Consider the following 57,671-nt stretch of genomic DNA (forward strand, 5'->3'; position numbering starts at 1 on the left):
CACGTCCGCACCGTCGGCCAGCCCATACGTGACCACCCTGGCCCGGGTACGCGACGCCATACCCACAACCAACGGGTCATCGGCGTTGAGCACCGCGACACCACCGTCATACCGGGCCGGCAACGCCTCAACCAGCTCACCCTTGGCGATCACGATGTTGTCCACCGAACCGAACTCGCCCAGATGCGCGGCCCCGACCCTCGTCACCACACCAACCTTCGGCGGCGCCACCCCGGTCAGGTAGGTCAGGTGCCCGATCCCCCGCGCGCCCATCTCCAACACCAGATAGCAGGTGTCCTCGGTGGCCCGGCTGACCGTGTACGGCAAGCCCAGCTCGTTGTTGTTCGACCCCCGGTTAGCCACGGTCGGCCCGAACGCGGCCAACACCTGACTGAGGACATCTTTGGTCGAGGTCTTGCCCACCGAACCCGTCACTCCGATGACGGTCGTGTCGGTCAGCCGGTCCACCACCGCCCGCGCCAACCGGCCGTAGGCGGCGGGCACATCCGCAACCACAATCGCGGGCACACCGACCGGCCGCGACGCCAGCACACCTACCGCGCCGGCCTCCACCGCCGCAGCCGCGTAGTCATGCCCGTCCACCCGCTCACCCGGCAGGGCCACGAACAACCCACCCGGCTCCACCTTGCGCGAATCAAAGACAACGGGGGCGGTAACAGTCACGGCGGACGGGTCGACAGCATCGTGAACGGTTCCGCCCACAACCGTGGCAATCTCCTGAATCGTCAAGGCAAGCACATCGGCAAGGTACCCTCCTGAGCCTGTGCCACGCGCCCCGACTGGACCAGACCCGGGACCGGGTCGCCTGACCGGGGCGGGTGGTGGCAGGCTGTGGTGGGTGCAGGGGCGTGAGCCGGACTGGCTGGATGAGGACGTCAGGCGTCGGCAGAAGGTGGCCGAACGACTGGCGCACGAGTTGGCGCACGCACCCGAGGGGCGGCACGGGGCCGGGAACGACTACGTGGCGAGCGTCGCGGTTCAGGTCCGGCTCTCCTCCGCCGCTGGGGCGTTCGAGGCGCAGCTTGCCTTAGATGAGGCACCCGTCTAGATCAGCACGGGCCAGCCGGTGGGACCGGTCCGTGGCCGGCGGGAGCGGTTATGTGTGTGCACGCTCCGGAGTTCTGGAGCGTGGTGTTCCCCGTCGATCCGCTCACCGGCCTGATTCTGGTCTGCGCGGATGATCTTCAGGATCACTGCATGGAGGTCTACGACGACGGTCACAAGACGGGTAAGGCGATCGACGGCTTCCGCTACCGCGTTCTGGAAGCGCTCAAGAACCGATCTGAGCGCATCGCCAAGGGCACCGTGCGGGCTGATCCGTGGACGCTGGAGCCGCCGGCATAGCTTGCCGTGGGGTCACGGCGGGGTGACGAGATCGGCTCGGTCGAGTAGGTGGGCGATGAAGCGTTTCGCCCGCTTGCGCTGCTTGGATGCCGGCTGGCTCAGGACGGCAGCCGCAGCCCGCCCGGTACGGTGTGGGCCCGTGCGCTGGCACGCTGCATCAGCGCGACGTAACCGTCCTCAAGCGACGGTGGCACCGGCACCGCGTCCGGGCTCGGTCGGGACGAGCTGACCACCCGGTAGTGGGTGCCGTCGGTCCGACTGATCGCCGAGACCACCACCCCGACCGTCGGCGCCGGACCGGAACTGGTCACCTCCCAGGTGGCACCCTCACCGACCCGCACCAGATCGGTCACCATCCCCGTGTAGACCACCCGACCACCCGCCATCACCGCCGCGTGCTGACAGGTCTGCGCCACGTCCTCCACGATGTGCGTACTCAACAGCACCGTACGATGACCGGCCAGCCCGGCCAGCAGGGTCCGGAACCGTACCCGCTCCTCCGGGTCCAGCCCGGCGGTCGGCTCGTCCACCACGATCAGTGCGGGGTCACCCAGCAACGCCTGCGCGATGCCGACCCGCCGCCGCATCCCACCGGAGAAGCCCTTCATCCGCCGGCCCGCGACCTCGGTCAGCGCCACCAACTCCAGCAGCTCGTCGACCTGCCGGTGCCGCGCCCGGGTGTCGTCGAGCCCCTTCAGCAACCCGACGTAGTCCAGGAACTCCCGGGGTGACAGGTCGGGATAGAGGCCGAGATCCTGCGGCAGGTAGCCGAGCCGGCGCTGCACCGCCAGCCGGCCGGCGCTGGTGGTCAGGTCGTGCCCGCCGACCCGCACCTGCCCGCCGCTGGGCGGCAGCACCCCGGCCAGGATCCGCATCAGCGTGGTCTTGCCGGCGCCGTTCGCGCCGAGCAGGCCGTACATGCCGCCGGGGATGGCCAGGTCGACCGAGTGCAGCGCGGTGACCTTGCCGAACCGGCGGGTCAGGCCGGTGGTCTGGATGTCCATGCGAGGTGAGCCTTTCTCCCAGGGTGAGACGCGTCAGGCGGCGTGCTGGCGGCGGCGCGACAGGACGGTGTGTGCGACCAGCAGGGGCAGCAGGCCGAGCAGGACGAGCAGGGCGACGCTGAGCAGCGCGCTGCCGGCGCCGGGCTCGGGGCGCAGAAAGGAGAGCCAGCCGGGTACGCCGGCGAAGAGCGCCAGCTCACCTGAGAGCCAACTCGCCGGATAGTCGCCGATCGGCGTGACCAGGGTGCCGGTCAGTGACGGCAGGAAGTCCGGGGTGAGCATGTTCCCCCAGAACCAATAGCCGACGAAGAGCACCCGGAACAGCGGGGCGGAGATCGCCAGCGGGCAGGTCAGGGCGAAGCCGGCGACGAAGGCCAGTCCGGGGAGCATGACGACGGCGAACCCGAGCACCGCCCAGCCGAGCATCAGCGGGTCGCCCCGGTGCACGGTCTCGTAGCCACCGGCGAGCAGCATCGCCAGCAACGCCGGCAGGGCGGTGGCGGCGAGCCCGCCGAGGTACTTCCCGGCCAGCAGCAGCCCCGGCCGGATCGGCAGGCTCTCCAGCAGCGGGGCGGTGCCGAGCCGGCGGTCCCGGACCAGCCGGTCGGCCAGCACCATGCCGAAGCCGAGCGGCACCACGATGCCGAACAGCAGCGCCCAGCCGGCCATCACCTCCGGCGCGGTGGCGTCCGCCGGCAGGTAGCGGGGCCCGCGCGGGCCCTGGAACAGGGCGATCACCGTCGCCAGGACCAGCGTCGCCAGCCACAGCGACCGCTTGCGGACCTGCATCCGGAACTCGTACCGGCCGACCGCGAGCAGTTCCGACATCCCGCTCACTCCTCCTCCTCGGACAACAGCAGATGCGGCCGGCGCAGCAGCAGCGCGACCACGGCGACGAGCAGCAACCCGGTGAGAGTCAGCACCAGCCGGTTCGTCAGCCAGCCCTCCCCGGTCCCCACCCGGCTGGTGGTGAAGAGGAAGAACGGGCGGGTCCAGTCGTGGCCGACCAGCATGGCGGCGAAGATCTGCTCGCAGAGCCAGAGCCCGGCGACCGCACTCGTGGCCACCACGACACTGCGACCGAGTACGGCCAGCAGCACCGCCAGGGCGGCGAGCCAGATCGTCGGCGGCGCCCAGACCAGTGGCGAGGCGAGCGGGTCCGGCCCGGTCCACCAGCCGGTGAGCCCGAGCCCGGCCGAGTAGACCAGCGCGGAGAGCGCGGCAGCCAGCGCCAGCACCCCGAGCCGGCGGCCGAGCGTGTGGGCGTACCGGGTGGGTAGGGCGAGTTGCAGCTCCCGGCAGCCGTCCCGGGCCACCAGGGTCACCGCGGTCATCGCCACCGCCAGCGGCAGCAGGGCTTCCAGGCCGGTGAGCAGCAGGTCGCCGATCTGCCGCCGTCCGGCCCCGCCGTTGCCGGCGAGCAGGGCCATCGCCGCCGCGACCAGCAGCGCCGCCGGTGCCGCGACGCCGGCCGCCCAGCCGGCGCGGCGTGCCTCGTACCGCCACAGTTGGGGGGCGGCTGGCGGTGGTATCCGCCAGGAATGTTGGGCCATCACGTCACTGGGTGGGGCGGCGGGCCGCCGGGGTTCACCGGTACGGTCGGTGACCCGGGCCACATCGGGAGGCGTCACCGGCCGTAGGCGCGGCGCCCGAGGCCGGCCGGCAGGTGGGGCAGCAGTACGACCGTGCCGGCCATCAGCAGCGCCGCCACCAGCAGCAGCGGTGCGCTGGTCCGCCACAGCGGCTCGACCAGCCCGTCCACCGTGCCGTCCAGGGCGTTGGCGCCGGCCAGCAGCCGGAGTACCCAGAGGACCATGGCGACCCCGATCCCGACCGCCGGTCGCCACAGCACCGACAGCGCGAAGCTGACCGCCGAGAGCAGCGCCATCGGGCCGAGCCAGGCGGCGAAGAGCACCAGCGGCGTACCGGCGTCGAACCAGACCAGGCCGAGGGAGGCGACCGAGGCGGCGCCGAAGATCGCGCCGAGCACCAGGGTGAGCCGGGCCAGCAGCACCGCGCGTACCCCGGTCAGGCTCGCCGCCACGAGTTCGCCGGCCTCGTCCGTGCCGCTGCCGCAGGCCCCGGCGACGCCCAGGGCCGCGACCAGGGGTACCACGATGGCCAGCACCTGTTCGGAGATTCCCGGCGGCGCCCAGCCGGCCACGGCGGTGCCGACCGCCAGCACCACGGCGGCGACCAGCCAGACCCGCCGGTCGACCAGGCGTCGCTGGGCGGCCAGGATCCGCACCGCCCGACGCGTGGCGGCGCCGCCGAGCGGTGCCGCATACCGGGGTACGCCCGGCGCGCCGGCCCGGTGCGGCGCCAGCCGGGACAGCACCCCGGCGAGCAGCCCGGGCGACGGTACGGCGACCGCCGCGACCCGGTCACCGACGGCACCGGCCACCTGATGCCAGCCGGTCAGTTCGGCGGCGCAGCCGGGACAGTCCGCGACGTGCCGGGCCACCCGGCCGGCCCGGTCGTCCGGCAGCGTGCCGGCGGCGAACTCCGCCAGCAGGTGACTCGGGTGGGTCATGGTCCCGCCTCCCGTCCGGAAACCCCGACCGCCGCGACGTCGTCGGGCAGTGCCCGGCCACACCCGGTGCCATCGGGCAGTGTCCGGCCGAGCGCAGCGCGTTCGGGCAGTGGCCGACCGAGCCCGGTGTTGTCGGGCAGTGCCCGGGCGAGCCCGGCCCGGGCGTGGAACAGTCGACTCTTCACGGTGCCGACCGGGATGCCGAGTACCTCGGCGATCTCGGCGTGTGCGAGCCCGGCGCCGAACGCCAGGTCCAGCACCTCCCGGTGCGCCGGAGCCAGCTCGGCCAGCGCGGCGGCCACCGCCCGGGCGTCGGCCCTGGCCAGCGCGACCGCCTCCGGGCCGGGCTCGCCGGCCGGCACCTCGGCGGCGGCCTCCATCGGCAGCGGCGCCGGCCGGTGTCCGGTCATCCGGCCCAGCGCCTGCCGGCGGCAGATGCCGAACAGCCAGGTACGCACCGTGGACCGCCCCTCGAACGAGCCGGCGCCCCGCCAGGTGGCCAGGAAGGTGTCCTGGAGCGCCTCCTCGGCCCGCCCCCGGTCGCCGAGCAGCCCCTCGGCGTACGCCAGCAGCGGCTGGCCGTGCCGGACGTACAGCTCCTCGAAAGCCCGCTGGTCACCGGCGGCCACCCGGTGCAGCAGCCCGCGGTCGACGTCATCCATCCCGTCCTGGGTAGCCCGTCGGCCGGCCCGGGTTCACCTTCCGGCGGCGAATGTGCCGCTCGTCACAGCCGGGCCGGCTGTTTGCCCGGCGTGGTGCGGGGCGGGCAGCCGAACGTCGGGCCGAAGACGACCAAACCGGCAGCTTCCACCCCGGAGAATAGATCGAATACCGGCGATGGATCGGGCGCGTTCCGAAAGGCGGCAACGGGAAATGATCTTGTAACGCCGAGGAAAACCGAAGCTCGGACGATGCCCGTTACCCCCATCCCCAACTGCCCGTTCACCCCAACCCCCAACTGGAGGTCTCGTTGTCCAGCCTTTCCCGTCGGCTCCGGCCGACACCTCGGCGGCTGACCGCCGTACTCGTTCCGGTCCTCAGCGCGGCACTCACCGCCACGGTCCTCTCCGTCGTCGACCGCTCCCCCGAACCGACGGCGGTGGCGCTGCCCCCGATCAGTGGCACGGTCTCCGGGGTCACCGGACCGACCGAGATCCGCAGCGTCGCGTACGCCCAGGCGGTGGCCTCGGCCAAGGCGAAGAAGCCGAAGGTCACGGTGATCGGCACCGGCGGCACGATCTCCGGCGTCGCCACCTCCCGAAGCAGCTTCACCGACTACCAGTCCGGCCGGATCGCCATCGGCGACATGGTCGCCCGGCTCCAGCCGGAGATCGGACAGGTCGCCGACGTCTCGACGGTGCAGTTCGGCAACAAGGGCTCCGGCAGCTACACCATCGCCGAGTTCCACGCCCTCACCCTGGCCGTGGAGGCGGCGCTGAAGACGTCCGACGCGGTGGTGGTGACCAGTGGCACCGACACCATGGAGGAGTTCGCGTACTGGCTGGACCTGACCGTGCAGAGTCGCAAGCCGGTGGTGATCACGGGTGCGATGCGGCCGTGGGCGGCGGTGACCCCGGACGGGCCGCAGGTGATCGGCGCCGACGGGCCCGCCAACCTCTACAACTCGATCGTGCTGGCGGCCAGCCAGTCCACCTACTGCTACGGCACGGTGCTGCTGCTCGGCGACGAGTTCCACGCCGCCCGGGACGTCACCAAGACCAGCTCCTACCGGATGGACACCTTCCAGACCCGGGAGTTCGGCGTACTGGGCTGGGTCGACGGGCCGAACATCAAGGTCGGCCGGGCACCGGCCCGGGTCGAGGAGTGCGACGCGAAGAAGCGCTGGCTGACCCCGTTCGACCTGTCGAAGGTCGCCCCGACCGCGGTACCCCGGGTCGAGGTGGTCTACGGCTACCAGCAGGCCGGCGGGGAGGCGATCACCGCCTTCGCGGACGCCGGGGTGAAGGGCATCGTCACCGCCGGCACCGGCTCCGGCGGCATCTCCTCGGCGCAGAGCAGCGCCCGGAGCGCCGCCGCCGCGAAGGGAGTCGTCTTCGTCAGTACCACCCGGACCGGCTCCGGCTCGGTCTACGGCGGCAGCAGCACCTCCCCCATCATCCCCGGGGACGACCTGCTGCCGCAGAAGGCGCGACTGCTGCTGATGCTCAGCCTCGCCTTCGCCCCGGCCGACGTGGCCACGGTACGGACCTGGGTCACCACGTTGGGCAACCCGGAGTGGAACACCGCCCCGAAGGGCAGCCCGAAGGACTGAACCTCTTCAACCTGAACCGCGCGGCGCTCGCGCCCCGCGTTCGACCTCGCGGTCCATCGGACCGCACGGGGAGGTGGAAAAGGTCCACTGATCGCGGCACCGGCGGTGCCGGGCGGAGTCCGGGACACCGGAATCCGCCCGGCACCGTCGCCAGCGCCCGCCGGGCCGGCCGGATGGATCCCTCGCCGGACGTGCCCCTTCGGACGGTCAGGACGCGGTCGAGGGCACCGGCTCCGGGCTGAGGGACGACGGCGCCGACTCCGGGTTGAGGGACGACGGGACCGGGTCCGGGCTGAGGGGCGACGGGACCGGGTCCGGGCTGAGCCGGGCGAGTTTGTCCCGCACCGACGCGGCGCCCGGATGGCCGAACTCGGCGAGGATCTCCAGCGCGCGTACCCAGCAGGACCGGGCCGCGTCGACCTCGCCGACCACCCGCTGGGTGTCGCCGAGCCGGACCAGGGTCTCGGCCTCGTTGACCCGGTCAGCACTCTCGGCGAAGAGCCGCAGCGCCCGCTGGTAGCAGGTGATCGCCTCGTCGTGGTTGCCGAGATGGTGGTGGGCGTAGCCGAGACTGTCCCAGGTGTTCGGTTCGCCGTCCGGGTCGCCGGCCTGCTGGTGCACCGCCAGCGCCCGCCGGCAGTGCACCAGCGTCTGCTGGTAGTCGCCGAGCAGGGCGTGTAGCCAGCCGACGTCGTTGTGCAGCCGGGCCCGAGCGGTCGGCGGACCGTCCGGCGGATACAGCTCCAGCGCACGCAGCGCGTAGTCGAGCGCTGGCCGGTATTGTCCCTGCCGCTCCAGCACCCGGCAGACGTTCCGGGTCGTCTCGGCCTGACCGATCCGGTCACCGGTCTCGACATAGCGGGACAGCGCGAGGCGCAGGTGGAGGTGCGAGTCGTCGTAGCGGCCCAGCCCGAAGTAGGCCCGGGACAGTCCCCGGTGCGCGTACGCCTGCCCGGTCGGGCTGGCGGACCGGGTCGCGGCGGCCAGCGCGGTGCGTTGCGCGGCGGCGACGTCGCCCCACCGCCCGCGCCGGTCGAGGAAGTCGTCCAGGGTACGGGCCAACTGCCAGGCGTGGGTGTCGAAGCCCGAGCCGGCGGCCAGCCCGATCGCGGCCAGCAGTACCGGATATTCGGTGCCGAGCCAGACGGTCGCCGCCGAACTGTCGGCGAACTCGTCGACCACCGTTCCCGGGCGGGGCGGGGCCAACCCGACCGGTTGCAGACCCGGGCGCAGCAGCAGGGCGGCGATGTCCGCGCTGTGCAGGTAGTGGTCGAGCATCCGGTACCGGGCCTCCTGCCGCTCCGGCTCCGGGTCGACCAGCCCGTTCAGCTCGGCCGCGTACGCCCGGAGCAGGTCGTGGAACGTGTACCGCCCGGGGACGTGCTCGGCGAGCAGGTGTGCCCGGGTCAGCTCGGCCAGCAGTGGGCGTACCCGGGGCACCGGCAGGCCGGCCAGGCTGGCCGCCGCCGAGACCCCGATCTCGGGCCCGGGGTGCGTTCCGAGCAGCCGGAACAGTCGGGCAGCCGCCGCGCCGAGCGTCCGGTACGACCAGGAGAAGACCGCCCGCACGTCGGTGACCGGGTCCCCGGCGTCGAACGTGTCCAGGCCGCCGAGGGTGTCCCGCAACTCGGCGGCGAGGGTCTCCAGGGGAAAGCCGGGATTGGTGGCGGCTCGGGCGGCCACGATGGAGAGTGCCAGCGGCAGCCCCGCGCAGCGGGCGACGATCTCGTCGATCGCCGCTGGTTCGGCTGCCGCCCGGTCCGGTCCCAACCGCCGGGCCAGCAGTTGCCGGGCCTCGGGCTCGCTGAGCATGCCGAGCAGCATCGGATGGCTGCCCGCCGCCGCGACCAGGCTGGTGAGCTGGTTCCGGCTGGTCACCACGACCAGGCTGCCGGGCGACCCGGGCAGCAGCGGACGGACCTGTTCGGCGTCCCGGGCGTTGTCCAGCACCACCAGGACCCGCCGGTCCGCGAGCAGGCTGCGATAGAGGCCGACCTGGGCGTCCACCGTGCTTGGTACCCGGTGTGGCGGGACGTCGAACGCGTCCAGGAAGCCGCGTACCGCCTCGGCCGGGCTGAGCGCCGATCCGCTGGGCTCGAAGCCGCGCAGGTTGACGTAGAGCTGGCCGTCGGGGAAACGGTCCCGGACATGGTGTGCCCAGTGCACGGCGAGGATCGTCTTGCCCACCCCGGCAGTGCCGGCGATCAGGATCACCGGTACCGCCGTCGGGTGTTCGCCCGCCCCGGCCAGTACCGCGTCCAGCCGGGCGCACTCGGCGGTGCGGCCGGTGAAGGCGGCCAGGTCGGCGGGGAGCTGCCGGGGCACGGCGACCGGGAGTGCGGCGATCGTCGGCGCGGCCGTCCCGGGGCGCCCGCCCCGGGTGTCGTCGGCGGTCGGCGCTGGGCCGCCGCCCTCGGCCTGGCCCGTTCCGGCCGGACCGGTCGCGACGCGTCCCGCACCGGCGCCCGCTCCTCGGGCCGACCCGATCAGCAGGGCCTGCTCGGCCGGGTTCAGCGCCAGCGCCTCCGCCAGCAACCGCAGCGAGGTGCTGCGGGGACGCCGCAACTCGTCGCCCTCCAGCCGGCGGATGGTACGGGCGTTCAGCCCGGCCCGCTCGGCCAGCTCTTCCTGGGTCAGCAGCGCCCGCTCGCGCCACGCCCGCATCAGTGCGCCGAGGCTGGCTGTCGTCGTGGTCGGGTCGGTGTCGTCGGGCATCCCCGTACGCATCTGCCGCAGCTCCTTTCGACCAGCCCGCCGAAATGACCGGTCAATGTCCGGCCGCTGGCCTGTTACACCGTCCAACCCCGTTGCCAGTCTAGGCGGGTGCGGGCAAATGCCGTTAACGAGCGGGAAACGCCTGCGATCGATGCCCCGTCGACGCATCCGCCAGCCGGTCCGACCAGGACCGACGGGCGGGCTCCGGCGCGGCCGACCGAACACCGATTCCGAAAGGTCCACCTGCGAAATGTTGAGGTCAGCGCGGATCACCCTGGCCGCCGCCGCCCTGGCGGTCACGATGACCGCCTGTGGCGGGTCCGAGAACACCGAAGCGTCGTCGTTCGGCGGGGAGCCGGCGGCCGGACCGGCCACCACCGCTCCGGCCCCGGCGCCGGAGGGCGAGACGGTCGCGATGCCGACCGAGCCGTACGCCACGCCGAGTCCCGCCGAGCCGTCGCCGAAGCGCGACGCCCCGTTCGAGAGCAAAGTCCACTATGAACTCCGGTCGATGGTGGCGAAACAGGCCGGAATCTCGATCAAGAGTGACGTGAGCTGCGCCGCGAAGATCAGCGGCAGTGCCGACCAGAAGACCACCTGCACGGTCAGCTACCAGGGGCTGGAGGTGCCGTTCGAGGTCGAGGTCACCGGCGGCCGGTACGTCGCCAGCTACCGGGCCCGGCCGCAGAAGGCGCTGCTGGTCCGGGCCGGCGTGCACGAGGCGTTCGCCCGGTCCGTCGAGCGCTTCGCCGACCCCGCGTCGCTGCGTTGCGCCCAGATGCCGGAGAAGGCCCTGGTCGAGATCGACAAGGAGACCGGCTTCACCTGCTCGTACGTGCGGAAGGACTCCTCCAGCGGCCGGCCGATCGAGCGGGATGTCGTGATCCAGGACGACGACATCGAGTTCGCCTGATCCACCTAGGCGGGCGTGGGCAGGACCGGGGTCGGCCCACCCCGGTCCTGCCCACGTTCTTTCGCCCTATCCGCGCAACGGGGCCCCGGCAGCCGGCGCACGACGCTGGCCGGGTCGGCCGGCGCAGGAAGCTGGCCGGGTCGGCCGGCCGATGGTGGCAACGGGGCCGTACCGACATCGGAGGCGTGGCCGGCTATCCCCGGGAGGAGATCTGCTGCACCGCCCAGCCGTTGCCGTCCGGGTCGCTGAAGAAGACGAATCCGACGTTGTCCAACGGCTCCGGAACCGGGCTCGGGCTCTTGCCGAGGACCTGGATCTCGCTCACCTCGACACCCCGCTCGACGAGCTGGGCGCGGGCCTTGGCCAGGTCGGCGACGACGAGTTGCAGGCCGCGCAGCGACCCGGGCGGCGGCAGGTCCCGTACGACTCCGGTGCCGATCACGACCGAGCAGCCCGAGCCCGGCGGGGTGAGCTGGACGATGCGTACCTCGTCGTTGATCCGGGTGTCGTGGTCGACGTGGAAGCCGAGCTGGTCGGCGTAGAAGGTCTTGGCCCGGTCCACGTCGGAGACGGGGACCACCACCACTTCCAGGGTCCAGTTCACGATGACTGCCTCTCTGTGTGTGTCGATATCGGTGTCCGGCCCGGTGGCCGTGGGGGTGCGTCAGCGGGCCTCGGCCAGCTCCGCGAGCAGGTCGTCGAGCCGGCGGTAGCCCTCGGTCACGCCGCGCCGCATCGGGTAGCGGAGCACCCGGTCCCGGCCCTCCGGGGTGGCGTAGCGGATCGTCGTGGTCAGGGTGGCCACGCCGGCCCGTTCGACGAGTCGGTGGCTGATCAGGGTGTCGCCCGGGTACGACTGGTCGTCGTACCGCTCGGTGTAGACCAGCCGGCGGGCCGGCTCGATCACCTGGTAGGTCCCGCCGTGCGCCATCTCCTGCCCGTCCGGGCCTCGGGAGACGAACCGCCACGCGCCGCCGACCCGCAGGTCGACCTGGCAGTCGACGAGGTGCCAGCCCTGCGCGCCGAACCAGCGGCGGAGCAGGTCGGGGCGGGTCAGCGCGTCGAAGACCAGCCCGGCCGGGGCGTCGAAGGCGCGGGTGAGCACGATCTCCCGGTCCGTCGGGGTGGTCACGGTCAGTTCCCGGCCGCCGCTCACCGCGTCCGCCCCTCGCCACCCTCGGACTGGAGTTCGGCGAGCAGGCCGTCGAGCCGCTGGTAGCTCTCGGCCCAGTAGTCGCGGTAGTCCTCCAGCCAGTCCAGCGCGGCCTTGAGCGGCCGGGCCTCCAACCGGCACGGCCGGCGTTGCGCGTCCCGGCCCCGGGAGACGAGCCCGGCCCGTTCCAGCACCTTGAGGTGCTTGGAGACGGCGGGCTGGCTCATCGCGAACGGCGCGGCCAGCTCGGTGACGCTGGCCTCGCCGGTGGCCAGCCGGGCGAGGATCGCCCGCCGGGTCGGGTCGGCCAGGGCCGCGAAGGTCGCGTCGAGCAGGTCCGGACTCATCTTTCGTAACCCCTCAGTTCTATAACCAGATGGTTTATATCGTCGTCCGGCCGGAGTCGTCAAGCCGACCCGCCCGGTCCGACCCGGGCTGGCGGCCGGATCACGACCGGCACCGGCAACGATCCGGATGGATACCATGGGCCATGGCCAGACCGTCGATCGATCCCGTCGTGTGGCATCCGGACCGGGCACCGGCCCGAGCCCGCCAGCACAGCGGCACCCACCCGATGCCACCGCTACGCCTGCACCCCGTACCCGGCCAGGGGCCGGAGGACGTCGCGGTCGACTCCGCCGGGCGGATCTACACCGGGCTCGTCGACGGCCGACTGGTGCGGCTGCCGACGGACCGTACCGGAGCACGGGTCGTCGCCGAGACCGGCGGTCGGCCGCTCGGCGTCGAGGTGGACGGCGACGACCGACTGGTGGTCTGCGACGCCTCGCGCGGGCTGCTCCGGGTCGACCCCGAGACGGCCCGGATCAGTACCCTGGTCGCCGCCGGCACGGTGGTCGGGTCGGCGCCGCTGCGGGTCTGCAACAACGCGGCGGTGGCCGGCGACGGGTCGATCTGGTTCAGCGACTCGTCCCAGCGCTTCGAGTTGGCGTACTGGAAGGCGGACCTGCTCGAACACTCCGGCACCGGGCGCCTGCTCCGGTGGCATCCGGACGGGCACACCGAGGAGGTGCTGACCGGGCTCCAGTTCGCCAACGGGGTGGCGCTGGCGGCCGACGAGTCGTACGTGGTGGTGGCCGAGACCGGGGCGTACCGGCTGACCCGGGTGTGGCTGGCCGGTCCGGGTACCGGAGAGGTGGACCGGCTGGCCGACAACCTGCCGGCCTTCCCCGACAACCTCGCCCGCGACGACGACGGGCTGCTCTGGATCGCGATGGGTTCACCCCGGAACGCGCTGCTGGACCGGGTCTCGCCGTGGCATCCCGTCGTCCGGCGGGCCGTCTGGGCGCTGCCGGACTTCCTGCAACCGAAGCCGGTGGACACGGTCTGGGTGCAGGCGCTGGACGCCGACGGCCAGGTCCGGTACGACCTCCAGGCCACCGTCGGTGGATTCTCGATGGTCACCGGAGTACGCCGGCACGGCGACACCGTCTGGCTGGGCAGCCTGCACGGCGGCGCCGTAGCGGCGTTCGACCTGCCGGCCGCAGCCGCCTAGATCGGACGGAACCGTCCCCCGGCGACGGTGGGACGGTTCGGTGTCCACAGTACGACCGCCCATCGGCGAGGTCGGCTTGGCGACCCGCGGCGCGCCTTGACCATGGGGGTCCGCCGCAGGGCGGACTTCCGCATACTCCCGGAGTTTGAAATCTTTGGGGCGTGTCGGCGGTTAACGGGCGAGAACGAGCTGAACGCGTACTGGTCCGCGGGTTCGGGGCGGTCCGCCTCGCGCAGTACGCCGCGGCCGGGGTGGCCGCCGTCTCCACCGACCGGTCGGCATACCTGCGACCGGGCGTCGTGTTCGGCCTCTACGCCGTCGCCGCCGCGTGGTCGGTCGTGCTCTACGGCGGCGCCCTGCGCGGGCGGCGCATCACCTGGGTCGCCGTCCTCGCCGACGTCCTGCTCATCGGGGTCGCGCTCGTCGTGATCGGCCGGCTGACCGCGCCCGGCCACGCGATCGGGTGGGCGAACTGGACCGTCGCGCCGGCCAACGCGGCCGGCGTGCTCGCCGCCGTGTTCGGCCCGCGCTGGCTGGCCGCACCGTCGATCCTGCTGCTCTCCGGCTGCTACCTCGCCGGGGTGTGGCCGGATCTCGCCGCCGACTCCTCGCTGCTCGCCTCCGTGACCGGAAACATCGGCTCGCTGGTCCTGTTCACCGTCGCCGCCGGGCTCGCCGCGACCTGGGTGCGCTCGTCGGCGCACGCCGCGGACGAGGCCCACGCGTCCGCCCTGGCGGCCCAGCGCCAGGCCGCCGACGCAGCCGCCCGAATGGCGTCGGTGGAGGCCCGGGACTGGGAACGGCGGCGGCAGTACCGGAACCTGCACGACACGGTGCTCTCCACGCTGACCGTGGGCGCCATGGGGCAGATCGACCTCAACACCGAGCAGTTCCGCAGCCAGTGCGAGCGCGACGCGCGATACCTTCGCTCCCTGATCACCGGGTCGGACGACGCGGTGTCGACGGACCTCAGCACCGGGCTCGGGCGCGTCGTGCGCGACCTGGCCGCTCTCGGGCTGCGGATCGACCACAACTCGGCGGAACTGCCGGCCGGCGTGCCCGGCCACGTCACCGAGGCGCTGCTGGGCGCGACCCGGGAGGCGCTCAACAACGCCCGCAAACACGCGGGCACCGGACAGGCATGGCTGACGACCCGTGGCGACGGCTCCGGCGGGGTCCGGGTCACTGTCGTCGACCGGGGCGCCGGCTTCGTGCCCTCGGCCACCCGCAGCGGGTACGGGCTGCTGGGCTCGATCCGGCACCGCGTGGTCGAGGCCGGCGGCCAGTGCGACATCACCAGTACGCCCGGCGAGGGCACCACCGTGGAGATCACATGGAAACCGTCATAACCATCGGCGCGATCGACGACGAGAAGATGCTGCTCCAGTCGTTCGCGAACTGGTTCGGCAGTACGCCCGACATCCGGCTGACGGCGATGGCCGTGTCGGTGGACGAGTACCTTGCCGGACCCGACGCGCCGGCGATCGTGCTGCTCGACCTCGACCTGGGCAACTTCACCGACCCGGCGCACAACGTCGCGCAACTGACCGCCACCGGCCGCCAGGTGATCGTCATCTCGGTGGTGAAGGACCGCCGCTGGGTGGTCTCCGCGACCGAGGCCGGCGCGGTGGCGTACATCCCCAAGGAACGCGATCTCCACGATCTGGCGGACGCGATCCGGGCCGTGCACCGTGGGGAGACGCCGACGTCGCCGGAGCACGCGTTTCTGCTGAGCGACGACGACCGGCGCGGTCCGGCGCTGTCGCCCCGGGAGCGGCAGATCCTGCTGGGGGTGGCGGAGGGCATGACGCACGCCGCCATCGCGCGACGGCTCGGCATCGAGAAGAGCACGGTGAAGACCCACCTGGAGCGGGTCCGGCAGAAGTACCGGGACCACGGGCGGCCCATCACCAGCCCGGGTGACTACCTGAAACGGGTGGGCGAGGACCCGATCCGCGGTGAGCTGCCCTAGGTCGTACATCTGGTTTCCAACTGTCTGCTGTGGTGTGCGGCGCGCGGCGTGACGATCCTGAGAGTCGAGTCGATCTGAGTCCTGAGTATGTCGTCCTGGGGAGCTCTAGTGAGTGAGGTGGCAGTCGCCAGCCTGCGGGAGCTGGCCGGGCCGGACCTGTACCGGCGCAACGCCTTCCGGGTCACCGGCCTGCCGGTGGACGTGGACCGGCGTACCGCGCGAGCGCGGCAGCAGCAGTTGACGGCGGCGTTGCGGGTCGGCGCGGACGTGGACTGGCAGGGTTCCTCGGCGACCGCCGAGGATGTGCGCGCCGCCTTCGACGGGGTGTTGGGCGATCCGCGCCGCCGGCTGGTGCACGAGGTGTTCGCCGTGTGGGGCACGCCGGACGGCTGCGAATGCCCGGCGGGGGTCCACCACGACCACGACGCCGCGGTACGGGCACACGCCGCGGCGCTCGACGCCGAGCCGGCCGACCTGCTGGCCGCGACCATCTCCGGCGCGCTGCCCGGCCAGTGGACGGCGGCGGCGACGGCCTGGACGAAGACGCTGCGCTCGGCATCGTTCTGGCGACACCTGCACCACCGGGTGCAGCGGCTCGACGACAAGCAGCTCGACGCGTCCACCGTCGACGCGCTGCGCGCGGAACTGCCGGTGGCGTTGGTACGCCCGCTGCTGCGGTTGGCGGCGTCGGCGGCCTATCCGGCTCCGCTGCGGAAGAACCTGGCCGAGTGGCCGGTGCCGGCCCGGGAACGCGACCGGTTGATCGAGGAAGCCGCCGAGCCGCTCTACACGGAGCTGGAGTCCACGGTCCGCGACCTGCACACCCGGCTGGACTCCGGCGACGCCGACGAGATCGTGGCCGAGATGCGCGCGCGGGTGCTGCCGACGCTGGCCCGGCTGGAGGGGTTGGCGCCGCGCGACCAGCACCGCCGCACGGACGCCGTCCGCGACAAGGTCGCGGTACTGCTCAACAACTGCGCACTGGCCCGGAACCGGGCGACCGGGCAGTACGAGGGCACGGTCAGGGGCTGGCTGGCGGAGGCGGAGAAGCTCGCCACCGACCCGGAGACCCAGCGCCGGGTCCGGGAAAACCTGCGGGGCTTCGACGAGGCGGAAAGGGCGCTCGACCAGTTCCGGTTCACGGTCGACGAGATCCGGCGAACCCGTGGGCGGTACGAGGCCGCGAGGTTCCTGCGCGGCATCCTCTCCCAGGTCACCGACGAGGCGCTGGTGGCGGCGATCCGCGAGATGCTCTCCGATCTGGGCGCGGGCGCACCGACCTCGTACGGCAAACCCAGCCGGCCGGTCCGGTTGCGCCCGCCAATCAGACGGGCGGATTGGGGGGATCAAGTCAGGCGGGGCCTCAGGACGCTGAGTGGCCTCGTCGCCTGCGCGGTCGTGGTCGTGGCGCTCGTGCTGATAGTCAAGGCGGTGACCGACGCGGACAAGAGCGGGGTCGATATCCACCCGGCCGACTACAGCGGCGTTCCACAGGGGATCATCTGCGTCCGGGACGCGGAAGACTGGCGCGACGGCGATTCGACAGTGGCGGCCGTGCCCTGCGTGCAGGGCCATACCGGTGAGGTGATCGCCTATGTGGGGCTGGGAGAAACGATCGCCTCCTGGCCCGACGCGGACTACGACTACCTGGCCGGACTCGCGCGCTTCAGCTGCGGTGAGCAGGCAATCCGCTTCGGACTGGCGCCGGACCTGTACACGACCGAGGTGATCCTCCCCGCCCCCGACGTCGTCCGCTCGGACTCGGCGGCCAACTACGCGACGTGCCTGGTGCTGCGGGCCGACGGCGAGCGCTGGTCGTTCCTGGCCGCCTCGCGACAGACCGGCGCCCTGCTCGCCGTGCTGCGGCCGGTGACGTCCCGCGAGGGCCGGGACCACAACGCGCCGGCCGGATACTGCGTGGAACTCAAGCAGGAGCACGACGGCGCGGACAACGTCTGGCCCATCGTGCGCTGCGACAACCCGCACTGGGCCGAGATCCTCGGCTACCAGATGCTGAGCTGGCCGCCGCCCGGGGCGCGGCTCACCGAGGAGGCGACCCGGTCACGGCTGCTGGCGGAAGCGCGCCGGGCGTGCGGAGAGTTGGCGACCCAGCTACGGGTGCCCAGCACGTTCGCGGTCTCGGCGATCCTGTCGGAGTGGTGGAGCGAGCAGAGCCAGGAGCGGATGTACGCGGCCTGCGTGGCACATCGCAAGGACCACCAGCCCTTCGACGGACGGGCACGGTAGGCCGGGACATGATGCCGCAGAAGGAGTCGACGGTGGGCGAGGCGACGCGCACGGGCGGGAGCGTGACGTTGCGCATCACCTCGCCGGAGGGAAGGGTCCGGGGCGTCGAGCTGACCGACGGGCCCATCACGATCGGGCGTACCGCGCCGGACCACGCGCCGGACGTGGCGCTGGAGCCGGATCCGCAGCGCTGGGTCGGCCGGCTGCACTGCACATTGGACCTCAGCGACGGCGGCTGGACGGTCACCGACAACGCGAGCGTCAACGGCACGCTGCTGCGCTCCCTGGACGGGCGCACCGATCGCCTGGTGGGCAGCCGACGACTGCGGCACGGTGACGCACTGCTGATCCTCGGCGACATGTCCCCGGACGGCGAGCCGCTGTACTGGGAGCTGACGCTGCTCGACCCGCACACCACCCAGGCCGCGCCGTTCGAGTCGCCCTCGGCGGCACCGAGGCGCGGACCGTGCCTGCGGTACGACTGGGTGGCCGCGCGGGCGTACCGCAGCGACGAGGACGGCGAATCCCCGGTCAGCGGGCTGCGACCGCAGGGGCACCAGCTACTGCGGTACATGGTGGGGCGAAGCAGCGCTGGCGCGGCCGTCGCGTGTGGACACGAGGAGCTCGTCACCGCGCTCTGGGGTCCACGGGAGGAGTGGCCACCCGGCCGCGCCTACAACCGTGCCGACCTGGCCGGCGTCGTACGCGCGGTGCGCCGCGCCATCGAGGCGGACCCGTCCGCTCCGGGCATCCTGGAGACCATCACCGGCATCGGCTACCGGCTCAACGTCACCGATCCGGGGGAAGGCTCGTGAGTCTGCTGGAGAGCGGCGACCGGGTCACCGAGACGCTGGTGGTGGACCGGTTGCTCGGGGAGGGCGCCTTCGCCGAGGTGCACCGGGTACGCCACGAGTACCTCGGCTGGCAGGCCATGAAGGTCTTCAAGCGGGTCGCCTCGCTCGACGAGACCCGCACCCTGCTGGAGGAGGCGCGGCTGCTGTCCACACTGGGCCACCCGAACATCGTCCGGGTCTTCGACGCCGGCACCGTACGCACGCCGCAGGGCGTCCGTGGATTCTTCACGATGGAATACGTGGCCGGGGGCAGCCTGGAACGGCTGATCCGGGCACACGCGCCCACGTTGCCGGTGGCGCTGGCGGTCGAGGCGGCCGAGCAGATCGCCGCCGGCCTGACCGCCGCGCACGAGCAGGACCCGCCGATCCTGCACCGCGACCTCACCCTGGCGAACATCCTCGTCGGATACGACGGCAGCGGTCTGCGGATCCGGATCAGCGACTTCGGGCTCGCCAAGCGCGCCGACCCGTTCACGATGCTGGCCAGCGCCCAGGGCACGTTCGCCTTCATGGCACCGGAGGTACTGCGCCGGGAGGGATACTCGCGGGCCAGCGACGTGTGGTCGGTGGGCACCATCGTCTACCTGCTGCTGACCAACCGACTCCCCTACGACGACGGTCGGCCGCTCTCGTCGTACTCGCCGGGTCGGTTCGCGCGGGCGCCGCTGCCGCCGAGCCGGTACCACCCGGAGGTGGACCCGGAGCTGGACCGGATCCTGCTGTCCACGTTGGAGGTCGACCCGGCCGACCGACTGGCCTCGGCCGGTGTGCTGGCCGCCGCACTGCGCGACCGGCGCCTCGGCGGTGCCCCCGCTCGCAGCCAGGGCGAGCCGGCCCAGGCTCGGGCCGTACGGCTTGCCACCGAGGCGCTGGCCCTGGCCCGGCACGCCGGCCAGCTCGACCGAGCGACGAGCCTGATGGCGGAGGCGCTGGACCTGTCGCCGGACCTGCGCGCCCGCTACCTGCCCAAGCTGACCCTGTGGCGACGAGGGGTGACGATGTGAGACGCATTGCCCGACTGCGCGAGGAGCTTCGCCAGCGCCGGCATCATCGCGAGTTCCGGATCCGGCCTCCGATGTGGACGGAGGCACAACGGGCCCGCCTGGAGGATCTGCTGACGGCGGTCCGGGACGCGGGACCCGCCGCGCAAGAGATGCCGCAGGAGACACCGCCCGAGACGCCGCAGGAGACGCCGCCCGAGACACCTCCCGAGGCGCCGGACGAAGCGGCACTCGCGACGGCCGTCACGAACCTGTGGCGGGCCCAGCGAAAGCTCGCCACGGCCGGCGACCGGCCCTCGCCCCGGGACCGCCAGGCCAGCCGGTATCTGCGCACGTCCACCGAGGCGCTGGCCGACGCCGGCCTGGTCGTCCAGGACCACGACGGCGACGACTTCAACGCGGGGCGGGAACTCGAAGTCCTGGTCTACCAGGAGAACCCCGCCCTGACCGCCGAGACAGTCATCGAGACCGTCCGGCCGTCGGTCTACCTGCACGGCCGACTCGTCCAGATGGGGCAGGTCATCGTCGGCACCCCAATCCAGCCCGTTGACGGAGGAAACGAGCATGCGTGACACCATCGACTTCGGCATCGACCTCGGCACCACCAACAGCGCGATCGCGGTGGTGGAGGAGGACGGCGGCGTCGCCGTCATCAAGAACAACGACGGCTGGGACATCACGCCGTCGGCGGTGTGGATCCCGAAGCCCGGTGTCGTCCACATCGGACGGCGGGCGCGCGAGCGGGTGCACAGCGACCCGAAGAACGCGGCCGCCGAGTTCAAGCTGGAGATGGGACTGGCGGACGCCAGCAAGCGGTTCGCCAAGGCCGGCACCACGCTGACGCCGCCGCAGCTCTCCGCCGAGGTGCTCAAGTCGCTGCGGGCGGACGCCGCGCACCACACCGGCAGCCCACCGGAGGCGGCGGTCATCACCGTGCCGGCCGCGTTCGCGCTCAACCAGAACAAGGCCACCCTGGAGGCGGCCACCCTGGCCGGGCTCAGCGCCGCGTGCCCGCTCGTGCAGGAGCCCACGGCGGCGGCCTTCGCGTACGGGTTCCACGACGCCGACGACCGGGCGTACTGGATGGTGTTCGACTTCGGCGGCGGCACGTTCGACGCGGCCGTGGTGAGCAAGCGCGACGGCGATCTCCGGGTGCTGAACCACGCCGGCGACCCGAACCTGGGCGGCAAACTCATCGACTGGGCGGTGGTGGAGCGGATCCTGGCCCCCGCCGCCGCGTCCGCGCTCGGCCTCGCCGACTTCCACCGCGACAACCCGGTCTGGGAGGGAAACCTCGCCAAACTAAAGGGCGCCGCCGAAGAGGGCAAGATCCAACTCTCTCGCCGGGACGCGATCGAACTGACGGTGGAACTGACCGTCGGCGGCGGTGACACGGAGACGTTCGAGTACACGCTCCGGCGGGACGAGCTCGACCGGGTCGCCGAGCCGTTCTACGTGCGGGCGATGAACCTGTGCCGCAACGCGCTCACCGAAGGCGGTCTGCGCCCGGACGACATCGACCGGCTACTGCTCGTCGGCGGCACCACCCTCGCACCCGGGCTGCGGGAGCGCCTCGCCGACAGCCGCGACGGCCTCGGCATCGTCCTCGACACCACCCTCGATCCGACCACTGTGGTCGCCCGTGGTGCCGCCATCTTCGCCAGCACCGTCCGGCGCCCGGACCCGACGTCGTTCCAACCGGCGGCCGGCGAGTTCGCACTCCAACTCGCGTACGAGCCGAGCGTCACGACCACCACCCCCGTGGTGGCGGGCAAGGTGCACGCCGCCGCACCGGTGGACTGGACCGGGTACGGCGTGACGCTCAGCAACCCGGACGGGCAGCCGCCGTTCCGCACCGGCCGGGTCGCGCTGAACGCCGAGGGCGCCTTCCTGACCGAGGTCGCGATCGATCCACGCCGGACGTCGCGGTTCGCGGTGGAACTCACGGACGGGTCCGGTGCGCCACAGAAGATCTCGCCCGACTCGCTCTCCATCACGCACCGGGAGGTCGAGTTCGGTGGTCCCCAGTTGACCCACTCGCTCGGCATCCAGCTCGCCGACCGCGCGTTCGCGCCGCTGCTGCGCAAGGGCGCGACCCTGCCGACCGAGGCCCGCAAGGTGTTCCGCACCGCGGCGGCGCTGCGCCGCTCGGATGCCGAGGCCGTGGTCCGGATCCCGGTGGTGCAGGGCGAACGGGACCGCGCTGACCGCAACCGCCCGGTCGGCATGCTGGAGATCCGCCCGCTCGACGTGCGGATCGACCTGCCCGCCGGAACCGAGGTCGAGGTGACGTTCGAGGTGGACGTCTCCAGCCTCGTCACCGTGGTCGCCGACGTGCCGCTGATCCAGGCCCAGTTCGAGGCGGAGATCAACCTCGACGAGGTCCGCACGCCGCGGGCGGAGGACCTGGCGACCGCGCTCGCCGAGGCCGAGCAGCGGGTGGCCGCGCTGCGCGAGTCGCACGAGTCGGACGTACCGGAGGTACGCGACCGGTTGCGGCGGCTCGACGACGAAGGCACCCTGACCACCGCACGTGCGCAGGTCCGGGCCGCCGGCGTGGACGCGGGCGAGGCCGTCGCGGCCGAAGCCCGGCTGCGCGAGGTAGGTGCGGAGCTCGACGACATCGAGGAGGCGGCCGACCAACCGGCGCTGGTACGGGAACTGCGTGACCTGCTCGCTGACGCCGGCCGCCTGGTATCCGAGGTGGGGCACCCCGTCGACCGGACGGCGCTCGCCGAACTCGAGCAGCGCGCGAACGAGGCGATCGAAAGCGGCAGCTCGGCGCGGATCAAGGCGGAGACCGAGCGGGTCACCGAGTTCGTCGTCGAACTCGAACGGCGCCAGCCGGGCTGGTCGGTACGCCTGTTCTACGCGCTCTGCGAGCAACAGGGCCGGATGCAGCCGGCCGACGAGGCCCGGAGGCTCATCCGGGAGGGCAAGGAGGCGCTGGCCGCCGGCGACGAACGCGCGCTCGACTCGGTCAACTCCCGGCTCGTCCGGCTGCTGCCGCGCGAGGAACAGTCGAAGATCATCGGGCTGGTCGGCCGGTGACCGCGCCAGCCCTGAGCACCGACCTGGCGGTGAGCCGGGCCACGGCCGCCGCCCGGCGCGGCGACCTGGACGGCGCCGCCCAGGCACTGGTCGGGGTGGAGAGCGAGGAGCCGGCCACCCTCGACCTGCTCGCCCGGATCCGGGCCCAGCAAGGGCGCTGGCGGGAGGCGGACGAGTGCTGGGCGGCGGTCCAGGTGATCGACCCGGGCCACGAGGGCGCCGCTGCGGGCCGGCGGGCGGTCGCCGCCGTCCTCGCCGGTGATCGCCGGCCGCGCCCGGTCGCGCCACCGGTACGCCTCGCGGCGGCCGGAGCCGTGGTGGCGGTCGCGGTCGCCGGCGGTACCGTGATCGTGCTCTCGTCGTTGCCACCCTCGACGACCGCGAGGCCCACCGCGTCGGTGGCCAGCTCGACGCCGGACACCGCGGCCCTCGACGCGGAGCGGCGCCGGGCCGCGGAGCTGGCGGGTCGGCTCGAACAGATGGAGGCGGCCGAGGTGGCGGCAGCCCAGGCGCTGGCCGCCCGGCTCGACGCCATCGCCCGCGGCGTCACCCTGCCCGGCGTCGTGGTGAAGCGCCGGCCGGACGCGGTGGAGATCTACTTCCGGAAGGGCCTGTTCAGCAGCGACGCCTGGCTGACCGCGAACGGCGCCGACATGCTCGCCGCCGTCGGCCGCCGGCTGCCCGACCTCGAGGTGGCGGTCACCGTGGTCGGGCACAGCGTGCCGGTGCCGGGCGGACGCACCAGCGGCGGCTCGGGTACGGCGTTGACCCGGGCCCGGGTCGCGGCACGGGAGCTGGCGAACGCCGGGGACCTGCCGCTGACCGCGTTCACCCTGCGCTCCGCCGACCAGTCCGAGGGCCCGTTCCGCGAACCCGCCCGCAACCGCACCGCGAGCCTCGTCCTCACCCCCGCATGACCAGCCGAGCTTTCTCCTCTTCAGGTAGCGTGGTGGAACGTCCGGACCAGGTCCTCGACCCGGGCCCGCAGCGCCAGGAACTCCGGTGTCCGCTTGAGGTCGAGATCCCGTTCCTCCGGCAGTTCCAGCGTGATGTCGGCGGCGACCCGGCCCGGGTCGCTGGCCAGCACCACCACCCGCTGCCCGAGGAAGACCGCCTCCTCCACGTCGTGCGTGACCATCAGCACGGTGGTGCCGGTGTCCCGCCAGACCCGCCGGATGAAGAGCTGCATGTCCTCCTTGGTCTGCACGTCCAGCGCGCCGAACGGCTCGTCGAGCAGCAGCACGTCCGGCTCGCAGGCCAGCGCCCGGGCGATGGCCACCCGCTGCCGCTGCCCGCCGGAGAGCTGCTTCGGCAGCGCCGAGCGGAGTGCGGTCAGCCCGGTCTCCGCCAGATACCAGCCGACCCGGCGGGCCCGCTCCGCCCGGTCGATCCGGAGCAGTTCCAGGCCGAACGCGACGTTGCGCTCGACCGTCCGCCACGGATAGACCGCGCCGCCCTGCGACACCAGTCCCCGGTCCGGGCCGGGTCCGCGCACCGGGTTGCCGTCCAGCAGGATCTCCCCGGTGGACGGCCGGTCGAGGCCGGCGACCAGGGAGAGCAGGGTGGACTTGCCGGAGCCGCTGGCGCCGACGACGCAGACGAAGGACGTACGGGCGATCCGCAGGTCGACGTCGGCCAGCGCGGGGACGTCCCGGCCGTCGCGCCGGAACATCCGGCTGACGCCGACGAGTTCGAGCAGCCCGGTGGTCACGGCACCCACCGCCCGAGCCGGTCCCGGGTGATCCGGAGTACGATGTCGGCGGTCACCCCGATCAGCCCGATCACCACCAGGATCGCGAATATCTTGTCGGTCTGGGTGAACCGCTGGGCGAGCAGGATCCGCTTACCCAGCCCCTCCTGGCTGTTCACCAGCTCGGCGACCACCACCAGTCCCCAGGCGGCGGCGAAGTTCACCCGTACCGCGTCGACGATTCCGGGCAGCGCGTACGGCAGGATCACCTTGCGCAGCACCTCACCGCCCCGGGCACCGAGCGTGTACGAGACGTTGACCAGGTCGATCGGCACCTGCCGGACCGCGTCGGCGACCATCAGCATGTTGAAGAAGACGGTACCGACGAAGATCAGTGCGATCTTCGGTGCCTCGCCGATGCCGAGCCAGATCAGCAGCAGTGGGGTGAACGCGGCTGCCGGTAGGTAGCGCAGCAGCCCGCTGACCGGCTCCAGCGCGGACCGGGCCGCCGCGAAGCTGCCCATCGCCACTCCGAGCGGTACCGCCACGGCGACGCCGAGGCCGTACCCGTAGAGGATCCGCCGGACGGTGGCCCAGGCGTCGGTGAACAGCTCCCCGCTGCCGGCCATCTCGACCCCGGCCGCCCAGACCGCTCCGGGCGGCGGCAGGAACCGGGGGTCGACCGCCCCGGTCGCGCCGAGCAGCAGCCAGGTCAGCAGCGGCAGCGCGACCGAGCTGAGCACCAGGACGGTACGGGTCCGGCCGCGCAGCGGCGTACGCAACGCCAGCACCGTACCCGGCGGCCGGGCCGGACGGCGCCGGGGCAGCGCGCCGAAGAGTTGCCGGGCGGTCGGCGGGCGCTGTGCCGTCGTCCGCTCCGGGGCGTCGGAGCCGACCCCGGGCACATCGGAGCCGACCTCGGGTGCGTCGGTGCTGACCGCTGGGGCGTCGGAGCTGACCAGGCGCTCCATCAGGTCACCGCGTGCACGAACTTCGGTTCGAGCAACCCGTCCAGCGACGGCTTGCCCGGAGCCAGCTCGGTACGGACCAGGAACTCGGCGATCTGGTCCGCCTGGAAGTCCAGGTGGGTCGGGTCCCCGCCCGGGGTGAACGCGGCGATGTTCTGTTCCCGGGTGAAGATCGTGGTGCCGGCGTCGTACGTCCGGTAGTCGGCCTCGCTCACCCCGCCCCGACGAGCCATGATCGCCACCGCCTCGGCCCCGTTCGCCGCGATCCACTCCAGGGTGTCGAACCAGGTCTGCACCACCTTCTGCACCTGCTCCGGATGCTCCCGGAGGTAGCCGCTGTCGAAGGCGAGGTGGTCCGGGATCGCCCCGGGGAAGTCCTTCGAGGTGGCGACGGCCCGGCTGCCCGCCCGGCCCAGCGCGGTGGTGGTGAACGGCGCGAACGCCCCGACCGCGTCGACCTGGCCGGCCACGAACGCCGCCGCCGCGGCGTCGGTCAGCAGCGGGGTCAGGGTGATGTCCTTTTCGGACAGCCCGGCCTTCTCCAGCGCGAGGAGCAGCAGGTAGTGGTCGACGGTGCCCTGCTCCACCGCGACCTTCTTGCCGCGCAGCGCGGCGACGTCGGCGATGCCGGGCGCCGCGATGATCTGGTCGTTGCCGGTCGAGTTGTCGTTGACCAGTACGACGGTCTGCTTCGCGCCACCGCTGACCGAGGTTAGGGTGTCGTTCAGGGTCTGGCTGTTGGCGTCGAGGTTGCCGGTGCTCAGCGCCTGGAGGCTGTCGGTGTAGCTGTCGAACCAGGTCAGCTCGACCTCGACGCCGTTCGCCGCGAACAGCCCCTTTTCCTGGGCGACCTGCCAGGGGAACCAGCCCGGCCAGGCGCTGAAGCCGAGCCGTACCGTCGTCGAGCCGGCGGCTTCGGAGTCGCCGCCGTCGCCGCAGCCGGCCACGGCGCCGAGCAGGGCTGCGCAGGCCGCCACCGCCAACAGTCGGGTCAGCGGGCGTCTTCTCATGGCTCTCCCCCAGCGGCTTCTCATGACTTCCTCCCAGGGAGGTGACCGGCGCGCACGAGGCAGCCGAGGGTGTCGCAGATGACCCGGGTGGCGATGAGCGAGGTGATCTCCGCGTTGTCGTACGGCGGGGAGCACTCGACCACCTCGATGCCGGCGAGTGGCCGCTCGGCGACGAGTTGGATGAACTTGAGTACCTCGCGCGGCAGGAAGCCGCCCGGCTCGGGCCAGCCGGTACCGGGGACGAACGCGGCGTCGAGGCAGTCGACGTCGAAGGAGAGCCAGACCGCCTCGGCGCCGTCCCAGGCGACGTCGAGGGCCTTCTCGGCGGCGGCCTCGATGCCCATCTCGACGCAGTCGGTAACGGTCATGATGGTGGTGCCGCGCTCCCGGCCGACCTTCACGCCGGGCCGGGGCGCCTGCCAGCCGCCGATGCCGATCTGCACCAGGTTCTTCGGCGGCACGTTAGGAATGTCCGTGGCGTGGAACCACGGGGTGGTGTGCATCCGCTCGTCGAGATCGGTCTCCTGGGTGTCGACGTGCCGGTCGAAGTGGATGATGCCCAGGTTGCCGTCCAGGTGCTCGGCGACGCCGCGTACGGTGGGGTAGCCGATCGAGTGGTCGCCGCCGAGCACCACCGGAAAGGCGCCCGAGGCGTAGACGTGGCCGACCGCCTTGGAGATCTGGTCGAAGGTCTTCTCGATGTTGCCCGGGATGGTGAAGACGTCACCGAGGTCGGCGATCGTGATCGACTCCCGCAGGTCGACGCCGAGTTCGAAGCTGTACGGCCCGTACAGCGCGGAGATCTTCCGGATGCCCTGCGGCCCGAACCGGGTCCCCGACCGGTACGTCGTACCGCCGTCGAACGGGGCGCCGAGCACGGCCACGTCGTACTCGCCGCAGGTGGTGACGTCCTCGACGTACGGCGCCTTCAGGAAGGTGTTGATGCCGGCGAAGTGCGGCAGTTCGCCACGGGAGAAGGTCGGGATCCGGCGGTCCACGATGGAGTCGGCACCGGGCAGCCCGAGCCGCAGGCCGCGCTCGATCTCGGCCTCCCAGCGGGTGGTCGGCAGTTCCGCCTCCCGCCGCACCGCGTAGCGGGCCTCCGGACCGTAGTTGTCGTGCGACAGCGGGTCGGGCTCGCCGGGTTGGTCGTCCGCGCGGCCGTGCGGGTGGTGGTCGTGTGCGAAACCCATGGGCACCTCCGGGAAAGGTCGCCCGGCCGGGAACAGCCGGGTGGTGGCTGTCTCCCGGGCTTTTGTCCCGCCGTGGAACGACGCCGACCGCGCCGCCGGCCCCGCCTGCGCCTCTCGGACCAGTCCCGCCCCGTGGCAGGGGCGACGGAACCCTAGGCGCGCCTCAGTGGATGAGTCGCATCGAAACGTAAGGGCCGCGGGTTTCGTGCGTTTTGCCCGCCCGTTGCCGGCAGGTATCGGCCGCGATCGACATCCGCCATCGGCTGCATCGACTTACGCCGCCCATCCAGCAACGTGGTGATCCCGGCCGACACTCCACCGTCCATGGGGCAACGTGCGGGCGCGAAGATCACCGAGGTGGCCGGCTCGCACCTCTCCATGGTGTCGCATCCTCAGGCGACGATCGACGCGATCCTGGCCGCTGCCGCACGTCGGCGGCTGACTTCCGCGTCCAGCGCGCGATCAGACGTCCGGCGATTCCTGGTCGATTTCGGCCAGGAACCGCTCGGAGCGGCGCGCGAAGAGGTAGGCCCCGCGTTCGTCCGATCGGGCGCGGGCTGCTTCGGCGGCGGCTCGCACGACGTCGACGGGTTCGCCGCGGGCGTGCAGCAGGCGCGCGCGCAGCAACAGCAGGAGCCCTTCGGCGTAACGTTGGCCGTAGGTCGTGAGGGCCTGGTCCGCTCGGTCGAGGGCGGTTGCGGCCGCGTCGGGCATGTCGGCGGCCAGCCACATCTCGGCGATCAGTCCGTAGTGGTATGCGATGCCCCATCGCGGCGGGTCGAGGAGGGTCGCGGCCAGGAGTTGTTCGGCCTCTGCCGCCTTGCCGGCCGGGTCGTCGCCGGTGACCGCACAGGCCCAGTGCCAGTCCAGCAAGATGTAGTGCTCCTGCGCGACGCCGGAGCGGTCGGCGCCGGCCGCGATCCACCGCTCGGCCGCCCACATCACCCATCGCGCGTCACCGGCCATCGAGGCCGCCATGGTGTGGTAATAGGCCCAGGCCGACATCGCAAACAGGTCTTCGTCGGCTAGGTACGCCTTGTCGATCGCGGACCGTGCCGTCTCGACATCGCCGTGCAACGCGGTGATCACGGCCAGCCAACCGATCCGTTCATTCGGCACCTTCCACGGTCCGAGGTCGCCGGCACCATGGTGCGGGCTGGTGTGGCCTTGCGCGCTGAAGAAGAAGCGGTACGCCTCGCCGATGTTGCCGATGTCCCACTGGTACAGGCCCCAGGCATGCCGACCGTACGCTTGGATGATCGGGTCGGCGGACGCCTGTCCTCGCTCGTACACTCGGCGAGCCCACCTCCCACGGTCCTTCTCAATCGAGGTGTAGGCCCCGACCAGCCGAACGAACAGAAAGCGGACGGCCTCCGTCTCGCGGCCGAGCATGCGGGCCAGGTACTCGGCCCGCTCCAGCAGGTCGAACGTCGAACCGCCGTATCCCGCGTGCCTGCTGGCAACAAGGGTGAGCAGTGACAGCACCGACAGCTCCAGGTCCCGCAGGCCGGCCGTGCGCGCGATCTGGGCAGCCGATTCCAGGTGCCGACCGGCGGCCGCGAACGCGAGCTTGGCCGCCGCACGGCGCCCAGCCCGGGCCAGTGCCGTCGCGGTGCGAGCCGGGTCGGCGAGCGGGCCGGCGGCCCACAGGTGGTACGCGAGGCGTTCGGCGACAGACTCGTCGTCCACATGGGTGCGTTCGAGGGCGTCGGCAACGCGCAGATGCAGCCGGACGGCCTGCTGCCGCGTCGTGGTCTCGGTGACCGACTCGCGGACCAGGTCGTGCGCGAACCGTAGCGAGTGCGGGCTTTCCGGCTTGGTTTCCAGCAGACCGAGCGCCTGCAGCGGTTCGAGGCGTTCGAGGCAGTCCGCGACGTCGACGCCGCCTGCGGCGGCGAGCAGGGCGAGGTCCACGTCGCGGCCGATGAGCGCGGCGACACGCAGCAGCTCGCGAGCACTGTCGTCGAGACCGGCCATCCGGTCGCGGACAACGTCTCGTACGGTGGCCGGTACCCCGGCCGGCACTGCTGCCTCGCCATCCCGCAGCGAGCCGCCGTCGCTCAGGAGCCGGGACAGCTCCCGGACGAAGAACGGATTGCCGGCCGTACGGGTATGGATGCCGCGGGCGACATCAGCGCCCGGGTCCTGGCCGATTTCGCGGCGGATGAGCTCGGTCACCTCAGTCAAACCGAGCGGGTCGAGCCGGATCCTGCGGTGATCCGGCAGCCGACTGGCCGCGGCCAGGACCCGCGACAAGTCAGAGCCGGGTACGGGTGCGCGATCACGGAGCGCGCCGATGATCACCGTGCCGGCGGGTAGCCGGGCCGCGAGGTGGCCGAACAGCTGGAGCGAGGCAGTGTCAGCCCATTGGAGATCATCGAGGATCAGCAGCGTGGGCCGTTGCGCCGAGGCCTGCCCGACTACGGTGACGACCTGTTCGAGCAGGCGGAACTGGGCGCCGCTGTCAGGAACCGTTGGCGCGGCCGCGCTGTCGTTTCGCGGTTCGAGGAGGCCGCCGAGATCACTGGCGAGCCATTTCTCCCGCAACGGCGCCGGCAGGCTGTCGAGGATCGGACGGAGCGCCTGCTCCCACAGCCACATCGACGGTGTTCCATCACCATCCAAGCAGGAACCCCAGACCACGAACGGGCCGAGCTGGCTCGCCTCGGCGGCGGTCTCCTGCAGCAGGCGGGTCTTTCCCACGCCCGGTTCGCCTTCGACGATGGCGAGCGCCGAGCGGCCGGTGAGTGCCATCTCGACGGCTTGCCGCAGGACGGCGAGCTCCTCGGCCCGGCCGACCAGCCCGGCCGCTCGCGCCGACGCGCCGTCACCCCCGACGTCCGCACCCGTCACGACCGGCGATGTCGGAGGCTGCGTCAGTACCCGCAGATATGCGGCCTGCAGCGCCGGGCCGGGCTCGACACCGAGCTCGTCGGCAAGGCAGGCGCTGACCGTGCGGAACGCCGACAGTGCCTCCGCACGGCGTCCCGCGGCCCCGAGGATGGCAATGAGGGTGGCCTGCACCGGTTCATCGAACGGCGCCATCGATGCGGCCAGCCGCACCGCCGGCAGCACAGGCACCGGCCGGCGCAGCGACATCGCCAGTTCGGCCGCTGCGGCGCACGCGGCGTGGAACTCGTCGTCGAGGGCCGCGAAGATCGGCAACGCGGTCGGCCCATGCGTGAATCCGTCGCCCGCACGGCCCTGCCACAGGCCGAGCGCTTCGACGTAGCGATCAAGCGCCGTTTCGTGACGATGCTCTGCGAGGGCCTCTTTCGCGGTCTCGACGAGCTCCCGGAAGGCGACCAGGTCCAACATGCCGGAAGGCGCCGTGAACAGGTAGGTGTTGCCGCGGCGGTGCAGGTATGAGCCGGTTCCACGGGAGGGGATCGCGGGTTCGAGCAGCCGCCGCAACGCGCCGACGTACTTGTGGATGATGTTGAGCGCGCTGCTGGGAGCGCCGTCGCCCCAGATCAGATCGATCAACTCGCTCGCGCTGATCGGCCTGCCCACCCGAGCCAGCAGCAAGGCCAGCAGATACGCCTGCTGCCGGGGACCGGTGTCCAACTCGACACCGTCCCGCCACACCCGTAACGGGCCGAGGACGTGCAGGCGCAAACCAACGCCACCGACCGGCCGCCCCTCGTCGTCAGGCTGGACCGGATGAACTGGCAAGGCCACGCCAACCCCCGGGAAAATGACAGATCGTCCGCTGACCAGCCGTCGAACGCGGAGTTGCAGCGCGCACGAAGCCTACCGGTCCAAACCCTGCCCAGAAACCCACCAAACGTCGGTCCGACCAGGCACGCACCCCATCCGACCAGGCACGCACCCCATCCGGCCACCACCGTCGCCGGGTCGCCCAGGCCGGTGGCCTGGGCGACTCGGGGGTGGGGCGTGGCGGAGCAGGGTGAGCGAGCCAAGGCCGCACGCGGCCCACCTCGCCGCCGACTTCGATACAGGCCCTGGTCCGACTCGCCCGGTCCGGCAGGCCCTGGTCCGACAGCAGCACAGGGGGGTGCGGCACCCGTCGCAGCAGGTGACGTCGGCAACGAACTTCCCTATCACTCCCTATTCGGAGTAGGTTAGGGGCTGATGAGTAACGCAATGTACTCCGTCGAGCAGGTGGCTGACCGGCTCGGCCTGCACGTCCGGACCGTGCGCGGCTACATCCGCTCGGGCCGGCTCCGGGCGGTACGCATCGGCAAGCAGTACCGGATCGCCCGGGCCGACCTCGACGCGCTGACCGGCGGGGCGGGCCCGGCCCGGCCCGGCAGCCCCGCCTCGGTGGAGGTATCGAGCATCGTGCAGGTCGACGGCATCGACCGGTCCGGGGCCGACCGGCTCGGCACCCTCCTGCTGGCCGGGGCGAACACCAACCACGACCCCGGGCGACCGCTGCGGGTGCAGACCGTGCACGACGAGGAACGAGGCCGCATGAAGATCGTGATACTCGGTGACGCCGCCGCCACCGCCGAACTGCTGCACCTGCTCGACGCCGTGCTACACGGCGACAACGGCCTGCTCGGCGGGGAGGTGGCGGATGCCTGACGAGATCCAGGACCGGGCCGGGGTGCCGGTGCTGGTCTGCGACCCGGCCGGCCCGCCGATCGCCACCGAACAGGACGCGCTGGACCTGATCGGCGCATCGTTCCTCGGCGCCACCGTGGTGGCGGTGCCGGCGAGCCGGCTGGACGCGAGCTTCTTCACCCTCGGCACCCGCTTCGCCGGCGAGGTCATGCAGAAGTTCGTCAACTACCGGCTGCGGCTGGCGGTGGTCGGCGACATCTCCGCGCACCTCGCGACCAGTTCGGCGCTGCGGGCGCTGGTCGAGGAGTCGAACCGGGCCGACCACGTCTGGTTCGTACCGGATCTCGATGCCCTCGACGACCGGCTCCGCGCCCTGACCGATCGGCCGGGTCGCCGTCCGGCCTGACCGGGCCCGCCGCGCCCCGCCGGACGTAACCCCGACGGGCCGGCGGATCTCGTGGCGGTCCGCCGGCACCGCCACCGCACCGCCGGCCACCGCACCGCCGTCGAACCGGCGACCACCGCACAAGGTATAGCTGTCGGCGCCCCTGACCGACCTCGGCAACCCGAAGATCGTGCTGTGCTGCCTGGCCGCCCGCAACCGCGGCTACCGTCCGGGGCGGGACGTGCCCGTCGTACCGGCCCGGTAGCCTGCCCGGCGTGGACAGCCCAGCGGGGGCCGGCCCCGGGCTGACCGACGAACGGGCGGCCCGGCGTGCCGTGCTCGACCACATACTCGCGCTGGTCGCGGCGGCATCCTGCGGCGACGTCCTGGTGCTGCGCGGCAGCATGACCATGCGGTCCTGGGTCGGTGACCGGGCGCGCGAGCCCGGCGACCTCGACTGGGTGGTCCGGCCGGGCGTGGCTGTCCCCCTCGACGACCTGCACCCGCACCCCTACGTCGACCGCCTCGGCCCGGTCCGGCTCTGGCCCGAGGCGGTGCACGGGGTGCCCCGGGACGAGCCGTGGATGTTCGAGAACTTCGACACCGGCGGGTTGCCGGCACGGCTGCCCCCGGAAGGGCTGCACTGGGTCGAGGCCGCCGAGACCGCGCTACTGCCGAGCCCGCACCAGGACGTCGTCGAACTGCTGCGCCGGCATCCCACGGCCGCCGGTGACCTCCACGTCGACCCGGACGCGATCACCGAGGACAACACCTGGGGCTACTCATACGACTCGGGATACCGCGAGGTCGCCGAGGAGGGTGGCGGCGGATGCCGGCTCGTCGTCCCCTGGCGGGTCGGCGACGCGCTCGCCGGCACGGTCCAGCTCGATTTCGCGTACGACGAATGGCTGCCCGAGCCGCCCCGACTGCTCGCGGTGCCCCGGCAGGACGAGACCGACCCGCCGACGGTGGTCTGGGCGGCGACGCCGGAACTCTCACTGGCCTGGAAACTCCAGTGGCTCTGCACCGACCAGGCGACCGACGGGCTGTCGGCCGGAAAGGACCTCTACGACGCGGTGCTGCTCGCCGAACTGCCCGACGTACGCCTGTCGGCCCGGCTGCTCCGTACGCTGCTGCGCCGGATCCCCGACCCGGATCTGCTGCGACCGGCGGCGGTCCGGGGCTGGACAGTCGACTGGTCGGCCCTGCCCAGCGGGCATCCACCGGCCGGTGCCGATCCGGCGCCCTGGCGCGACCGGCTGGCCGTCGCGCTGGCCCCGGACCTGCCGCCGTAGTCAGTGGCGACTGGTCGCGTACGTGCCCCGGCGCGGCTCGGCTGGGCAGCGCGGGTCATCCCCGGGTGCTCCGATCCCCTTCCTGGTAGACGTCCGGCACCCCGTCGGCATCGCTGTCGCGCTCCTCGACGGTGCAGAGACCCTGGTAGTGCCGGTTACGGGCGCGCAGTACGACCGCCGCCAGCAGTGCCGAGAGCAGCGAGCCGAGCAGTACGCCGATCTTGGTATGGTCGTCGCGTTCGCTGCCGGCGCCGAACGCCAGCTCACCGATCAGCAGTGACACGGTGAAGCCGATCCCGGCGAGCAGCGCCAGCCCGAACACGTCCCACCAGCCGAGCCCTTCGGCGAGTCGGGCCCGGGTGAACCGCTGCACCAGCCAGGTCGCGCCGAAGACCCCGACGGCCTTGCCCACGACCAGCCCGACCACCACGCCGATGGCGGCCGAGTCGGCGAGCGACGCGCCCAGGCCGCCCGCGCCGACCACCGAGACCCCGGCGGCGAAGAACGCGAAGATCGGCACCGCGACCCCGGCGGACAGCGGCCGGAACCGGTGCTCGAAGTGCTCGGCGAGCCCTGGACCGGGCCCGGGCTTGCGCCGCGACACCGGCACGGTGAACGCGAGCGCCACCCCGGCGACCGTGGCGTGCACCCCGGAGGCGTGCACCAGTGCCCAGGTCACCGCGGCCAGCGGCAGCAGCAGCCACCAGGATCGCACCCGCCGCTGGACCAGCACGCCGAAGAGCGCCAGTGGCACCAGCGCCAGCAGCAGCCAGCCGAAGTGCAGCGCGCTGGTGTAGAACACCGCGATGATCACGATTGCCAGCAGGTCGTCGACGACCGCGAGGGTCAGCAGGAACGTCCGCATCGCCGCCGGCAGGTGCGTGTTGATCACCCCGAGTACGGCGAGGGCGAACGCGATGTCGGTGGCGGTCGGGATCGCCCAACCGGCCAGCGCCCCGTCCCCGGTCCGGAGGTTGACCGCCGTGTAGATCAGGGCCGGCACCGTCATGCCGCCGAGGGCGGCGGCGACCGGCAGCATCGCCCGGCGCGGTTCCCGCAGGTCCCCGGCGACGAACTCGCGTTTCAGCTCCAGCCCGGCGACGAAGAAGAAGATCGCCAGCAGGCCGTCGGCCGCCCAGGTCGCCAGGGACAGGTCCAGATGCAGGGCCGCCGGGCCGATCTCGACGTCGCCGAGCGACCGGTACGCCTCGGACCACGGCGAGTTCGCCCAGGCCAGCGCGAGTATGGCAGCGACCAGCAGCAACACCCCACCGACGGTCTCGGCACGCAGGATGTCGCCGACCCGGCGGACCTCGGGCCAGCTACCTCGGGCGAACAGGCTCGGCATGCGGCTGCCGGGGGTGGCCATCACGGTGCCTCCGGTGGGGTCGACGAATGAACCGCCGACCAGACTTCCCGGCACACCGGCTCCCACCCTACCGAACCCGCGATCACCTCCCCAGACGACAACCCCGGGGCCGTTCCGTCGGGACCGGGGTGCCGCCATCGTGCCGGCGGCGCCGGGCGTGCGACCCGGGCAGGAAACGACCGAGCGACCGTTACCCGAACATCTCTCGCGGTTGCCGTAGACCCGACGTCATTGGCTAAAGTCGGACCCATGCTGTCTGGGATGCGCTCGCTCGCGGCGGGCACGGTCCTGTTGACCGCCCTGGTTGCCGGCTGCGACGACGGCGGCGCCGCACCGGGCACCGACTCGCCCGCTCCGGCGCCCGCCACGGGCAATCCGGGCCTCGACCCGACCTCGACGGCACCGGAGCGGCAGCCACACAGCCTGGTCCTGACGGCGACCGGTGACGCCCGGATCGATTCGTTCAGCTACGTACTCGACGGCCGGGCGACCCATGGTGAGTCGGTACGGCTGCCGTGGCGCCAGGCCGTGGAGGTGCCGGCCGACGGCGAGCGTCACGAATGGAGCCTGACCGTGAAATACCAGGACGGTGAGGTGGAACTCGTCGCGGTCCTCAATGGTCAGCGGCTGACCACCGGTCGCGGCAGCGGTTCGGGCACCGTCAGCGTCAACGGCTCCGTCGAGGGCTGATCCCGGCCGCGTCCGGGCCAGTCCGGTCCGCCGGGCGGGGGTGTCGCGGGTTCGGGGCGGCGCCGTGCCGCCACAAGCCGGTCGCCGACGGCCGGTGTGCCGCCCCGGCGAGGCGGCCGGCGGCACGTCGGGTCGGACGGGCCGACCGGCGACGACACGCGGTGGTGGTGATCGGCGCCGGCCACGCTGACGGCGCCGACCACCACCTCACTCAGCGCCGTCCGGTGTACGCGGCGGCCCCGGCGGCGTCCGCCGCCCCGCTCACCGCTCCCTCCGCAGCTCACGCATGCGCCGGTAGCTGCGTTCGGCCGCGCCGAGCGAGCCGGGCGGATTCGGCTGTACGTTCGGCGCGGTGTCCTGCTCCCAGAGGTACCCGTGCCGCCCGTGCCCGCGTAGCGCCCCGAAGAACTCGGCGAACGGGATCTCGCCGAGCCCGAACTCCACGTCCGCGTACGAGTTGCCCTGCTGCGGGTCCGGCAGCGGCACCCCGTCCTTTACGTGGAAGAGCGGATAGCGGTGCGGGTGGGCGTTCACGTAGTCGACCGGCCGGAACCCGGGATACTTCCGCGCCCCGCCGTACGCCCACAGGATGTCCATCTCCAGCGCCACCACCCGCGGGTCGGTGTGCTCGAGGAAGACGTCGTAGAGGCGTACCGCCGGTTGGTCGGTGGCGAAGCTGAACTCGATGGTGTGGTTGTGCTGGTACATGGTGATGCCGCAGCGGGCCGCTCGCTCGCCCCAGCCGTTGAACTCCTCGGCCGCCGCCTTGTAGCCGTCGACGGTGCGGTCCTCGGTCGGCGCCTGTGCGGTGCCGAGGTAGCGCATGCCGAGGGTACGGGCGATGTCCAGCTCCTGGTCGAGGTTGTTCCGGAAGTCGCCCAGCCCCCGGTGGCTGCCGGAGGCGCGCAACCCGTTGCGGTCGAGTAGCCGCCGGATCTGCCCGGGGGTGATGGCGCCGACGCTGCCCTGGGTGTAGCCGGCGAACTCGACCTCGCGGTAGCCGATCCGGGACAGTTCCTCGAAGACCCGGGCGAAGCCGTACTCGGCGATCTTGTCGCGCACGCTGTAGAGCTGGATGCCGGTCCGTTCCTTCGGGATGAGTCGACCGCCGCCACCCCTTCCGTCGGCGGCGGCGAGCGCCGGCGCCTCGGTCAGTGTCGCGGCACCGACCGCGACCGTGGTGCCGGCAATCCCGCGCAGGAACGCGCGGCGGTCGATGCTGTGCTTACCCATGATTCCGATCCCTCCTCAACAGCGAGGCCCTCCCCAGCAGCAGGCCATCCTCAACAGCGGGCCCACCTTCGGCAGCAGGCCGGTCTCGACAGCGGGCGCGGGACGCGGCGTCGTTGCGACTCGCCCGAAGTGGTCTCTTGGCAACTTTTGGCCGCCGAACCGAAAGTTAGGGCCAAGCTATCGAAACTTTTCAAAGCTGTAAACCTCGTTCCAATCCAGGTCACTGAATGTTCTGTTTCACGGCCGCGAATGTCCGGCCACCTCGCCCGGCCGTCCGGAAGATCCGATCCGACGATCCGGCCGAGGGTGTCACCGGCGGCGGGTAGGCTGCCGGATCGTGGACGCCTCGGACTGGTACCGGTGCTGCGGCGGTTGACCGGGCCGGAGGCGCTGGCGCTGCGCGACCGGCTGGTCGAGACGTACGCGGCGGTGTTCTGCGCGCCACCGTGGAACGACTCGCCCGAGCGGGCCGCCCGGTTCGGCGAGCTGCTGATCGACTGGGCCGGGCAGCCGGGCTTCGTCGCCGTCCTGGCCGACGACGGCGGGAACACCGGATCCGGTGCCGACGACGGGACCGTTCCCGGGTTCGCGGTCGGGCTGACCAGTCCGACCCCGTTCCCCGCCGACCGCGCCTACGCGCAGGTACGCCGCCTCCTCGGACCGGCCGTCGAGACGCTCTCCGGGTGGCTGGAGGTCGCCGAGCTGGCCGTACATCCGGCGGCCCGGCGGGTTGGGCTCGGCCGGCGGCTGCTGGCCGAACTGACCGCCGACCGGCCGGCGTGGCTGCTGACCGTCCCGCAGGTCGCCGGCACCACCGCCTTCTACGACGCGGTGGGCTGGGTCCGGCACGGCACCGGCTACGGGATCACGGTCTACACCAACCGGCCGCTACCCCGCTGACCTGCCCCGCGGCAGCGGTGCGGCCGAGCCGGACCGTTCCGCGCGCAGCCGCCAGAACGCCCCGCCGAGCAGCGCCAGCGTGAGCAGGCTGACCGTCAGGTCGGCGACCAGCGCCTGGGTCGGTGAGGCGGCGGAGTAGCTCGGTGCCAGGTAGGCCCCGGCCGCCGCCACCACCAGCCCGGCCCCCCAGGCAGCCAGCACATGCCGCTGTCCCCAGCCGGTACGCCGGGACCACCGTACGACCACCACGGCGGCGAACGCGCTGGCCAGTACCCCGATCGCGACGCCGGCCCAGTTCGGCACCAGGTCGACGGCGAGCCGGGCACCGCACACCACCAGTCCGGCCCAGAGCGGATGCGGCGCTCGGCTGGCCGCCGCCTCGACGGCCGCACCGGTACGGGTGTCGTCGCTTCCACCGACGGGGTCGACCGGTCGCCGTCCGCGCCGCCAGCGGGGCAGCAGCGCGGCGGTCACCAGGGCGAGCGCCGTCAACGCCGCGAACGACAACTGGAGCGGGCTGGCCAGGAACTCCTTCCGGCCGCCGTCGTCGGAGAAGATCAGCAGACTGCCGAGCAGGTAGAGGGCGCCGGCCAGCACCAGACCGACCCGGCCCAGCCACGGCTGGCGGCGTCGGGCCGGCCCGACGAACGACTCGACGAGCACGATCGGCACACAGACGCTCAGTACGACGTGTCCACCGACGTACCCGAGCGCGTTCTGGGCGCTGAATCCGAGCCACGGGACCATCGTCGCCCGCGCTGCGGCGGCCGTCTCGGCGAACTCGGTGTCGTCCAGGAACGCGTCGTTGAACAGCGACTGGTCGACCAGCCCGGCCTGGATCGTCCCGAACGCCGCGCCGAGCAGTACGATCGCCGGCCAACCGCCACCGGCGCGCCGGGCGGTCTCCCGGATGAGCAGCGCGGCCGAGCCGTAGAGCGGACCGAGGAAGAGCACGACCAACGGGTAGTCCTCGACGGTGAAGCCGCCCCACGCGCACTCGGCGGCCCACGGGGCGAGCAGCCACAGCGCGACGACCGGCCCGATCCGGCGCCAGCGGGACAGCCTCGCGGGCTCGACCGGAGCGGTCTCGGGCGTCGGGTCCGGTGCGGCCGGTGCCGCCGGGGCGTCGACCGGTACGCCGTGGTCGTCGGGCATCTGCGGCTCCTCGCTGCTCACTTCGCGGGCCTCGTCCCTCGGGTTCCACACCCGTCAGGCCGCCGCCGCGTCCGGCCGGCCGGGGACCCGCGTCCCGGTTCGGGGCGCGGCGGCATGCTCTCGTGCCACCACGGTCCCGGCTGGGGGCCGATGCCCGGAACGGCCCTTGGGCGAATTCGGGTAGACCAAAGTAGACGGCTCAGATCGACCAGCGACGGCCTCGGACGAGGTCGGCGAGGTCGAGGGCCGGGTGTTCGTGCCCGGCGCGTGTCGGCCGGCGGTCGTGGTGCCGGGTGAAATTCGCTTGCCGGGGCCTGGCCAAGGTCACGAGGCTGGGGCGGGACGACTGGGACGGAGAGGCCGGATGGCAGGGTCAGACGCGGCCGACCAACCCGTCGAGATCGCCTGCGACGAATCCGGCTCGGAGGGCGAACGGCTGGTCGGCGGGGTGACCGACGTCTTCGCGCACGCCAGTTCGGAACTGGACAGCGCGGCGGCGACGGCCTGTGTGCTGGAGCTGCGGGACCGGATCCGATCGCCGGCCACCGAATACAAGGCCAATCACCTGCTGCGGGAGAAGCACCGCCGGGTGCTCGTCTGGTTGCTCGGAGCCGAGGGGCCGCTGTCCGGGTACGCACGGGTGCACCTGACCGAGAAGACGTTCTTCGTCGTCGGCAAGCTCGTCAACCTGCTGGTCGAGGACCTCGGCTACGACGCGAGCCTCGGGCTGTACCAGGGTCACCAGGCGACCGCCCTGGCGCGTGCCCTCTACCGGGAGGGTCCGGCCGCGCTCGGGGCGCAGCGCTGGACCGCGCTGTTGGGTTCGTTCAACTATCTGCTGCGACCCCGGAACCGGCGCGGCGTACGGGTCTCGGTCGACTCGTTCTTCGAGCTGGTCGAGGTGCTCGGCGCGAGTGCTCCGGCGGGGTTCTCGTCCGGTGGTGGCGGCCCGGCCGGGTCCGGTACCTCGACCTCGGTCGGCGAGATCGTCGGACTGCTCCGGGCGGCCCGACCCCGGTTGGAGTCCCTGGTGGCACGGCTGCACGACGATCCGAGGGCGGTACCGGAGCTGAACCCGATCCTGCCGGCACTGGTCCGGGCGGTCACGTACTGGAGCGGACCCGACCGTCCGGTGTCGATCGTGCACGACATCCAGACCGGGCTGACCGCCGAGTCCGTCGCACAGTTGCGGGAGCTGTTCGGCAAGCCGGACCCGGCGCTCGTCCGGTGCGCGACCGGCGCGGCGCGGCCGTACGCCCCGAGCGGGCGGTTGACCGGGCTGACGTTCGCCGAGTCGCATCTCGATTCCCGGGTGCAGGTCGCCGACTTCCTCGCCGGGACGGCGCGACGGATCGCCTCGGACGACCTCAACGGTCGAGGGGACCCGGAACTGACGGCGCTGCTGCGGCCGTACGTCGACGGGTACTCGATCTGGGGTGACGCCGCCAGCCGGCTCCGGCTGCTGCCCGCCGCGCGCTGACGCGCCCCCGGACCGGGGGACCTGTGCGACCGACCGCCGCCATGTCTAGAAAACTTGACATGGTGTCTGTGGTTCTTTACTCTTCGAGGTGTCAAGAATTCTTTACCTCTCAAAGGTGGCGACAATGTCGTACGAGGAGAAGGGCACCTGGGTCGCCCTGGTGGTCGGCGTGACCGTCTACCTCGGCTATCTCGTGATCGTGCTGGGCCGACTGGCCGGCACCCCCGTGTCCACGGTGCCGTACGTGTCGACGCTGCTGCTGGCCATCGGCATCTCGATCGTCACGTCGATCGTGGCCCGCATCGCGGTCGAGATCGCCCGTCCCAGCGAGAGCCAGTCCGGCGACGTCCGGGACAGGGAGATCCACTGGCTCGGTGACCGCATCGGGCAGCGACTGCTGATGACCGCCGCGCTCGCGGCGCTCGGCCTGGCGCTGTTCGAGGCCGCGCACTTCTGGATCGCCAACGTCCTCTACCTCGGTTTCGTCGCCTCCGCGGTGGTCGGGTCGGTGGTCAAGCTCCGCGCCTACCACAGGGGTATCTAGCCGTGGTCAAGCCGACCAGGGTCACCAACTCGATCCGCGCCCTGCGGTTCGCCGCCGGCGAGATGACGCAGGCCCAACTCGCCGAGCGGATCGGGGTGACCCGCCAGACGATCATCGCAATCGAGCAGAGCCGATATTCGCCGTCACTGGAGATGGCGTTCCAGATCGCCCACGTCTTCGCGGTGCCGCTCGACGACGTGTTCCAGTACCCCGCCCCCGGAGGTGAGCAGCCATGAGAGCAGCCGTACACCGTGCGTACGGTCCACCCGATGTCGTCCGGGTCGAGGAGGTTCCGACACCCGTTCCCGGCGCCGAGGACGTACTCGTCCGGGTCCACGCCGCGACGGTCAGCGTGACCGACGGCACCGCCCGATCCGGCTCGCCGACCTTCTCCCGACTCTTCTTCGGGCTCCGCCGACCGAAGTGGACAGTGTTGGGCTCCGAGTTCGCCGGTGTGGTCGAGGCGGTCGGGTCGGGCGTGACCCGGCTGCGCGTCGGCGACGAGGTCGTCGGCATCACCGGGCCGGACTTCGGCGCGCATGCCGAGTACGTCCGGGTCCACCAGGACAGCGCCCTCGCGCCCAAGCCGGCCAATCTCGACTTCGCCGAGGCGGTCGCCCTGGTCGACGGGACCGCGCTGGCGTTCCTGCGCGACCGGGCCCGGCTGCGCCCCGGCCAGACGATCCTGGTCAACGGCGCCTCCGGGAGTGTCGGAAGCGCGGCCGTGCAACTCGGCAGGCACTTCGGCGCCCGGGTCACCGGGGTGTGCAGCACGCCGCACCTCGACCTCGTACGCGACCTCGGCGCCGACACGGTCCTCGACTACACCCGGGAGGACTTCACCCGTGCCGGCCAGACCTACGACGTCGTCTTCGACGTGGCCGGTACCAGTTCGTTCGGGCGCTGCCGCCGGGTACTCAACCCGACCGGCCGCTATCTCAGCCCGGTACCGTCGCCGAGCCTGCTGCTCCAGATGCCGTGCACCGCGGCGTTCGGCCGGAGGAAGGCGATCATCGCGTTCACCGGGCTGCGGAAGGCGGCGGAGAAGTCGCGCGACCTGCTGCTCGTCCGGGAACTGGCCGAGGCCGGCACGTTCCGGCCGGTCATCGCGGACCGCTACCCGCTGGAGCGGATCACGGAGGCGCACCGCCACCTGGAGCGCGGCAAGTACGGCAACATCGTCGTCACCATGACCGGAGCCGGCTGAGCCGACCGACGGCGCCGCCGCACCACTGTGGATCACGACGACTGAACCTTTTTCAACCTCCCCTTGCGGTCCGCCGTGGCCGCAGGTGGAAGTCGGGGCGCATGCGCCGCGCGGTTCAGGTTGAAGAAGGTTCACTCCGCGGGATGGCGGTAGGCTCGGCCCTGCGGGAGAACTTCGTCTGCTTGATCATCCCTGGAGATGGAAGAGGACACGATGACCGATTCTCCGGTACTTCCCCTGAATCGCACCTGCCCGTATTCGCCACCCGCCGAACACGTGCGGCTGCAACGGGACGAGCCGGTGGCCCGGGTGACCCTTCCGGACGGCTCGACGGCATGGGCGCTGAGCCGGCTCGACGACATCCGCTCCATGCTCACCGACCCCCGGTTCAGCGCCAACCGCCAGCGCGAGGGATTTCCGTTGCAACCCCGGGGGGTGCGACCCGACGCCGACGAGCGACCGCTGTTGATCGGGCTCGACCCGCCGGAGCACGGCGAGGCCCGCCGTGCCGTCGTCGGCGAGTTCACCATCAAGCGGATGAACGCGCTGCGCCCGCGCATCCAGCAGATCGTCGACGACTGTCTCGACGCCGTCCTCGCCGGGCCGCGCCCGGCCGACCTCGTTCCGGCGCTGGCCCTGCCGGTACCGTCGCTGGTCATCTGCGAACTGCTCGGCGTGCCGTACGCCGATCACGACTTCTTCCAGAGCCGCTCGGCCAACCTGCTGCTTCGGTCGATCCCGCCCCAGGAGCGCTTCGTCGCGGCCAAGGAGATCCGCGAATACATGGCCGCGCTGATCGTGGAGAAGGCGAAGAACCCGGGTGACGACCTGCTGAGCCGGCAACTGGCCAAGGGGGCAGATCAGGAGGAGCTGGCGGGTCTCGGGTTCCTGCTGCTACTCGCCGGGCACGAGACCACCGGGAACATGATCTCCCTCGGCACGATGACGCTGCTGGAACGGCCGGAGGCGCTGGCGGCGCTGAAGGAGGACCCGGCCGTCACGCCGCAGATCGTCGAGGAACTCCTCCGATACTTCACCATCGCCGAATACGTCACCTCCCGGATCGCCGTGCAGGATGTCGAGATCGGCGGAGTGCTGATCCGCGCCGGCGAGGGCGTCGTCACGCTCGCCAACGCGGCGAACCGCGACCCGGCCGCGTTCACCGACGGCGACGCCTTCGACCTCGGACGCGCCGCCCGGCACCACATCGCGTTCGGCTTCGGTGCCCACCAGTGCCTGGGGCAGAACCTCGCCCGGCTCGAACTCCAGATCGTCTTCGACACCCTCTTCGCCCGCATTCCCGGCCTCAGTCTGGCCGGGCCGGTCGACGAACTGTCCTTCAAGGAAGACTCCACCGTCTACGGCCTGCACTCCCTCCCGGTCACCTGGTAGGGGACGCGATGCGGATAACGGCCGATCTGGACCGCTGCGTCGGCGCAGGCCAGTGCGTACTCACCGATCCCGTCGTGTTCGACCAGCGCGACGACGACGGTACGGTGATCATCCTCAGCACCACCCCGGAGGACGCGGAGACGATCGGCCGGGTACGCGAGGCGATCCGGATCTGCCCCAGCCAGGCCCTGGCACTCGCCGAACCCGGCACCACGTCATAGCCCCTGGTCGGAGCCACGACAGGAGTGCACCTCCGGCCGGCGGGGCGCTATTCGTGCCGGCTGACCCCTTCGGAGTGCATGCCGGTCTCCTCCTCCAGCGGATTGTTGCGGAGGTCGTCGAGCGTGGTGTCGTCGGGAAACAGCGGGCGACCCGGCCCGAAATCGGACGGGGCACCGCCGGGTCCCGCTTCCGGCGTGCGGGTCGGCTCGACCGGGCCGAACCCGTGTTTGCCCGCGCCCTGCGCCCATGGTTGGGGCGGCTCCGCGTCGGCCCGCCGTTCGCCGCGTCGCGCGGGTGGCAGGCCGGTCTCCTCGCTTCCCTCGTCCAACGGCGAGTCCCGGGATTCGCCCCACGGCGCGTCCCGGTCCTCGGTGCCGCCGGTGGTGCCCCACGGCTGGACCGACTGCGGGCCACGGTCGGGCCCGTCCAGGGCTGCCTGAATGCCGTCCGCGTCGTCCGGCTGGAGTTGCCCGCCCGGCTCCTCGTCCACCGGTCGCCTCTTCGCGCTCATCCCCACCACCCTCGCTGCCGAGTCGTCCCGCCGGCCGGCCCGGGTGACCCGGTGCCGGCGCGTGTGCCGTTCCCGGCCGGCCGCCAGACATGCGGCCGGCCGGAAGATATCTTTGGGCTGGGTATGGCCGCCGTCAGGCGCGCATGACGGTCGCGATCGGGATGCGGGCGGCCCGGATGGCCGGGATGAGGCCGCCGAGCAACCCGGCCACCAGGCCCGCGATGACACCCGCGACTCCCGCGCGCCACGGGAACACCATGTCTTCCAGGAACGGCGCCTGGTCGGCGAGGAGGGCGCCGGCCGCACTCAGGGCGAGCGCGGACGCCCCGATGGCGGCGGTTGCGGTGAGCAGGCCGGTGAGCAGGGTCTCGGCGAGTACGATGCCGGCCAGCAGCAGTCGAGAGGTGCCGACCGCCCGGCGCAGCGCGAACTCCTCGACCCGCTCCCCCACGGTCGCCAGCCCGACGTTGAGGATCCCGGCGACCCCGATCAGCAGGACCAGGCTCGCCATGCCGAGGAAGATCCAGCGGATCAACGCCAGGTCCCGGGCGATGTTCTCCCGGGCCTGGATGGTCTCGAAGTGGATCTGGTCCGCCGGCGTGCCGGTCGCGGTGAGCCGCAGTATCAGCAACCGCTCCAGTTCACCGGCCGTCGGGGCCAGCATCACCTGGAGCCCCGGACCGAACTCGCTGGCCGCAGTGTTCGGAGAAATCCAGTTCGCCAGTTCGTCGGTCCGGGAGTAGGCGACCGGCTGCGGGCTGCCGTCGTCGACCACGCCGATGATCCGGGGCGTCGGGTTGGCGGTCGTCCCGTCGATGCGCATCTCGGCCGGTACCTGGTGCCGGTTGAAGCCCTTCGCCGCCTCGAGGTTGAGTACCAGCCGGGGTGCCAGGGACGGCGCCGAGGTGAACTCGAGCCACTCTCCGGAGACCTGCCGGAACGGCTTGAACTGGCGGATGTCGCCGGTCAGCGTGTTCAGGGTCAGTTCGATCGCCTGACCGGGTACGGGCGTCCCCGCGTCACCGCCGCCAGGCGAGATCGGCCGGCAGCCGTACTGGTCGCAGTACATCGGACCGCCCGGGCCGCCGTAGCCGCCGGGCTGGTCGAACGGGGTTCCGCCGGGGTTGACCGGGACGACTCCCGGCTCACCGACGATCGCCTGCCGGGTGGCGATGACGACCCCGTCCGGCCGGTTCGCCAGGGTCTCGTTGCTGACCCGGACACTCTCCGGACTTCCCGGCAGGTACGCCTGTCGGGTGCCGTCCTTGCCGACCTGCACCGCGAGGTTGGCCAACTGGGCCTGTTCGACGGTCTCCGCCCCGGCCTGCACCACCACCACGGCCAGTACGCCGAGGAAGAGGCTCACCATCGACAGGAAGGTACGCATCTTGCGGGCCCGGATGCCCTGGATGCCGATGATCAGCGCGGACCGGAACCGCCCGGAGAGCCGGATCACCGGGGCACCCCTTCCCGAGTCGGGTCGGCGCCGTCCGGGGCGGACACGCCAGCGGCGGACTCCGGCGTCGGGCCGGCCCCGGACGGGGCGGCCTGCATCCCGGCGGAATGCGGCGTCCACGCCTCGTCCGGGGTGGTGGTCGCCGGGTTGAGCACCCCGTCGTCGAGCCGCAGCACCCGGCGCATCTTGTTGGCGTGATCCCGGTCGTGGGTGACCAGGATCAGTCCGCAGCCCCGTTCGGTGGCCGAGCGCATCACCTCGATCACCAGGTTGCCGGTCTCGGTGTCCAGCGCGCCGGTCGGCTCGTCGGCCAGCAGCAGGCGTGGTTCCCGGACCAGGGCCCGGGCCACCGCCACCCGCTGCTGTTCGCCGCCGGAGAGCCGGGCCGGCCGGTGCTTCGCCAGATGGGCGATGCCGACCTGGTCGAGTGCGGCCATGGTGCGGGCCCGGCGCTTGCGGCGCGGTAGCCAGCCCTGCCCGTTGACCAGGGCCATCGCCACGTTCTGCGCGGCGGTGAGGTGTTTGAGCAGGAAGAACCGCTGGAAGACGAAGCCGAACTCGGCGCTGCGCAGGGCCGCCGCCCGGCGTTCGGAGAGCCGGGTGATGTCCTGGCCGCCGAGCAGGTAGCGACCGCCGTCCGGACGGTCGAAGAGGCCGATCAGGCTGAGTAGCGTGCTCTTGCCGGAGCCGGACCGGCCGAGGATCGCCACGCTCTCTCCACTCTCGACGGTCAGGTCGACACCGTCGAGGATCGTCCGGGGTGTGCGCTGTCCCTTCAACGTCTTGGTGATGCCGTGCAGTTCCAGCAGCGCCGTCATTTCCCGCCCATCGGGTCGGCGGGGCCACCGGGCTGCCCCGGCGCCGGTTTGGCCGGCGGCAGGTCGGGGCCGGGTACGGCAACCGTCTCGTCACCGGTCAGCCCGGACTTGACCTGCACGACCTTCCCGTCGCTGAGCCCGAGTACCACGTCCCGGGTCTGCCGGGTGCCGTCCGGGCCGACCACGTCCACCTTGCCGCTGCCCTGACCCCCGGCGACCGCCTCGACCGGGAGCACGAGCGCGTTCTTGGCCCGGGCGGTCACCACCTCCAGGGTGGCGGTGGCACCGTTGATCAGTTTCACCTTGGCCGGTGCCGTGCAGACCAGCCGCATGCCGGTCGACTCGGACGGCTCGACCGGCTGCCTCCGGTCCGGTGGCGGGAGGACCGGCGGGACTGGGAGCGCCCCGGGGCCGGCGGACGGGTCCGTCGTCGGTTCCGGGGCCGGCGGGTCCGGGATCGTCCCGGCCGGCAGCGCGGCGATGGTGCCGAGGACCTTGCAGGCGAACGGCCCGGGGCCGTTCTTGATCTGGGCCTGCACGGTCGCCAGCGAGTCCGAGATCTGGTACGCCTGCGCGCCGTCGATCTCCGCGACCAGCGCGTAACCGATCCGCTTCGCCGACACCACCGGCATCCCGACCGTGACGTTCGACCGGTCGTCCACCAGCCGACCGGCGAAGGCGGCCCCGGCCGGTACGTCGAGCCGGTGGGACTTGCCCTTGGCCCAGATGCTGGCCACCCGGGTCGGCTTGGTCGGTGTGCCCTCCGGCGGATCGACGTCGCGGTAGCGGATCTGCCCGGCGACCGGGGCCACCACGCCGAAGACGGGGTTCATGGTGACCCGGCCGGTCAGGCTGACCCGGTTGTCGAGATCCTGCCGGGCCGGCTTCGCCGTGGTCATGGTGGTGCCCCGGGCCGCCAGACCGGGGGTCTGGGCCTCCGGATCCGACTCGCTGCACGCGGCGCCCGCACCGACGAGCAACACGAGCACGCACGAGCGCAGCAGTGCACCTTTTCCAACCTGGACAGCGCGGAGCACCCGCCCCGGCTTCCACCCGCGGTCACGACGCACCGCAAGAGGGGGTTGGAAAAGGTCCAGTAGTCGCCTTCGCACCGGCACCCCTCACTGACCTAATCCCGGACCGACATCAAAGAAGACGCAGCCTGCCGGTCATCGGTTGCCCTCGGGACGGGACGATTTCGTGACGAACGACCGACAGGTGGCGGTGCGGCGCGTTCCGCACCGCTACCGCCGTATCAAACCAGAACGACCACCGAGGCACTGTCCCGTGCCTCGCCCGCGCCCGGACGCCGCCGGCTCGACGCGCCTACTCAGTCGAAGTGCCGGACCCGGGGCCACAGCTCGGCCCAGGTCAGCCGGCGGTCGTGGCAGACCACGATGGGTACGCCCTGCTCCTCGTTGTCGACCCCGACTCCGTTGTCGAGCCGTCCGGCGAGCCGGCACGCGCCGAAGTACTGGCGAAGTTCGGCCGGCTCTCCCACGCCGACCCCGACCAGCACGGTCGCCGACTCCGGTGGCGGGCCGTAGTAGCCGAGTTCGTTGTGTCCACTGTAGATCGCCGGAAGCCGGTCGGCGCCGAGTCGGGTGAGCGCGCCGGCCTCGCCGTAGTTGGCGGTCAGCACGACCGCCGCGGCCCGGTCGGCGGGCGGAAGCTCGTCGTACGCCTGGACCACCTGGTCGACGTAGCGGGGCCAGCCGACCGAGTCGGCGGCGGTGACGTTGATCCCGGGCACCGGCGTGTCGCCGAGCACCCCGACCGGGAGCAGCGGCAGCGCGATCACCGCACTCGCCACCACGTTGGCCAGGTACGCCGTGCCGACCACCGTCGCGCGGATCCGCCGTCGCCCCCGCCCCAGCCATTCGGCCACCACCACGGACCCGGCGGCGAGAAGCGCACCGAGCAACCCGTACGGGTAGTAGGGCTGACCGCCCGACACCAGCACCAGTACGCAGACCACCAGGTACGCCACGGCGAGCGCGCGTACCGGTCGCCACTGTCGGCGACGCAGCAGCCCGACCAGGCCGGCGAGCCAGACCGCCGCCAGCGGCGGCCCGATCAGCAGGAACTGGAAGGGAACGAAGCCGCTCCGCGACTCGGCGCCCTTGTTCTCGGCGATCGCTCCGGCCATGTCGGCCTGCGGCAGGTCGTGGGTCAACTGGTAGACCAGGTTGGGCGCGGCGACCACCAGGGCGAGCGCGACGCCCGCCCAGAGCCAGCGACCGGCCAGGACCCGGCGCGGCCCCACGGCCAGCAGCCCGGCGCCGAGCCCGACCAGTAGCAGCACCACCAGCAGCTTGTTGTAGAGCCCGATCCCGAGCACCGCCCCGGCCGCCAGCCACCAGCGCGGCTGGTCGCGCAGCAGTGCCCGGGCCGCACAGAGGATGATGCCGAGCCAGACCACCACGTCGAAGCCGGCGGTCAGCAGCACGTGTCCGAAGATCAGCGTGGCCGAGCCGCTGCCCAGGCCGAACGCGGCCAGGGTCTGGGCGAGCGCGCCGCCGCCGAGTTCCCGGGCGAGCAGGGCGGCCAGCAGCAGCGCCGCCAGCACGGAGAGGGTGGCCGGCACCCGCAGCCCCCAGAGCGAGCCGCCGAAGAGCGCATCGGCCAGCCGGGCGATCGCCGGGGTGAGCGGCGGCTGGTCCCGGTAGCCCCAGTCGGGGCGGAGCATCAGGAAGTAGAGCTCGTCGCGGTGGTAGCCGTAGCCGCCGTTAGTGGCCAGCAGCAGCGCGGCGAACAGGCCGGCGACCGCGCCGAGTGGTCGCCAGGCGATCGGGGCCAACGCGACCCGCCCACCGTCGGCGGTCGCGGTCTTTCCGGGTACGTCCGGCGCCTTTCCGGGTACGTCCGGCGCCTTTCCGGGTACGTCCGGCGGCGCCCCGCTCGCGGCGGTCCGGACGGCGTGCTCGGTCATGGGTCGCCCCTCCCCTGGCGGCGGTGCCGGCGACGTGGCGCGGGCCCGTACCGGCCGATACCTAACGGTTGAAGTTTAACCGTTAGGTATCGGCTGTCAATGTGCTCTGACCAGGACTCCGAGCCGGACGACCGGCCGCAGCGCTCTCCACCGTGGTCGGTCCGCGTCCCGGCTACCCCAGCGGCTGACCGCCGCGCGGGACGGCGTCGACCAGCGACACCTGGCGGGCCGGGTTGCCCCGCCAGACCGTTCCGGCCGGCAGGGTGCTGCCCTTCATCACGAACGAGTCGGGTGCCACCACCACCCCGTCGGCCACCTCGACGCCGTAGTGCACCAGCGCGCCGGTGCCGACCGAACAGCCGCGACCGAGCCGGATCCGGTCCGTCTTGAACGTCCCGTCCTCCAGGGAGTGGGAATGCAGCGTCGACCCCTCGCTCAGCGTGCAGTGGTCCCCGATCCGCACCAGGGTCCGTTCCGGTATCCCGCAGCCGTCGTCGAAGACCCGCCGGCCGACCCGTACGCCGTGCAGGCGCAGCAGCAGCGGCTTGAGCGGGGTGCCGTTGAACAGGCCGAGGTGTCCGAGCCCGGCGAGCTTCCAGTACCGCTCGTGTCGCCAGTACCGGGGGTCGTAGATCGAGCAGCGCATCGGGCGTAGCCGGCGGAAACCGAGGCAGAGCCAGTCCACCAGGGCGGAGTGGCCGACGATCAGCAGCAGGGCGAGCAGGATCCCGGCGCTGAACGTGACCAGGTTGGGCCGGGCGCCGTCGTGGATGCCCTCGACGCGTACCACGATCTGGATGGAGAGGTAGAAGAGCAGCCAGTTGCTCAGCAGGTACCAGCCCATGGTGCGCAGGTTCGAGCGGTTCTTCCGGTACAACCGGCGGCGGAACTCGTCCCCGGTCCGCAGGTCGTCGAAGCCGGCGTCCCGGCGTACCGAGCGGGGGATCTCGAACGGGGGCGAGCCCAGCAGCCCGACGCCGGACCGGACCGGGCCGTCGACCGGCACCATCACCTTCGTCGCCAGCAGGCAGTTGTCGCCGACCCGCGCCCCGGCCGGGAAGACGATCCGGTTGCCGAGGAAGTTCTCCGCGCCGATGGTGACCCGGGACAGCGCGAACGAGGTGTGCGAGTACCGGGCGTTGCCCATGGAGAGGCCGTCGGAGACCAGTACCCCGCCGCGCACCTCGCAGAGGAACGGCGTGTCGTGCTTCTGCCCGCAGCCGAAGTTCGAGCCGGTCTGCCGTACCTGCCGGAACCGCCAGCCGATCGCCCGGAGGTAGCCGACGACGTACGAGCTGTCTCCGAAGAGGAGATTGAAGAACGGGACGTTGCTGAACCGGGAGACGGTCTGGAAGCAGATCCACCGCCAGCCGTAGAGCGGATAGGCCCGATCGGCGGTCAGGAAGAGGTTCGCCAGCCGGGGCACGGCGAGCACCAGCAGCCCGCCGAGCAGCACGCTGCCGACGAACATCAGCAGCGAGCCGGAGACCGTGCTGACGTCCAGCGCGAAGGCCAGCGCGGCGAGTACGACCAGCACCTGGGTGTCGACCACCACCCGGCCGAGGAGCTGGCCGGCACCGTACCCGCCCCGGCGCACCGTCGAGCAGTGCCGGGGTTCCGCCGCCGGGTTGCCGCTCCCGCCGGGCACCGCCGGGGAGCCGTGGAAACGCGCCCCGGCCGGTACCACCTGCCCGGCACGGGGCGACGAGGCGTGCCCGAGGTGCGCGCCGTCGCCGAGTACCGTGTCGAGGTCGAGCACGCTGCCCTCGCCGACCTGGACGTCCCGGCCGAGCCGGACCGGACCGGTGGTGATCCAGCCGGCCTCCGCCCGATAGCCGAGGAAGCTCGCGCCCCGACCCACGACCGTGCCGGCGCCGATCTCGATCAGGTCGGTGCAGACCGGCACCGACCGGGACAGCAGCAGGGCGCCCGGGCCGATCTTCGCGCCCAGCGCGCGCAGGTAGAGGTTGTAGACCGGCGATCCGACGAAGAGCACCAGCGGGCTGGCCCGGATCATCCGCTTGACGACCCAGAACCGGAGATAACGGTGCCCCCAGATCGGAAAGGTGCCGGCCCGCCACCGCCCGACCAGCAGCCACTTCAGCGCTACCGGCAGCACCGCCAGCACGACGAACCAGGCCACCCCGAAGCTCGTCGACCGCAGCCCGACGTCGACCGCGCCGACTCCGTCGGTGATCCAGATGTACCCGACGAGCGCCACCCCGGCGAGCAGGACCAGATACCCCAGGCCGAAGAGGGTCTGGAACACCGCGCAGCCGTACCATTCCAGGTTGCTCGGGACGCGGTGCGCCGGGCGCGACGGTTCGGGTGGCGCCTCCGGGGTGTCCGCCCTGATGACGGTGGCCAGGGCACGCACGGTCGGATTCAGGTACACGTCCTTGATCGAGACGTCGGCCTGGAGCCGCTCCCGCAGCCGGGTGCAGTACCGGGACATCACCAGCGAGTCGGCGCCCAGGTCGGTGAAGAAGTCGTCCCGGACCGAGACCCGGTCCACCCGCAGCAGGTCGGCGAGGAGGTCCGCGAGCACGGACTCGGTCGACCCGACCGGGGCGACCAGCGGCGTCGTCGGCAGCGCACGCGGGCCGGACGGTGCCGGCAGGCTCTTGCGGTCCACCTTGTCGCTGGGCAGCGTCGGCAGCTCCGGCAACTCCTCCAGGTAGGCCGGGACCATGTAGCCGGGCAGCCGGGTCCGCAGCGCGGCCAGCGCCGCCGCCAGGTTCAGCGCCGCCGCACCGGCCCGCCGGGTGTAGAAGGCGGCGAGTTCGACGACGCCGGGCTCCGGCTGGTACGTCGTCACCGCCGCCTGGGCCACCTCCGGCAGCCGCAGCAGCACCGACTCGATCTCGGTCAGCTCGATCCGGTACCCGCGCACCTTGACCTGGCTGTCGATCCGGCCCAGATACTCGATCTGCCCGTCGGAGGTGATCCGGCCGAGGTCCCCGGTCCGGTAGATCCGTCCCGAGGGGTTGTCCGGGATCCCTGACGTGTCCAGGATGAACGCCCGGGCGGTCAGGTCGGGCCGGTTGACGTACCCCGGGGAGAGGCCGACCCCGGCGACGCCGATCTCACCGGTCCGACCGGCCGGCAGCACCCGATGGTCGGAGGCCAGGATCACCACCGAGTACGTCGGCAGCGGCACCCCGATCGTCACCGGCCGGTCCGGTTCCAGTCGGGTCCAGGTGGCGGTGACCGACGTCTCGGTCGGGCCGTAGACGTTGAGCAGGGTGCGGCCCGGCCGGTGCCACCGGTCCACCAGGTGCGCCGGGCACGCCTCACCGGAGACCAGCACGAACCGCAGCTCCGGCAACTCCTCCTCGATCGTGGCCAGCAGCGTCGGTACGCAGCAGAGCGCGGTCACCCGATGCCGGGCGAGGAAGCCGGCCAGGTCGCTGCCGACCAGCGCCCCGGGCGCGGTGCTGGGCACCAGTGTCGCGCCGGAGACCAGCGGCACCCAGATCTCCTCGACCGAGAAGTCGAAGGCGATCGTCATGCCCTGGTAGACCCGGTCGTCCGGACGCAGTCCGTAGCACTCCACCGCCACCCGGACGAAGTTGCAGATGTTCGCCTGGTCGATGGCGACGCCCTTGGGCCGACCGGTGCTGCCCGAGGTGTAGATGATGTACGCCAGTTCGTCCGAGCCCGCCCCGAGCCCGCCCGCCCCGAACCCGGCCGGCCCGAGCCCGTCCGGCGGGGATCCAGGCGACGCGGACTCGGGCGACGCTGATCCGGGCGACGCTGATTCGCCCGGCGCGATCCGGTGGCTCGGGTATCGGTCAAGGTCCGGGTCGGTGTCGATCCGGATCACCGTGCCGGCGATGCCGTCGAGCCGGTCGGCCAGGGTCGAGAGGGTGACGATCGTCCCGACCCGCGCGTCGGCGACCACGAAGCCGATCCGGTCGGCCGGGAAGTTGGCGTCCACCGGGACGTACACCGCATGGATCTTGGACACCGCGAGCATGGCCAGGTAGGCGAAGGCGGAGCGGTCCAGGAGCAGCCCGACCCGGTCACCCGGCAGCACGCCCCGGGCCAGTAGCAGCCGGGCGAACTGGTTGGCCCGGGCGTCCAGCTCGGCGAAGGTCAGCCGGCGCTCGCCGTCGTCCACGGCCGGGTGCCCGGGATCGCCCTCGGCGGCGAACCGGTCGCAGCGCTCCTCGAAGAGGTGGTGCAGGCGTTCACCCGGTCGGCAGCGGACCCGGTTGTCCACGCCCGACGCGGTCAGCACCAGACCGGTGTCCGGCCGAGTGGTCGGGGTCGGGGTGCGGGGCGCGACGGTGGGAGCGGCACCCGGCGCCACCGGGGCCGGCCCGGTCACGCGGGCACCAGGCCGGAGGAGCCCCGCACGTCCCGTTCCGATCCGACGGCCTGCTTCGCTTGTCCGGCCTGTTCCGATCCGACGGGCTGCTGCGCTGCGACAGCCTGTTCCGATCCGACAACCTGTTCTGATCCGACGGGCTGCTGCGCTGCGACGGTCCGGGTCGCTGCCAGCAGGATGTCGAGGCCGTGGTTCAGCAGTTCGTCCGGAGTGGTGAGCGGCGCCAGCACCTTGACCACCTGGTCGTGCGGGCCGGCGGTCTCCAACATCAGGCCGTCGGCGAAGCAGCGCCGGCTGATGGCCGAGGCCAACTCGCCCGAGCCGACGTCGACCCCACGCATCATCCCGCGCCCCTTCACCACCGCACCGGGCACGGCGTCGGCGACCTCGGCCAGCCGGATCGCGAGCAGGTCGGCGCGGCGCGCCACGTCGGTGGTGAAGTCGGTACCGGCCCAGAACTTCGTCAGCGCCACCTGGGCGGTGACGAAGGCGTGCCCGTTGCCACGGAACGTCCCGTTGTGCTCGCCGGGCTGCCAGACGTCGTACTCGGGCCGGATCAGCAGCAGCGCCATCGGCAGGCCGTACCCGGAGATCGACTTCGACAGTACGACCAGGTCCGGGGCGATGCCGTACGGCTCGAAACTGAAGAACGTGCCGGTACGCCCGCAGCCCGCCTGCACGTCGTCGACCACCAGCAGCGCACCGCTGCTCCGGGCCAGTTCGGCGATCCGCCGCAACCAGCCGGCCGAGGCGACGTTCAGGCCGCCCTCGCCCTGCACCGTCTCCAACAGGATCGCCGCCGGGGCGTCCAGTCCGCTGGACGGGTCCCCCAGCATCCGCGCCAACAGGTCGGCGGTGTCGATGCCGGCGCCCTGGTACCCGTCGTACGGCATCCGGGTCACCCCGGGCAGCGGAAGCTGCGGACCGACCCGGTGGTGTCGGTTCCCGGTCGCCGCCAGCGCGCCGAGCGAGACTCCGTGGAAGGCGTTGGTGAAGGCGACGACGTTGGTCCGGCCGGTCACCTTGCGGGCCAGCTTGAGTGCCGCCTCGACGGCGTTCGCCCCGGTCGGCCCGGTGAACTGCACCCGGTAGTCCAGTTCCCTGGGCAGCAGCACGAGCGACTCGAACGCGGTGAGGAACGCGCTCTTGGTCGAGCTGGACAGGTCGAGGCTGTGTGACATCCCATGGTGTTCCAGGTGGGCGATCAGGGCATCCCGCATGTCGGGGTCGTTGTGCCCGTAGTTCAGCGAACCCGCACCGGCGACGAAGTCGAGATACTCGCGGCCGGCGACGTCCCGGACCACGCTTCCCTCCGCCGTGTCGAATACGCTGTCGAATTGGCGGCAGTAGCTCCGTACCGCCGATTCTCGACGCTCGAAAATGAGGTTTTCGTCCGCGCCCGCCGCTCCGCGCACCGTCATCGCTCCTTTTGGGCCGTGCCCGATGGCCTGGTCAGCCGCAGCCGCCGACCAGGATCGGGAGTGTGGGATTGTCTATAGGTCCAACCGGAGAACGGCGTCCGGGACACGCCGGAACCTGGCGGCGGAGTCAATTGGTTGGATTGCCGACTGAATGCTTGCAGTCCGGACGACCCCGCGCCCAGATATGTGATTGCGTTTCGAGTTGCGGGAGCGCTCGCGGACGACATCCGGCCCGGGGCCGGCGATCCGGCGCCCGGCTGTGGTCGGGGTCCTTGCAGGGGGTGGAGGAGAAGTCAAACGGACGGTGGAGCCGTCGTGGGTAGGTCAGCGGTAGTCGCAGACCCCGGTCGGGAAGATCTGTTCGAGGCGCCGCCGCTCGGCGTCGGTCGGGCGCCACGACCCGTAGAGTCCCCGGGCGACCGCCACCCGGACCGGCTGCCGGTCGCAGGCGTAGACGCCGCCCTCGATCGGACCACCGGCGACGGTCCGGGACGTTCCGTAGAGCGGGAACTGCCGGGTGCAGGCGCCGACCGGCCGGTTGTCGAGGATGCCGTCCCAGACGTGGTCGCCCCGGGCGATCTCCGTACCGGCGGTACTGAAACAACGGTCCACGGCAAGGGCCGGCTTGTTGCCCTGCACGCCCCGCCACGGCCGGCCACGCAGGTTCGCCATCCAGTCGTCGATCACCGCCAGCGCCTCCGGAGTCTGGTCGAACGCCTCGACCGGCCGGGCGTCGGTGAACCAGATGACCTGGTTGCCGGCGTCCCGGTCGTGGTCCCGCATCCGCTGCCGGGACGCGAAGGACTGGTGCGAGTTGTGCATGTCCAGTTGCTCTTCGAGGTAGTGCCGCCAGTCGATGACCGGGATGTCGATGTCGCCGGTGAAGACGATCCCCGACTCGTACGCGGCCCGGATCGCCTGCCGGTCCCCCGTGGTACGCGGTGCCGGTGTCCGGCCGCCGTCCGGTGACAGTCGCATGTTCCGGGACGACCAGGGGTCGAACTGGGCCGGGTCGGCACAGGCTGCCGGAATGAACGGGCAGCCCTCCTGCACCATCTCCGGCTGCGGTTTCCAGGAGCCGACCCGGGCGTTCAGGTCGAGGAACTCGGCCGGGGTGATCCGGCCCGAGGTCAGCGCCGACAGCCCGTACTGGACGCCGACGTTGTCCCAGGTGGACCGGGCGTACCCGTCCGGGCCGGTGCCGTAGATGGTGACCAGGTCGCCCCAGTGCGACCACTGCACCGTCTCGGCGACCCCGGGCGGGTCCATCTGGGCCCAAAGCGGGTCACCGGGCGACCAGTGCGGGTTGAGTGCCAGCGGGGTCAGCCCACGCCAGCCCTCGACGCACTCGGTGGACCCGGGCGCACCGCCGAGGTACGGGTTCGACACCGTCGCGCTGGCGTTCATGCCGATCAGCCAGGTCCGGTTCTCCCAGTCCCGCCACTTCGGGTTCGCCCGATCGGTGACGTCCATGTAGTACTCGAGCAGCTCACAGTCGCCGACGTGGATCGTCTGGGTGGCCATGTCCGGATACGAGTACTGCGGTATCGCCGCGTCGATGAGCCGGTTGGCGTAGTTCTGGCCGTAGACGTACTGCTGGAGGCCGCCGCCGGAGCCGCCGACCCCGACCGTGTAGAGCGGGACGCCGTACTCCTCGACGAAGTGTTCCTTCAGCATCAGCGCGGTCTCGCCGCCGAGTACCAGGTTGTAGTGGGTGGCGGTGCGGGTGCCGGTGGAGTAGAGAACGGCGTAGCCGAGCGAGAGTCCCTCGTGGTAGAGATGCCCACCCGGAAGCCGGCCCTGGTCGTGGCCGATCGCCACTCCGCCGTCGAAGCGGTAGATGACCCGCCGGTTCCAGCCCGCCTCCAGGACCGCGATGGAGTAGACGAACCGGTTGATGGTGCCGCGCTCCCGGCGTACGACGTAGTCGACGGTCCGGCCGTCCAGGTTGCGGGTGGTGGTCAGGTCGGCCGGGCGGGTGCCGTCCGCCGGCATCGACTTGAACGTGCCGTCGGTTGCCCGGTAGAGCCGGTCCGTGACGGTCGGGGCGGCACAGTCCCGGCTCCAGCCGACGACTTCGCCCTCCGGGCCGCGTACCCGCATGCCCTGCCCGTCCTGGTTGTCCACCAGTGGCTGGCCGAGCCCGTTCTGCTCGGTGCGGCAGAGGAAGGGGTACTGCCGCGGCCCGGAGAAGATCGGCCCGGCGGCGGGATGGTTGCGTACGGCCAGCGTCGCGGTCCGGGCCGACCGGGCGCTCGCCCGGAGCAGGTTGGCGCCGTCCCGGAGCCCGTCGACCACGCCGCGCAGCGACCGGCCGTCGACCTGGAGCGTGCGGGTGACGTCG

The 57,671-nt window shown here is 72.1% G+C and carries 50 protein-coding genes and 1 riboswitch (2 of these 51 cut by a window edge); of the genes, 24 read left to right on the top strand and 26 right to left on the bottom strand.

Going from position 1 to position 57,671, the window contains the following annotated elements; all coding sequences use genetic code 11:
• Positions 1 to 759 carry the 5' portion of a UDP-N-acetylmuramoyl-tripeptide--D-alanyl-D-alanine ligase gene (locus Pma05_RS29980; protein ID WP_239313358.1) on the bottom strand. 648 nt of this gene lie to the left of the window's left edge, so the window shows 759 of its 1,407 coding nt (coding positions 1–759); it begins with the start codon at positions 757 to 759; the stop codon falls past the left edge of the window.
• A gap of 100 nt (positions 760 to 859) precedes the next feature.
• On the opposite strand from Pma05_RS29980, the gene Pma05_RS29985 reads away from it, so the two are divergent.
• On the top strand, positions 860 to 1,069 hold the full coding sequence (locus tag Pma05_RS29985) for a hypothetical protein (RefSeq protein WP_203860846.1): 210 nt from the start codon (positions 860 to 862) through the stop codon (positions 1,067 to 1,069).
• Between the two features lie 56 nt (positions 1,070 to 1,125).
• On the top strand, positions 1,126 to 1,365 hold the full coding sequence (locus Pma05_RS29990) for a hypothetical protein (protein ID WP_203860847.1): 240 nt from the start codon (positions 1,126 to 1,128) through the stop codon (positions 1,363 to 1,365).
• A 98-nt stretch (positions 1,366 to 1,463) separates the two neighbouring features.
• Here Pma05_RS29990 and Pma05_RS29995 read toward each other — a convergent pair whose 3' ends face one another.
• Genes Pma05_RS29995 through Pma05_RS30015 form a run of 5 tightly spaced genes read right to left on the bottom strand, consistent with a single transcriptional unit; the run spans position 1,464 to position 5,564 of the window.
• Positions 1,464 to 2,369, bottom strand: a complete 906-nt coding sequence (locus Pma05_RS29995; protein ID WP_203860848.1) for an ABC transporter ATP-binding protein — start codon at positions 2,367 to 2,369, stop codon at positions 1,464 to 1,466.
• A 33-nt stretch (positions 2,370 to 2,402) separates the two neighbouring features.
• Entirely contained in the window at positions 2,403 to 3,206 is an 804-nt protein-coding gene (locus Pma05_RS30000; protein ID WP_203860849.1) for an ABC transporter permease, read from the bottom strand.
• Positions 3,203 to 4,000 carry a hypothetical protein gene (locus Pma05_RS30005; protein ID WP_203860850.1) on the bottom strand — a complete coding sequence of 266 codons (798 nt, stop codon included), beginning with the start codon at positions 3,998 to 4,000 and terminating at the stop codon, positions 3,203 to 3,205. Before Pma05_RS30005 ends, Pma05_RS30000 begins: the two co-directional genes overlap by 4 nt.
• On the bottom strand, positions 3,997 to 4,902 hold the full coding sequence (locus Pma05_RS30010) for a cupin domain-containing protein (RefSeq protein WP_203860851.1): 906 nt from the start codon (positions 4,900 to 4,902) through the stop codon (positions 3,997 to 3,999). The genes Pma05_RS30005 and Pma05_RS30010 overlap by 4 nt, the downstream gene beginning before the upstream one ends.
• Complete coding sequence (locus Pma05_RS30015) at positions 4,899 to 5,564, bottom strand: RNA polymerase sigma factor (protein WP_203860852.1); 666 nt, start codon at positions 5,562 to 5,564, stop codon at positions 4,899 to 4,901. The genes Pma05_RS30010 and Pma05_RS30015 overlap by 4 nt, the downstream gene beginning before the upstream one ends.
• Positions 5,565 to 5,872: 308 nt before the next feature.
• Here Pma05_RS30015 and Pma05_RS30020 point away from each other — a divergent pair, with 308 nt between their 5' ends.
• Positions 5,873 to 7,174, top strand: coding sequence for an asparaginase (locus Pma05_RS30020; RefSeq protein ID WP_203860853.1), 1,302 nt, complete (start codon positions 5,873 to 5,875; stop codon positions 7,172 to 7,174).
• Positions 7,175 to 7,381: 207 nt separating this feature from the next.
• Here Pma05_RS30020 and Pma05_RS30025 read toward each other — a convergent pair whose 3' ends face one another.
• Entirely contained in the window at positions 7,382 to 9,901 is a 2,520-nt protein-coding gene (locus Pma05_RS30025; protein WP_203860854.1) for an ATP-binding protein, read from the bottom strand.
• A 238-nt stretch (positions 9,902 to 10,139) separates the two neighbouring features.
• Here Pma05_RS30025 and Pma05_RS30030 point away from each other — a divergent pair, with 238 nt between their 5' ends.
• Positions 10,140 to 10,802, top strand: coding sequence for a hypothetical protein (locus Pma05_RS30030; RefSeq protein ID WP_203860855.1), 663 nt, complete (start codon positions 10,140 to 10,142; stop codon positions 10,800 to 10,802).
• A 193-nt stretch (positions 10,803 to 10,995) separates the two neighbouring features.
• Here Pma05_RS30030 and Pma05_RS30035 read toward each other — a convergent pair whose 3' ends face one another.
• The 3 genes from Pma05_RS30035 to Pma05_RS30045 are packed head-to-tail and all read right to left on the bottom strand — an operon-like array spanning position 10,996 to position 12,302.
• The gene (locus tag Pma05_RS30035; RefSeq protein WP_203860856.1) at positions 10,996 to 11,406 is read right to left on the bottom strand and encodes a VOC family protein; all 411 of its coding nucleotides are present in this window, start codon (positions 11,404 to 11,406) and stop codon (positions 10,996 to 10,998) included.
• A gap of 60 nt (positions 11,407 to 11,466) precedes the next feature.
• A complete protein-coding gene (locus Pma05_RS30040; RefSeq protein ID WP_239313398.1) occupies positions 11,467 to 11,940 on the bottom strand; it encodes an SRPBCC family protein in 474 nt (157 codons plus the stop codon).
• A 14-nt stretch (positions 11,941 to 11,954) separates the two neighbouring features.
• Positions 11,955 to 12,302, bottom strand: a complete 348-nt coding sequence (locus Pma05_RS30045) for an ArsR/SmtB family transcription factor (protein ID WP_203860858.1) — start codon at positions 12,300 to 12,302, stop codon at positions 11,955 to 11,957.
• A 143-nt stretch (positions 12,303 to 12,445) separates the two neighbouring features.
• On the opposite strand from Pma05_RS30045, the gene Pma05_RS30050 reads away from it, so the two are divergent.
• The 9 genes from Pma05_RS30050 to Pma05_RS30090 all read left to right on the top strand — a co-directional run bounded on the left by Pma05_RS30050 (position 12,446) and on the right by Pma05_RS30090 (position 23,510).
• Positions 12,446 to 13,468 carry an SMP-30/gluconolactonase/LRE family protein gene (locus tag Pma05_RS30050; protein WP_203860859.1) on the top strand — a complete coding sequence of 341 codons (1,023 nt, stop codon included), beginning with the start codon at positions 12,446 to 12,448 and terminating at the stop codon, positions 13,466 to 13,468.
• A gap of 161 nt (positions 13,469 to 13,629) precedes the next feature.
• The gene (locus Pma05_RS30055) at positions 13,630 to 14,817 is read left to right on the top strand and encodes a sensor histidine kinase (RefSeq protein WP_203860860.1); all 1,188 of its coding nucleotides are present in this window, start codon (positions 13,630 to 13,632) and stop codon (positions 14,815 to 14,817) included.
• Complete coding sequence (locus tag Pma05_RS30060; RefSeq protein ID WP_203860861.1) at positions 14,802 to 15,440, top strand: LuxR C-terminal-related transcriptional regulator; 639 nt, start codon at positions 14,802 to 14,804, stop codon at positions 15,438 to 15,440. The genes Pma05_RS30055 and Pma05_RS30060 overlap by 16 nt, the downstream gene beginning before the upstream one ends.
• Before the next feature lie 108 nt (positions 15,441 to 15,548).
• Positions 15,549 to 17,687, top strand: coding sequence for a hypothetical protein (locus Pma05_RS30065; protein ID WP_203860862.1), 2,139 nt, complete (start codon positions 15,549 to 15,551; stop codon positions 17,685 to 17,687).
• Between the two features lie 32 nt (positions 17,688 to 17,719).
• Positions 17,720 to 18,502 carry an FHA domain-containing protein gene (locus Pma05_RS30070; RefSeq protein WP_203860863.1) on the top strand — a complete coding sequence of 261 codons (783 nt, stop codon included), beginning with the start codon at positions 17,720 to 17,722 and terminating at the stop codon, positions 18,500 to 18,502.
• Positions 18,499 to 19,545 carry a serine/threonine-protein kinase gene (locus Pma05_RS30075; RefSeq protein ID WP_203860864.1) on the top strand — a complete coding sequence of 349 codons (1,047 nt, stop codon included), beginning with the start codon at positions 18,499 to 18,501 and terminating at the stop codon, positions 19,543 to 19,545. The genes Pma05_RS30070 and Pma05_RS30075 overlap by 4 nt, the downstream gene beginning before the upstream one ends.
• Complete coding sequence (locus tag Pma05_RS30080) at positions 19,542 to 20,114, top strand: hypothetical protein (protein ID WP_203860865.1); 573 nt, start codon at positions 19,542 to 19,544, stop codon at positions 20,112 to 20,114. The genes Pma05_RS30075 and Pma05_RS30080 overlap by 4 nt, the downstream gene beginning before the upstream one ends.
• Positions 20,107 to 22,593, top strand: coding sequence for an Hsp70 family protein (locus Pma05_RS30085; RefSeq protein WP_203860866.1), 2,487 nt, complete (start codon positions 20,107 to 20,109; stop codon positions 22,591 to 22,593). The genes Pma05_RS30080 and Pma05_RS30085 overlap by 8 nt, the downstream gene beginning before the upstream one ends.
• Positions 22,590 to 23,510, top strand: coding sequence for a hypothetical protein (locus Pma05_RS30090; RefSeq protein WP_203860867.1), 921 nt, complete (start codon positions 22,590 to 22,592; stop codon positions 23,508 to 23,510). The genes Pma05_RS30085 and Pma05_RS30090 overlap by 4 nt, the downstream gene beginning before the upstream one ends.
• A gap of 20 nt (positions 23,511 to 23,530) precedes the next feature.
• Here the strand turns inward: Pma05_RS30090 and Pma05_RS30095 are convergent, their stop codons facing one another.
• From Pma05_RS30095 to Pma05_RS30115, 5 genes are all read right to left on the bottom strand, one after another.
• Positions 23,531 to 24,304 (bottom strand): ABC transporter ATP-binding protein, encoded by a 774-nt coding sequence (locus Pma05_RS30095; protein ID WP_203860868.1) that lies wholly within the window; start codon positions 24,302 to 24,304, stop codon positions 23,531 to 23,533.
• Positions 24,301 to 25,254, bottom strand: coding sequence for an ABC transporter permease (locus tag Pma05_RS30100; RefSeq protein WP_203860869.1), 954 nt, complete (start codon positions 25,252 to 25,254; stop codon positions 24,301 to 24,303). The genes Pma05_RS30095 and Pma05_RS30100 overlap by 4 nt, the downstream gene beginning before the upstream one ends.
• Positions 25,254 to 26,261 (bottom strand): ABC transporter substrate-binding protein, encoded by a 1,008-nt coding sequence (locus tag Pma05_RS30105; RefSeq protein WP_203860870.1) that lies wholly within the window; start codon positions 26,259 to 26,261, stop codon positions 25,254 to 25,256. Before Pma05_RS30105 ends, Pma05_RS30100 begins: the two co-directional genes overlap by 1 nt.
• Positions 26,262 to 26,281: 20 nt before the next feature.
• Positions 26,282 to 27,454, bottom strand: coding sequence for an agmatinase family protein (locus tag Pma05_RS30110; RefSeq protein WP_203860871.1), 1,173 nt, complete (start codon positions 27,452 to 27,454; stop codon positions 26,282 to 26,284).
• 49 nt (positions 27,455 to 27,503) lie between these two features.
• A riboswitch (guanidine-I (ykkC/yxkD leader) is annotated at positions 27,504 to 27,621 on the bottom strand.
• Positions 27,622 to 27,916: 295 nt separating this feature from the next.
• Positions 27,917 to 31,021, bottom strand: coding sequence for a BTAD domain-containing putative transcriptional regulator (locus Pma05_RS30115; RefSeq protein ID WP_239313361.1), 3,105 nt, complete (start codon positions 31,019 to 31,021; stop codon positions 27,917 to 27,919).
• A 528-nt stretch (positions 31,022 to 31,549) separates the two neighbouring features.
• On the opposite strand from Pma05_RS30115, the gene Pma05_RS30120 reads away from it, so the two are divergent.
• The 3 genes from Pma05_RS30120 to Pma05_RS30130 all read left to right on the top strand — a co-directional run bounded on the left by Pma05_RS30120 (position 31,550) and on the right by Pma05_RS30130 (position 33,664).
• The gene (locus tag Pma05_RS30120; protein WP_239313364.1) at positions 31,550 to 32,005 is read left to right on the top strand and encodes a helix-turn-helix domain-containing protein; all 456 of its coding nucleotides are present in this window, start codon (positions 31,550 to 31,552) and stop codon (positions 32,003 to 32,005) included.
• A complete protein-coding gene (locus Pma05_RS30125; RefSeq protein WP_203860872.1) occupies positions 31,998 to 32,390 on the top strand; it encodes a DUF4180 domain-containing protein in 393 nt (130 codons plus the stop codon). The genes Pma05_RS30120 and Pma05_RS30125 overlap by 8 nt, the downstream gene beginning before the upstream one ends.
• Before the next feature lie 254 nt (positions 32,391 to 32,644).
• Complete coding sequence (locus tag Pma05_RS30130; RefSeq protein WP_203860873.1) at positions 32,645 to 33,664, top strand: nucleotidyl transferase AbiEii/AbiGii toxin family protein; 1,020 nt, start codon at positions 32,645 to 32,647, stop codon at positions 33,662 to 33,664.
• A gap of 55 nt (positions 33,665 to 33,719) precedes the next feature.
• Here Pma05_RS30130 and nhaA read toward each other — a convergent pair whose 3' ends face one another.
• Positions 33,720 to 35,033 carry a Na+/H+ antiporter NhaA gene (gene nhaA / locus Pma05_RS30135; RefSeq protein ID WP_203860974.1) on the bottom strand — a complete coding sequence of 438 codons (1,314 nt, stop codon included), beginning with the start codon at positions 35,031 to 35,033 and terminating at the stop codon, positions 33,720 to 33,722.
• Positions 35,034 to 35,282: 249 nt separating this feature from the next.
• On the opposite strand from nhaA, the gene Pma05_RS30140 reads away from it, so the two are divergent.
• Positions 35,283 to 35,723, top strand: a complete 441-nt coding sequence (locus Pma05_RS30140; RefSeq protein WP_203860874.1) for a hypothetical protein — start codon at positions 35,283 to 35,285, stop codon at positions 35,721 to 35,723.
• Between the two features lie 261 nt (positions 35,724 to 35,984).
• Here the strand turns inward: Pma05_RS30140 and Pma05_RS30145 are convergent, their stop codons facing one another.
• A complete protein-coding gene (locus tag Pma05_RS30145; protein ID WP_203860875.1) occupies positions 35,985 to 36,956 on the bottom strand; it encodes a sugar phosphate isomerase/epimerase family protein in 972 nt (323 codons plus the stop codon).
• A gap of 360 nt (positions 36,957 to 37,316) precedes the next feature.
• On the opposite strand from Pma05_RS30145, the gene Pma05_RS30150 reads away from it, so the two are divergent.
• A complete protein-coding gene (locus Pma05_RS30150; RefSeq protein ID WP_203860876.1) occupies positions 37,317 to 37,856 on the top strand; it encodes a GNAT family N-acetyltransferase in 540 nt (179 codons plus the stop codon).
• Here Pma05_RS30150 and Pma05_RS30155 read toward each other — a convergent pair.
• Entirely contained in the window at positions 37,845 to 39,011 is a 1,167-nt protein-coding gene (locus tag Pma05_RS30155; RefSeq protein WP_239313367.1) for a hypothetical protein, read from the bottom strand. The genes Pma05_RS30150 and Pma05_RS30155 overlap by 12 nt on opposite strands.
• Before the next feature lie 364 nt (positions 39,012 to 39,375).
• Between Pma05_RS30155 and Pma05_RS30160 the strand changes: the two genes are divergently transcribed.
• The 6 genes from Pma05_RS30160 to Pma05_RS30185 all read left to right on the top strand — a co-directional run bounded on the left by Pma05_RS30160 (position 39,376) and on the right by Pma05_RS30185 (position 43,855).
• Complete coding sequence (locus tag Pma05_RS30160) at positions 39,376 to 40,491, top strand: hypothetical protein (protein WP_203860877.1); 1,116 nt, start codon at positions 39,376 to 39,378, stop codon at positions 40,489 to 40,491.
• A gap of 124 nt (positions 40,492 to 40,615) precedes the next feature.
• Positions 40,616 to 41,035, top strand: coding sequence for a hypothetical protein (locus Pma05_RS30165; RefSeq protein WP_203860878.1), 420 nt, complete (start codon positions 40,616 to 40,618; stop codon positions 41,033 to 41,035).
• A 2-nt stretch (positions 41,036 to 41,037) separates the two neighbouring features.
• A complete protein-coding gene (locus Pma05_RS30170) occupies positions 41,038 to 41,271 on the top strand; it encodes a helix-turn-helix transcriptional regulator (RefSeq protein WP_203860879.1) in 234 nt (77 codons plus the stop codon).
• Entirely contained in the window at positions 41,268 to 42,242 is a 975-nt protein-coding gene (locus Pma05_RS30175) for an NAD(P)-dependent alcohol dehydrogenase (RefSeq protein WP_203860880.1), read from the top strand. Before Pma05_RS30170 ends, Pma05_RS30175 begins: the two co-directional genes overlap by 4 nt.
• Positions 42,243 to 42,455: 213 nt before the next feature.
• Positions 42,456 to 43,634, top strand: coding sequence for a cytochrome P450 (locus tag Pma05_RS30180; protein WP_203860881.1), 1,179 nt, complete (start codon positions 42,456 to 42,458; stop codon positions 43,632 to 43,634).
• A gap of 8 nt (positions 43,635 to 43,642) precedes the next feature.
• Positions 43,643 to 43,855: a ferredoxin gene (locus Pma05_RS30185; RefSeq protein WP_203860882.1), complete on the top strand. Its 213-nt coding sequence runs from the start codon at positions 43,643 to 43,645 to the stop codon at positions 43,853 to 43,855.
• Positions 43,856 to 43,902: 47 nt separating this feature from the next.
• Here the strand turns inward: Pma05_RS30185 and Pma05_RS30190 are convergent, their stop codons facing one another.
• The 8 genes from Pma05_RS30190 to Pma05_RS30225 all read right to left on the bottom strand — a co-directional run.
• Positions 43,903 to 44,367: a hypothetical protein gene (locus tag Pma05_RS30190; RefSeq protein WP_239313370.1), complete on the bottom strand. Its 465-nt coding sequence runs from the start codon at positions 44,365 to 44,367 to the stop codon at positions 43,903 to 43,905.
• A gap of 133 nt (positions 44,368 to 44,500) precedes the next feature.
• Complete coding sequence (locus tag Pma05_RS30195) at positions 44,501 to 45,823, bottom strand: ABC transporter permease (RefSeq protein ID WP_203860883.1); 1,323 nt, start codon at positions 45,821 to 45,823, stop codon at positions 44,501 to 44,503.
• The gene (locus Pma05_RS30200) at positions 45,820 to 46,641 is read right to left on the bottom strand and encodes an ABC transporter ATP-binding protein (RefSeq protein WP_203860884.1); all 822 of its coding nucleotides are present in this window, start codon (positions 46,639 to 46,641) and stop codon (positions 45,820 to 45,822) included. The genes Pma05_RS30195 and Pma05_RS30200 overlap by 4 nt, the downstream gene beginning before the upstream one ends.
• A complete protein-coding gene (locus Pma05_RS30205; protein WP_239313373.1) occupies positions 46,638 to 47,711 on the bottom strand; it encodes an efflux RND transporter periplasmic adaptor subunit in 1,074 nt (357 codons plus the stop codon). Before Pma05_RS30205 ends, Pma05_RS30200 begins: the two co-directional genes overlap by 4 nt.
• A gap of 260 nt (positions 47,712 to 47,971) precedes the next feature.
• On the bottom strand, positions 47,972 to 49,573 hold the full coding sequence (locus tag Pma05_RS30210) for a glycosyltransferase family 39 protein (RefSeq protein ID WP_203860885.1): 1,602 nt from the start codon (positions 49,571 to 49,573) through the stop codon (positions 47,972 to 47,974).
• A gap of 172 nt (positions 49,574 to 49,745) precedes the next feature.
• A complete protein-coding gene (locus tag Pma05_RS30215) occupies positions 49,746 to 53,906 on the bottom strand; it encodes a Pls/PosA family non-ribosomal peptide synthetase (protein WP_203860886.1) in 4,161 nt (1,386 codons plus the stop codon).
• Positions 53,903 to 55,327, bottom strand: a complete 1,425-nt coding sequence (gene ectB, locus Pma05_RS30220) for a diaminobutyrate--2-oxoglutarate transaminase (RefSeq protein ID WP_203860887.1) — start codon at positions 55,325 to 55,327, stop codon at positions 53,903 to 53,905. The genes Pma05_RS30215 and ectB overlap by 4 nt, the downstream gene beginning before the upstream one ends.
• A 324-nt stretch (positions 55,328 to 55,651) precedes the next feature.
• Positions 55,652 to 57,671, bottom strand: the 3' portion of a protein-coding gene (locus Pma05_RS30225; protein ID WP_203860888.1) for a DUF6351 family protein. Its footprint extends 377 nt past the window's final position; only the last 2,020 of its 2,397 coding nucleotides appear in the window; its start codon lies beyond the right edge, outside the window — the gene reads right to left on this strand; its stop codon occupies positions 55,652 to 55,654.

The sequence above is a fragment of the Plantactinospora mayteni genome, from assembly GCF_016862935.1.
Taxonomy (GTDB): Bacteria; Actinomycetota; Actinomycetes; order Mycobacteriales; family Micromonosporaceae; genus Plantactinospora; species Plantactinospora mayteni.

Coding starts and splice junctions, on each gene's coding strand:
- nhaA (WP_203860974.1), bottom strand. CDS start 35,033: ATGGCCACCCCCGGCAGCCGCATGCCGAGCCTGTTCGCCCGAGGTAGC.
- Pma05_RS30025 (WP_203860854.1), bottom strand. CDS start 9,901: ATGCGTACGGGGATGCCCGACGACACCGACCCGACCACGACGACAGCC.
- Pma05_RS30100 (WP_203860869.1), bottom strand. CDS start 25,254: ATGGAGCGCCTGGTCAGCTCCGACGCCCCAGCGGTCAGCACCGACGCA.
- Pma05_RS30030 (WP_203860855.1), top strand. CDS start 10,140: ATGTTGAGGTCAGCGCGGATCACCCTGGCCGCCGCCGCCCTGGCGGTC.
- Pma05_RS30110 (WP_203860871.1), bottom strand. CDS start 27,454: ATGGGTTTCGCACACGACCACCACCCGCACGGCCGCGCGGACGACCAA.
- Pma05_RS30105 (WP_203860870.1), bottom strand. CDS start 26,261: ATGAGAAGACGCCCGCTGACCCGACTGTTGGCGGTGGCGGCCTGCGCA.
- Pma05_RS30185 (WP_203860882.1), top strand. CDS start 43,643: ATGCGGATAACGGCCGATCTGGACCGCTGCGTCGGCGCAGGCCAGTGC.
- Pma05_RS30085 (WP_203860866.1), top strand. CDS start 20,107: ATGCGTGACACCATCGACTTCGGCATCGACCTCGGCACCACCAACAGC.
- Pma05_RS30045 (WP_203860858.1), bottom strand. CDS start 12,302: ATGAGTCCGGACCTGCTCGACGCGACCTTCGCGGCCCTGGCCGACCCG.
- Pma05_RS29995 (WP_203860848.1), bottom strand. CDS start 2,369: ATGGACATCCAGACCACCGGCCTGACCCGCCGGTTCGGCAAGGTCACC.
- Pma05_RS30155 (WP_239313367.1), bottom strand. CDS start 39,011: ATGCCCGACGACCACGGCGTACCGGTCGACGCCCCGGCGGCACCGGCC.
- Pma05_RS30160 (WP_203860877.1), top strand. CDS start 39,376: ATGGCAGGGTCAGACGCGGCCGACCAACCCGTCGAGATCGCCTGCGAC.
- Pma05_RS30050 (WP_203860859.1), top strand. CDS start 12,446: ATGGCCAGACCGTCGATCGATCCCGTCGTGTGGCATCCGGACCGGGCA.
- Pma05_RS30060 (WP_203860861.1), top strand. CDS start 14,802: ATGGAAACCGTCATAACCATCGGCGCGATCGACGACGAGAAGATGCTG.
- Pma05_RS30175 (WP_203860880.1), top strand. CDS start 41,268: ATGAGAGCAGCCGTACACCGTGCGTACGGTCCACCCGATGTCGTCCGG.
- Pma05_RS30210 (WP_203860885.1), bottom strand. CDS start 49,573: ATGACCGAGCACGCCGTCCGGACCGCCGCGAGCGGGGCGCCGCCGGAC.
- Pma05_RS30140 (WP_203860874.1), top strand. CDS start 35,283: ATGCTGTCTGGGATGCGCTCGCTCGCGGCGGGCACGGTCCTGTTGACC.
- Pma05_RS30190 (WP_239313370.1), bottom strand. CDS start 44,367: ATGAGCGCGAAGAGGCGACCGGTGGACGAGGAGCCGGGCGGGCAACTC.
- Pma05_RS30200 (WP_203860884.1), bottom strand. CDS start 46,641: ATGACGGCGCTGCTGGAACTGCACGGCATCACCAAGACGTTGAAGGGA.
- Pma05_RS30165 (WP_203860878.1), top strand. CDS start 40,616: ATGTCGTACGAGGAGAAGGGCACCTGGGTCGCCCTGGTGGTCGGCGTG.
- Pma05_RS30010 (WP_203860851.1), bottom strand. CDS start 4,902: ATGACCCACCCGAGTCACCTGCTGGCGGAGTTCGCCGCCGGCACGCTG.
- ectB (WP_203860887.1), bottom strand. CDS start 55,327: ATGACGGTGCGCGGAGCGGCGGGCGCGGACGAAAACCTCATTTTCGAG.
- Pma05_RS30125 (WP_203860872.1), top strand. CDS start 31,998: ATGCCTGACGAGATCCAGGACCGGGCCGGGGTGCCGGTGCTGGTCTGC.
- Pma05_RS30145 (WP_203860875.1), bottom strand. CDS start 36,956: ATGGGTAAGCACAGCATCGACCGCCGCGCGTTCCTGCGCGGGATTGCC.
- Pma05_RS30120 (WP_239313364.1), top strand. CDS start 31,550: ATGAGTAACGCAATGTACTCCGTCGAGCAGGTGGCTGACCGGCTCGGC.
- Pma05_RS30015 (WP_203860852.1), bottom strand. CDS start 5,564: ATGGATGACGTCGACCGCGGGCTGCTGCACCGGGTGGCCGCCGGTGAC.
- Pma05_RS30180 (WP_203860881.1), top strand. CDS start 42,456: ATGACCGATTCTCCGGTACTTCCCCTGAATCGCACCTGCCCGTATTCG.